51 protein-coding genes, 1 tRNA gene, 1 other RNA gene and 3 pseudogenes (1 of these 56 running past the window's edge) are annotated in these 57,671 nt (G+C 35.5%); 33 read left to right on the top strand and 23 right to left on the bottom strand.

What is annotated here, in order from left to right; all coding sequences use genetic code 11:
- The 7 genes and pseudogenes from LS65_RS08005 to LS65_RS07980 form a co-directional block, all read left to right on the top strand.
- Nucleotides 1-86 carry the end of a hypothetical protein gene (locus LS65_RS08005; protein ID WP_138129835.1) on the top strand. Its footprint begins 157 nt before the window's first position, so only the last 86 of its 243 coding nucleotides appear in the window; its start codon lies off the left edge, out of view; its stop codon occupies nucleotides 84-86.
- A gap of 137 nt (nucleotides 87-223) precedes the next feature.
- Nucleotides 224-1,810 carry a DNA methyltransferase gene (locus LS65_RS08000; protein WP_084707960.1) on the top strand — a complete coding sequence of 529 codons (1,587 nt, stop codon included), beginning with the start codon at nucleotides 224-226 and terminating at the stop codon, nucleotides 1,808-1,810.
- A complete protein-coding gene (locus LS65_RS07995; RefSeq protein ID WP_034363131.1) occupies nucleotides 1,791-3,578 on the top strand; it encodes an AIPR family protein in 1,788 nt (595 codons plus the stop codon). The genes LS65_RS08000 and LS65_RS07995 overlap by 20 nt, the downstream gene beginning before the upstream one ends.
- Nucleotides 3,565-4,335, top strand: a complete 771-nt coding sequence (locus tag LS65_RS07990) for a TdeIII family type II restriction endonuclease (protein ID WP_034363134.1) — start codon at nucleotides 3,565-3,567, stop codon at nucleotides 4,333-4,335. The genes LS65_RS07995 and LS65_RS07990 overlap by 14 nt, the downstream gene beginning before the upstream one ends.
- 148 nt (nucleotides 4,336-4,483) lie before the next feature.
- Nucleotides 4,484-4,828, top strand: coding sequence for an ArsR/SmtB family transcription factor (locus LS65_RS07985; protein WP_336524485.1), 345 nt, complete (start codon nucleotides 4,484-4,486; stop codon nucleotides 4,826-4,828).
- Between the two features lie 162 nt (nucleotides 4,829-4,990).
- A pseudogene (locus tag LS65_RS10255) lies at nucleotides 4,991-5,077 on the top strand (twin-arginine translocation signal domain-containing protein); the annotation flags it as partial.
- Nucleotides 5,078-5,101: 24 nt separating this feature from the next.
- The gene (locus LS65_RS07980) at nucleotides 5,102-5,542 is read left to right on the top strand and encodes a cupin domain-containing protein (protein WP_034363503.1); all 441 of its coding nucleotides are present in this window, start codon (nucleotides 5,102-5,104) and stop codon (nucleotides 5,540-5,542) included.
- Nucleotides 5,543-5,615: 73 nt separating this feature from the next.
- On the opposite strand, the gene carB is transcribed toward LS65_RS07980, so the two are convergent.
- From carB to LS65_RS07950, 6 genes are all read right to left on the bottom strand, one after another.
- On the bottom strand, nucleotides 5,616-8,936 hold the full coding sequence (gene carB, locus LS65_RS07975) for a carbamoyl-phosphate synthase large subunit (protein ID WP_034363136.1): 3,321 nt from the start codon (nucleotides 8,934-8,936) through the stop codon (nucleotides 5,616-5,618).
- A gap of 89 nt (nucleotides 8,937-9,025) precedes the next feature.
- Nucleotides 9,026-9,337, bottom strand: coding sequence for a hypothetical protein (locus LS65_RS07970; RefSeq protein WP_034363138.1), 312 nt, complete (start codon nucleotides 9,335-9,337; stop codon nucleotides 9,026-9,028).
- Complete coding sequence (locus LS65_RS07965) at nucleotides 9,337-9,552, bottom strand: hypothetical protein (RefSeq protein ID WP_034363140.1); 216 nt, start codon at nucleotides 9,550-9,552, stop codon at nucleotides 9,337-9,339. Before LS65_RS07965 ends, LS65_RS07970 begins: the two co-directional genes overlap by 1 nt.
- 8 nt (nucleotides 9,553-9,560) lie before the next feature.
- Nucleotides 9,561-10,415: a formyltetrahydrofolate deformylase gene (gene purU / locus LS65_RS07960; protein ID WP_034363142.1), complete on the bottom strand. Its 855-nt coding sequence runs from the start codon at nucleotides 10,413-10,415 to the stop codon at nucleotides 9,561-9,563.
- On the bottom strand, nucleotides 10,412-11,296 hold the full coding sequence (gene sppA / locus LS65_RS07955) for a signal peptide peptidase SppA (protein WP_034363144.1): 885 nt from the start codon (nucleotides 11,294-11,296) through the stop codon (nucleotides 10,412-10,414). The genes purU and sppA overlap by 4 nt, the downstream gene beginning before the upstream one ends.
- 15 nt (nucleotides 11,297-11,311) lie before the next feature.
- Nucleotides 11,312-11,692: a RidA family protein gene (locus LS65_RS07950; RefSeq protein WP_034363147.1), complete on the bottom strand. Its 381-nt coding sequence runs from the start codon at nucleotides 11,690-11,692 to the stop codon at nucleotides 11,312-11,314.
- Between the two features lie 71 nt (nucleotides 11,693-11,763).
- Between LS65_RS07950 and LS65_RS07945 the strand changes: the two genes are divergently transcribed.
- From LS65_RS07945 to dapF, 7 genes are all read left to right on the top strand, one after another.
- Nucleotides 11,764-12,231: a hypothetical protein gene (locus tag LS65_RS07945; RefSeq protein ID WP_034363149.1), complete on the top strand. Its 468-nt coding sequence runs from the start codon at nucleotides 11,764-11,766 to the stop codon at nucleotides 12,229-12,231.
- A 156-nt stretch (nucleotides 12,232-12,387) separates the two neighbouring features.
- Nucleotides 12,388-14,949, top strand: coding sequence for a flagellar hook-associated protein FlgL (gene flgL / locus LS65_RS07940; protein WP_034363152.1), 2,562 nt, complete (start codon nucleotides 12,388-12,390; stop codon nucleotides 14,947-14,949).
- Nucleotides 14,946-15,704, top strand: coding sequence for a polysaccharide deacetylase family protein (locus LS65_RS07935; protein ID WP_034363155.1), 759 nt, complete (start codon nucleotides 14,946-14,948; stop codon nucleotides 15,702-15,704). Before flgL ends, LS65_RS07935 begins: the two co-directional genes overlap by 4 nt.
- Before the next feature lie 45 nt (nucleotides 15,705-15,749).
- Nucleotides 15,750-16,430, top strand: coding sequence for a homeostatic response regulator transcription factor HsrA (hsrA, locus tag LS65_RS07930; RefSeq protein ID WP_034363158.1), 681 nt, complete (start codon nucleotides 15,750-15,752; stop codon nucleotides 16,428-16,430).
- Nucleotides 16,431-16,482: 52 nt separating this feature from the next.
- Nucleotides 16,483-16,580: signal recognition particle sRNA small type (gene ffs / locus LS65_RS10485), an RNA gene on the top strand.
- Between the two features lie 60 nt (nucleotides 16,581-16,640).
- A complete protein-coding gene (locus LS65_RS07925; RefSeq protein WP_138129834.1) occupies nucleotides 16,641-17,429 on the top strand; it encodes a spermidine synthase in 789 nt (262 codons plus the stop codon).
- Between the two features lie 9 nt (nucleotides 17,430-17,438).
- Nucleotides 17,439-18,851: a diaminopimelate epimerase gene (dapF, locus tag LS65_RS10250; protein ID WP_236096682.1), complete on the top strand. Its 1,413-nt coding sequence runs from the start codon at nucleotides 17,439-17,441 to the stop codon at nucleotides 18,849-18,851.
- A 510-nt stretch (nucleotides 18,852-19,361) separates the two neighbouring features.
- Here dapF and LS65_RS07910 read toward each other — a convergent pair.
- The 8 genes and pseudogenes from LS65_RS07910 to acnB all read right to left on the bottom strand — a co-directional run bounded on the left by LS65_RS07910 (nucleotide 19,362) and on the right by acnB (nucleotide 30,005).
- Nucleotides 19,362-20,531 carry a hypothetical protein gene (locus tag LS65_RS07910; protein ID WP_034363160.1) on the bottom strand — a complete coding sequence of 390 codons (1,170 nt, stop codon included), beginning with the start codon at nucleotides 20,529-20,531 and terminating at the stop codon, nucleotides 19,362-19,364.
- A 91-nt stretch (nucleotides 20,532-20,622) separates the two neighbouring features.
- The gene (folE, locus tag LS65_RS07905) at nucleotides 20,623-21,222 is read right to left on the bottom strand and encodes a GTP cyclohydrolase I FolE (protein WP_034363164.1); all 600 of its coding nucleotides are present in this window, start codon (nucleotides 21,220-21,222) and stop codon (nucleotides 20,623-20,625) included.
- Nucleotides 21,223-21,230: 8 nt separating this feature from the next.
- Nucleotides 21,231-22,160: a zinc metalloprotease HtpX gene (htpX, locus tag LS65_RS07900; RefSeq protein WP_034363168.1), complete on the bottom strand. Its 930-nt coding sequence runs from the start codon at nucleotides 22,158-22,160 to the stop codon at nucleotides 21,231-21,233.
- Nucleotides 22,161-22,343: 183 nt separating this feature from the next.
- Nucleotides 22,344-24,500, bottom strand: a complete 2,157-nt coding sequence (gene flgE / locus LS65_RS07895) for a flagellar hook protein FlgE (RefSeq protein WP_034363172.1) — start codon at nucleotides 24,498-24,500, stop codon at nucleotides 22,344-22,346.
- 143 nt (nucleotides 24,501-24,643) lie between these two features.
- The gene (locus LS65_RS07890; protein ID WP_034363174.1) at nucleotides 24,644-25,336 is read right to left on the bottom strand and encodes a hypothetical protein; all 693 of its coding nucleotides are present in this window, start codon (nucleotides 25,334-25,336) and stop codon (nucleotides 24,644-24,646) included.
- A gap of 161 nt (nucleotides 25,337-25,497) precedes the next feature.
- Nucleotides 25,498-26,481: pseudogene (selD, locus tag LS65_RS07885) on the bottom strand (selenide, water dikinase SelD); the annotation flags it as partial.
- Nucleotides 26,482-26,549: 68 nt separating this feature from the next.
- Nucleotides 26,550-27,167: a sulfurtransferase-like selenium metabolism protein YedF gene (yedF, locus tag LS65_RS07880; RefSeq protein ID WP_034363177.1), complete on the bottom strand. Its 618-nt coding sequence runs from the start codon at nucleotides 27,165-27,167 to the stop codon at nucleotides 26,550-26,552.
- Nucleotides 27,168-27,425: 258 nt separating this feature from the next.
- The gene (acnB, locus tag LS65_RS07875) at nucleotides 27,426-30,005 is read right to left on the bottom strand and encodes a bifunctional aconitate hydratase 2/2-methylisocitrate dehydratase (RefSeq protein ID WP_138129833.1); all 2,580 of its coding nucleotides are present in this window, start codon (nucleotides 30,003-30,005) and stop codon (nucleotides 27,426-27,428) included.
- A 265-nt stretch (nucleotides 30,006-30,270) separates the two neighbouring features.
- Between acnB and LS65_RS07870 the strand changes: the two genes are divergently transcribed.
- The 4 genes from LS65_RS07870 (at nucleotide 30,271) to LS65_RS07855 (ending at nucleotide 36,799) form a co-directional block, all read left to right on the top strand.
- Nucleotides 30,271-31,800: an aminotransferase class V-fold PLP-dependent enzyme gene (locus LS65_RS07870; protein ID WP_034360514.1), complete on the top strand. Its 1,530-nt coding sequence runs from the start codon at nucleotides 30,271-30,273 to the stop codon at nucleotides 31,798-31,800.
- 119 nt (nucleotides 31,801-31,919) lie between these two features.
- Nucleotides 31,920-33,722, top strand: a complete 1,803-nt coding sequence (typA, locus tag LS65_RS07865) for a translational GTPase TypA (protein ID WP_034360511.1) — start codon at nucleotides 31,920-31,922, stop codon at nucleotides 33,720-33,722.
- Between the two features lie 62 nt (nucleotides 33,723-33,784).
- Nucleotides 33,785-34,408, top strand: coding sequence for an NAD(P)H-dependent oxidoreductase (locus LS65_RS07860; protein WP_034360508.1), 624 nt, complete (start codon nucleotides 33,785-33,787; stop codon nucleotides 34,406-34,408).
- 9 nt (nucleotides 34,409-34,417) lie between these two features.
- Entirely contained in the window at nucleotides 34,418-36,799 is a 2,382-nt protein-coding gene (locus LS65_RS07855) for a ribonucleoside-diphosphate reductase subunit alpha (protein ID WP_034360504.1), read from the top strand.
- Here the strand turns inward: LS65_RS07855 and LS65_RS07850 are convergent, their stop codons facing one another.
- The 3 genes from LS65_RS07850 to rpsT are packed head-to-tail and all read right to left on the bottom strand — an operon-like array spanning nucleotide 36,800 to nucleotide 39,191.
- Nucleotides 36,800-37,819 carry a glycosyltransferase family 10 domain-containing protein gene (locus tag LS65_RS07850; protein WP_138129832.1) on the bottom strand — a complete coding sequence of 340 codons (1,020 nt, stop codon included), beginning with the start codon at nucleotides 37,817-37,819 and terminating at the stop codon, nucleotides 36,800-36,802. It lies immediately after the preceding gene.
- Nucleotides 37,816-38,880 carry a peptide chain release factor 1 gene (gene prfA, locus LS65_RS07845; RefSeq protein WP_034363123.1) on the bottom strand — a complete coding sequence of 355 codons (1,065 nt, stop codon included), beginning with the start codon at nucleotides 38,878-38,880 and terminating at the stop codon, nucleotides 37,816-37,818. Before prfA ends, LS65_RS07850 begins: the two co-directional genes overlap by 4 nt.
- A gap of 38 nt (nucleotides 38,881-38,918) precedes the next feature.
- On the bottom strand, nucleotides 38,919-39,191 hold the full coding sequence (gene rpsT / locus LS65_RS07840; RefSeq protein ID WP_034363120.1) for a 30S ribosomal protein S20: 273 nt from the start codon (nucleotides 39,189-39,191) through the stop codon (nucleotides 38,919-38,921).
- 86 nt (nucleotides 39,192-39,277) lie between these two features.
- Between rpsT and glmM the strand changes: the two genes are divergently transcribed.
- Nucleotides 39,278-40,636, top strand: coding sequence for a phosphoglucosamine mutase (gene glmM, locus LS65_RS07835; RefSeq protein ID WP_138129831.1), 1,359 nt, complete (start codon nucleotides 39,278-39,280; stop codon nucleotides 40,634-40,636).
- 24 nt (nucleotides 40,637-40,660) lie between these two features.
- The gene (gene lspA, locus LS65_RS07830) at nucleotides 40,661-41,146 is read left to right on the top strand and encodes a signal peptidase II (protein ID WP_201274345.1); all 486 of its coding nucleotides are present in this window, start codon (nucleotides 40,661-40,663) and stop codon (nucleotides 41,144-41,146) included.
- A 120-nt stretch (nucleotides 41,147-41,266) separates the two neighbouring features.
- Here lspA and LS65_RS07825 read toward each other — a convergent pair.
- The 3 genes from LS65_RS07825 to LS65_RS09820 all read right to left on the bottom strand — a co-directional run bounded on the left by LS65_RS07825 (nucleotide 41,267) and on the right by LS65_RS09820 (nucleotide 42,870).
- A tRNA-Val gene (locus tag LS65_RS07825) sits at nucleotides 41,267-41,342 on the bottom strand.
- 132 nt (nucleotides 41,343-41,474) lie between these two features.
- The gene (locus LS65_RS07820; protein WP_034362859.1) at nucleotides 41,475-42,623 is read right to left on the bottom strand and encodes a hypothetical protein; all 1,149 of its coding nucleotides are present in this window, start codon (nucleotides 42,621-42,623) and stop codon (nucleotides 41,475-41,477) included.
- A gap of 103 nt (nucleotides 42,624-42,726) precedes the next feature.
- Complete coding sequence (locus LS65_RS09820; protein WP_161976264.1) at nucleotides 42,727-42,870, bottom strand: hypothetical protein; 144 nt, start codon at nucleotides 42,868-42,870, stop codon at nucleotides 42,727-42,729.
- Nucleotides 42,871-43,070: 200 nt separating this feature from the next.
- Between LS65_RS09820 and LS65_RS07815 the strand changes: the two genes are divergently transcribed.
- The gene (locus tag LS65_RS07815; protein WP_034360292.1) at nucleotides 43,071-43,922 is read left to right on the top strand and encodes a class I SAM-dependent methyltransferase; all 852 of its coding nucleotides are present in this window, start codon (nucleotides 43,071-43,073) and stop codon (nucleotides 43,920-43,922) included.
- A 67-nt stretch (nucleotides 43,923-43,989) separates the two neighbouring features.
- On the opposite strand, the gene LS65_RS07810 is transcribed toward LS65_RS07815, so the two are convergent.
- The gene (locus tag LS65_RS07810) at nucleotides 43,990-44,502 is read right to left on the bottom strand and encodes a DUF4149 domain-containing protein (RefSeq protein WP_034360290.1); all 513 of its coding nucleotides are present in this window, start codon (nucleotides 44,500-44,502) and stop codon (nucleotides 43,990-43,992) included.
- 218 nt (nucleotides 44,503-44,720) lie between these two features.
- On the opposite strand from LS65_RS07810, the gene LS65_RS07805 reads away from it, so the two are divergent.
- From LS65_RS07805 to hemC, 12 genes are all read left to right on the top strand, one after another.
- Complete coding sequence (locus LS65_RS07805) at nucleotides 44,721-45,890, top strand: FtsW/RodA/SpoVE family cell cycle protein (RefSeq protein WP_034360286.1); 1,170 nt, start codon at nucleotides 44,721-44,723, stop codon at nucleotides 45,888-45,890.
- Nucleotides 45,891-45,892: 2 nt separating this feature from the next.
- Nucleotides 45,893-46,408 (top strand): DUF308 domain-containing protein, encoded by a 516-nt coding sequence (locus LS65_RS07800; protein ID WP_034360283.1) that lies wholly within the window; start codon nucleotides 45,893-45,895, stop codon nucleotides 46,406-46,408.
- Entirely contained in the window at nucleotides 46,409-47,083 is a 675-nt protein-coding gene (locus LS65_RS07795) for a uroporphyrinogen-III synthase (RefSeq protein ID WP_034360280.1), read from the top strand.
- Nucleotides 47,084-47,220: 137 nt separating this feature from the next.
- The gene (locus LS65_RS07790) at nucleotides 47,221-48,057 is read left to right on the top strand and encodes a peptidylprolyl isomerase (RefSeq protein ID WP_034360277.1); all 837 of its coding nucleotides are present in this window, start codon (nucleotides 47,221-47,223) and stop codon (nucleotides 48,055-48,057) included.
- 25 nt (nucleotides 48,058-48,082) lie between these two features.
- Complete coding sequence (locus LS65_RS07785; protein ID WP_034360273.1) at nucleotides 48,083-49,006, top strand: class II fructose-bisphosphate aldolase; 924 nt, start codon at nucleotides 48,083-48,085, stop codon at nucleotides 49,004-49,006.
- 117 nt (nucleotides 49,007-49,123) lie between these two features.
- On the top strand, nucleotides 49,124-50,434 hold the full coding sequence (gene hisD / locus LS65_RS07780) for a histidinol dehydrogenase (protein WP_034360269.1): 1,311 nt from the start codon (nucleotides 49,124-49,126) through the stop codon (nucleotides 50,432-50,434).
- Between the two features lie 2 nt (nucleotides 50,435-50,436).
- Entirely contained in the window at nucleotides 50,437-50,700 is a 264-nt protein-coding gene (locus LS65_RS07775; RefSeq protein WP_034360266.1) for a DUF2018 family protein, read from the top strand.
- Entirely contained in the window at nucleotides 50,693-51,196 is a 504-nt protein-coding gene (locus LS65_RS07770; RefSeq protein ID WP_034360263.1) for a hypothetical protein, read from the top strand. Before LS65_RS07775 ends, LS65_RS07770 begins: the two co-directional genes overlap by 8 nt.
- The gene (locus tag LS65_RS07765) at nucleotides 51,196-52,107 is read left to right on the top strand and encodes a polyprenyl synthetase family protein (protein WP_084707867.1); all 912 of its coding nucleotides are present in this window, start codon (nucleotides 51,196-51,198) and stop codon (nucleotides 52,105-52,107) included. The genes LS65_RS07770 and LS65_RS07765 overlap by 1 nt, the downstream gene beginning before the upstream one ends.
- A 12-nt stretch (nucleotides 52,108-52,119) precedes the next feature.
- Nucleotides 52,120-53,445, top strand: a complete 1,326-nt coding sequence (hemA, locus tag LS65_RS07760; protein WP_138129830.1) for a glutamyl-tRNA reductase — start codon at nucleotides 52,120-52,122, stop codon at nucleotides 53,443-53,445.
- A gap of 9 nt (nucleotides 53,446-53,454) precedes the next feature.
- Complete coding sequence (locus LS65_RS07755) at nucleotides 53,455-55,221, top strand: proline--tRNA ligase (RefSeq protein ID WP_034360257.1); 1,767 nt, start codon at nucleotides 53,455-53,457, stop codon at nucleotides 55,219-55,221.
- 8 nt (nucleotides 55,222-55,229) lie between these two features.
- Nucleotides 55,230-56,186, top strand: a complete 957-nt coding sequence (gene hemC / locus LS65_RS07750; protein WP_034360254.1) for a hydroxymethylbilane synthase — start codon at nucleotides 55,230-55,232, stop codon at nucleotides 56,184-56,186.
- Nucleotides 56,187-56,305: 119 nt separating this feature from the next.
- Here hemC and LS65_RS07745 read toward each other — a convergent pair whose 3' ends face one another.
- The gene (locus tag LS65_RS07745; RefSeq protein ID WP_138129829.1) at nucleotides 56,306-57,421 is read right to left on the bottom strand and encodes a hypothetical protein; all 1,116 of its coding nucleotides are present in this window, start codon (nucleotides 57,419-57,421) and stop codon (nucleotides 56,306-56,308) included.
- Between the two features lie 10 nt (nucleotides 57,422-57,431).
- A pseudogene (locus LS65_RS07740) lies at nucleotides 57,432-57,671 on the bottom strand (MBOAT family O-acyltransferase); the annotation flags it as partial.

Raw genomic sequence — 57,671 nt, 5'->3', positions numbered from 1 at the left:
AGATGAGATTGCTTTATATCTTTGTGGCAATGGTGTTAGCAATCTCCATAGGCTTTGGATTCTTGGTTGTATTGCTTGGTTTGTGAGGATAAAAGATGAATATTTTAGATAAATGATTTATTGGGTGGGAGTTTGTTATAATTGCGATGTTTAAGCTTAATGTCTGATATAAGGATTGGATAATGGCAAACAATGAGGGGACACGATTAAAGTGGGAGCAGCAATGACACAAATCTTAAATGATACTTTACTTACACCCAAACAAGCGAGTATCTGGGCGAGTGAATATTTAGGGAAAAAGGTAACAAGCAATAATATTATCTATCTCTTAAATTATGGAAAAATTGCTAATCACAGCACAGATTTAAAAGAAAATTTGATTGATAAAAATGAGCTTAAAAGATATTATGATAACACGATTAAATCACAAAAGCATTTAGAGTCCACCCTCTCTTTTGCACAATACAAAGAAGCAGAGACAACGAAGCATATCCATAGAATCCACCCCTATAAGGGCAAGTTTATCCCTCAACTTGTAGAATATTTTTTAGATTCGCACACAGATTCTATCAAACAAGAAACTTATTTTCAACCCAATGATATTGTGCTAGACATTTTTGCAGGGAGTGGCACGACTTTGTGTGTGGCAAATGAGTTAGGAATGAATGCGGTTGGGATTGATATTTCAATTTTTAACACAATGTTAAGTAATGCTAAAATTGCCAAATATGATTTAAAATTGCTTGAAAAAGAACTTCAAAGATTGACAAAGCCTTTAGAAAATCACAGCCAAAACTCACAAATAAATTCCTTTGAAATTACACTGAATGCTAAGCTTAGCGATTTTAATCAAATACATTTTCCCAATAAAACCTTTAAGCGTCAAGTTGCCCTAAAACAAATTGATGAAAAGGCTTATGGAGAGGCAAAAGCACAGGAGTTTTTAAAAATTTATAATGATTTAGTGAAGCTTTATCATATCAACCTTAGCACAAAGGCACGGGGGAGTTTTTTTGAAAAATGGTATATGGATTCTATAAGGGAGGAGATTATTTTGCTTAAAAATGAAATTGCAAAAGCCCCCAAAGTTTTACAAGATATTTTACGCATTATCTTAAGTCGCACAGCAAGAAGCACTCGCGCCACGACACATTCGGATTTAGCTACACTTTTAGAACCTATCACAGCGACTTATTATTGCAAAAAACACGGCAGAATCTGCAAACCACTTTTTAGTATTAGCAAATGGTGGAAAGCTTATGCTAAAGACACTTTGAAGCGATTGAAAGAATTTGAATCTCTACGAAGTGAAACGAAGCAACTTTGCTTGAATGCAGATTCTACAAATGTAGATATTATTGCTGCAGTGCAACAACAAGATAAGGCTTTTGCGCAACTTATCAAATCTCAAAAAATTGCTGGAATCTTTAGCTCCCCGCCTTATGTGGGCTTAATTGATTATCACGAGCAACACGCTTATGCTTATGATATTTTTGATTTGCCTCGTAAAGATAGTTTAGAGATTGGCAAGTTAAGTGAAGGGCAAAGTAAGAGTGCGCAAGAAAAATATATGCAAGGCATAGCACAAGCTTTGAAAAACGCTAAAAGATTTTTGAAAGAGGATTATAATATTTTTTTGGTTGCTAATGATAAATTTAATCTTTACCCAAAAATTGCAGAATTAGCGGGAATGCAAATTGTAAAAACCTACAATCGCCCCGTGCTTAATCGCAGTGAAAAAGATAAAAATAAGTATAATGAGAGTATATTTCATTTGAGGGAGCGTGAAAATGGAATCAAGAATCGTTAAACAGGCTAGAGAATTTTGCTCTAGCTTATTTTCAGAAATGGAATTGTCCGAGTCTCAAGAGTTTGAAATTTTTTCTACAGCAATGCTTGCAACAACACTAGCCAATAAAGTAGATAATGAAATATTAAAAGATACTTGGCTTAATGATAATATATCTGGAATTGATGGTTTTTTTATTATTATTGATAATGCTCTATATTCAATTAATAACTATAGCACTATTTTAGAAAATAATGAAGACTTCAAGGAAGTTAAATTTTGTTTTATTGAAGCAAAGAATTCAAGCCATGTAGATTACAAATCTATTCTAAGTTTTTATAATACTTTAGAAAAAATTTTTAAGTCTCAATGTGAAGAAGAATTATTGACAACAATTATGCAATGCATTAATGACCTTTATGAAAAATCTAAAAAACAGAAAAATATTCCTTGTCTTAAAATAAATTTTTATTTTTGCACACAGAAAACAGAAACTAAAATTAGTGATTTGAGAGAAAGTTGGGAAAAAGAAATTAAAAAAAGCGAAGAAGATATTAAAGAGTTTATGGAGATTGAGACAAATCTTATAGGTAGTGAATTTTTAAGAAAAATTTATGAAGTCAACAAAACAGAACAAACCAGCATATCAATTCCAAAAAATAATTTAACTTGTATATCTGACAAATGCTTTATTGGATATGTAAATGCATTATCAATACTTAAAGCTATTTCTATAGAGCATGACAATATTAAAGTATTAAACAATAATGTTTTTGAAGATAATATCAGATTGTTTTTGGGAGATACCAGTATCAATAAAAACATTCAAGAAACCGTGCAACATAGAAGTGAAAATTTTCATCTCTACAACAATGGGCTTACTTTAATAAACGCCAAATCTGAAAATGGTATGAAAGACTATATTTTTCATTCCATTAGAATTATTAATGGTTGCCAAACGATTAATTCTCTATTTGAGGTATATAAAAATAGTAAAAGTAATGAAACATTAGAAAATATAATTTTACCAATAAAAATAATTGAGGCTATTGATGAAGATGAAATAGAATTTATCGCAACAAGCGCAAATAGACAAAATCAAATTGACACTTACCAACTTTTATCTAATAGAGAATTTTTTAAAGAGCTTGAAAAATATTTTTGCAAAAATACCATTAATAATAAAACTATTTTTTATAAAAGAAGAATGGGGCAAGAAAGTAAACAAGATTGCATCAATGTAGATTTGCTTATAATTATGAGATCTTTAATGTCTACAGTCTTTCAAATTCCACATCGTGCTTCTGGTTATTTTGATAGCACAATGAATAAATATTTACAAAGTTTTGAAAATCTTAATAAAGAATCCTATTGTAAATTAATTTATATTGTTACATATTTATTTATTTTTGTTGAAGATTATTTAAATAATATGACAAAAAAAGATAAAACACACCTCCTTAAACATCACATTACCTTTATAGTTTTTAAAATAGCAAATATTAATGTGAATATAAAAAAACCTAAAAAGCAAGGTGAAATTCCCGAATGGGATAATGAAACAATAAATGACACATATAATGAAATATATGCATTGCTTTCTGATATTTCCATATTTAAAAAATTAATGTCATATATTCTTGAAAAAATTAATAACACAGACCTTAAATCCTCGAAAATAGCACAAACAAAGCAGAAAATCCTCTATTCGCCCATCAACAAAGCAATTCCAGATTTTGATACATTTTGTTCACAATTACAGGAAGGAATAATTAATGCAAAATCTTAAAAGTAATATCAAAAATCGCCTATTTCAAGCATTACGCAATAAGTTTGAAAACTATAAGCCCGAAACTTCTTCTATGCCTTTTCACACAAGATTATTAGGCAAAGATAGAATGGCACTTTATAGCTTTATCCAAAGCCTTAATACCAACTTTGGCACAAGTATTTTTGAACCTGTGGCTGAAGAATTAGGCTTAAAGCATTTTGATACTATCAAGCGTCAAATGGCAGTTGCAAATACAATTACCAAAGAAGCACAAAGAGTGATACAAGATATTATGGATTCTTTAGAAAGCGGCAATTCTAAGCCCAACAAAAACGAGGAAATCGCTAGAATCTTGGCGGTTTCACAAAGTGGAGAAACAAGCATTATCAAGCCTACAAAGGTGGATTTGTTTTTGCAAAAAGGCAATAATGTGTATTTAATTGATATTAAAACCGCTAAACCAAACAAGGGTGGATTTAAAGAATTTAAACGCACACTTTTAACTTGGGTAGCGTGTTTTGCGTATAATAATCCACATTGCAATATCCAATCACTTATAGCGATTCCTTACAATCCTTACGCGCCAAAACCTTATGAACGATGGACTATGGCAGGAATGCTAGATTTAGATTCTGAAATTAAAGTAGCAGAGGAATTTTGGGATTTTTTGGGTGGAGCAGGAAGTTATGAGCTGATTTTATCAGCTTTTGAGGAAGTGGGATGCGAAATGAGAGAGGAAATTGATGCGTATTTTAAGAAATTTAATCAGCATTGAATCTGTGAATAATAGAAATCAAGCCATTTTCACACCTAATCCCTATAATCTTTCTTGTATTAAGCGCAGTGCAGTTTGTTATCGGTATAGAGAGATGATAATTTTGGGTTCTTGGTTACTCTAGGGACAAAATTTAAAAAGGTAGAATATGCAAAACATAGAAGATTTTTTGAAAATCACAGGGGCAATCAATGATGAAAGCCGCATTAGGATTCTCGCATTTTTAGCACAACATTGCCAAAAGCAAGGAATGCTGTGCGTATGTGATTTACAAGCCTCTTTGGATATGGTGCAATCTCGCCTTTCACGACATCTCAAAATCCTTAAAGACGCAGGATTTTTGGAGCTACAAAGGCAAGGCGTATGGGCGTATTATGGAATCAAAAAAGATTTAAATGGCTTTTGCAAAGACGCTTTAAAGCATATTGAGCTTTTAAATCTCCCCTTGCCCGAGCTTAAACGCATTTCTTTAGAGAATAAATGCACTAAATAATTGCTGCTGCTCTCTGCGCCACTCCCATTTGCGTTGCTTTGCCTATCTTTTCTCTAAGGGATTCCACTTAATATTCTCTGCATTTTTTCTCCATATCCCCTTGACAAACACTAGGTATCAGGTTTTATAATTACAGAACCTATTTTAGATTAAAGGATAAAAATGCAAAAAGATAAAGGGCATTCAAGACGCAAGTTTTTAAAGACAAGTGCAACACTTGCTGCAATGGGATTTTTAGGCACACAAACTTTCGTAAATGCAAAGGATGCAAAAATGCAAAAAACACAAGAGGTAGTAAAGGCGGGAAGTCTTGGAGGATTCAAAGGAGATTCTAAAATCTTTAGTGGTGAAGTGAATGTAAAAATGCTTTTTAAAAGTGGAGATTATCGTAATTTTAGTGGCGCAGAAGTTACTTTTAGCCCAAAGGCTAGGACAGCTTGGCATACGCACCCTGCAGGGCAAACGCTGATTGTTACACAAGGCACGATTTATACAGGCACAAAGCAGGGAATCACACAAATTGCAAAGGTTGGTGATGTGGTGCTTTGCCCCTCTGATGTAGAGCATTGGCACGGAGCAGGTTTGAAAGAAAAGGGTGTGCATATCGCCCTTACACACGAGAAAGACGGCAAGAATGTTACTTGGCTAGAGCTTTTAAGCGATACAGAATATGAGGGCTATATCAAGGAAGCAAAGAATAAGGCGAAGAAATAGATAAGACTTTAGCTTTATAAGAATTCTGCATTAAGAGGTGGATTAAAGATACTAAAATAAAACTCAAGGTGCTTTAGCTTTGCAGATATTCCTGCAGAGCATAGGCTTCATTCATATTGCTATTTTGTATTTCTTTAATTGCTTCAATCGCCACGCGTGCGGCAGAGAGTGTTGTAAAATATGGAATTGAGTTTTTAATAATCTGTGTGCGGATAAGATGTGTATCACCTTTATTTGAGCGATGATCACTTGTATTGATAGCAAGGGCAATTTGATTGTTTGTCATTTTATCAATGATATTTGGGCGTCCCTCACTTACTTTTAGAATCTGTGAGGATTCTATATTATTTTCACAAAGTGCTCGATAAGTCCCTTCTGTGGCACAAATAGTAAATCCAAGTTCAACAAATTTACGAGCAAGAGCCACACCTTCTTTTTTGTCATCATTTGTAAGTGAAAGAAAAATTTCACCTTGAGTAGGCAAAGCATTTTTGCACGCTAATTGACTTTTTGCAAAGCTTAGTCCAAAACTTTTGCCAATACCCATCACTTCGCCTGTGCTTTTCATCTCTGGTCCAAGTGAGAGTTCTGCGCCTACAAGTTTATTGAATGGAAAAACGGATTCCTTAAGGCAAACATAATTGAGCATTTTTGGTTTTAGAATAGATTCGTTAAAATCAATTCTATTGTGTTTGTCATAAAAGCGTAATGCTTCATAAAGTATGCCTTGTGATAAGTTTTGTTGTGTATCATTTTGGGATAAATGATGATTCCACATTACGCGTGTAGCGACCTTTGCTAAAGGAATACCCGTAGCCTTGCTGACAAAAGGCATAGTGCGAGATGCTCTAGGATTCACTTCTATAAGGTAAAGTTCATTATTATAAATAGCATATTGCACATTCATAAGCCCTATAACACCAAGCTTTAAAGCAATTTTGGCTGTTGTTTTTTCAATTTCATCAAGCATTGTTTTGGCAATGTTTATCGTAGGTAGTGAGCTTGCGCTATCGCCACTATGGATACCTGCTTCCTCTATGTGCTCCATAATTCCACCGATATATACATTTTGTCCATCGCTAATGCAATCCACATCAAGCTCAATGGCATATTCTAGGAATCTGTCAATCAGCACTGGTGAGTTATCGCTTACTGCAATGACTTCGTCCATATAGTTTTTAAGCTCTTCATCATTAAAGACAATTCGCATTGCACGCCCACCAAGCACATAGCTAGGGCGCACAAGCACAGGAAAACCAATTTTATTGGCGACCAAGTGTGCTTGTTCTTTTTCAAAGGCTATACCATTTTGCGGTTGTTTTAGTCCTAGCTCATTGACAAATTGTGCAAATTTTTCTCTATCTTCTGCTATATCAATGACTTTTGCACTCGTGCCAATGATTTTGGCATTAATTTTGGTAAGTGAATGTGCAAGTTTAAGTGGTGTTTGTCCTCCAAAATGCACAATAATGCCATCTGGCTTTTCACGCTCAATAACGCTTCGCACATTCTCAAAAGTGATAGGTTCAAAATAAAGCACATCACTTGTATCATAATCTGTGCTCACCGTCTCTGGATTGCAATTATACATAATGCTTTGCACATTTAGGTCTGCAAGGGCAAAGCTTGAATGCACACAACAATAATCAAATTCAATGCCTTGTCCAATGCGATTTGGTCCCCCACCAATAATCATTACTTTTTTGCGAGGATTGCTTTGATGAAAACTTAATGAAGTGTTGAAGCTATTTATGTATTCAAAATTACCTATACTTGAATAAAGATAAGGTGTAAGACTAGGAAACTCTGCTGCACAGGTATCTACTTCATTATACAGAGGCATAATATCTAGCTTTTCCCTTGCTTGATAGATTTCAGATTCACTAATATCTAAGTTATCATTTTCTTTGAGTAGAAAAGCAATCATTTTATCGCTAAATCCATAACTTTTAATGCGTCTCATTAGTGTGCTATTGTTTAGAATCTCTGCGGTAATGTCTTTTTCGGATTCTACAATTTCATAGATTTGGTTTAAAAACCACTTATCAATTTTGCAAAGTTCATACATTTCATTAATATCTATGCTTTTTCTAAAACCTTCTGCAATATAAAGTATGCGATTTGCATTTGGGCGGCGGATTTCTTTTTTAATAAATTCTATATCATTACAAATTTTATTTAACCCATAAGTGCCTGTTTCAAGGCTACATAAGGCTTTTTGTAAAGATTCTTTAAAAGTGCCACCTATTGCCATAACTTCACCAATAGATTTCATACTTGTAGTAAGTGTGGAATCTGCTTTTGGGAATTTTTCAAAAGTAAAGCGAGGAATTTTAGTAACGATATAATCAATACTTGGCTCAAAGCTTGCTGGTGTGCCTGTAATGTCATTTTTGATTTCATCTAAGGAAAATCCAACTGCAAGCATTGTTGCAACTTTTGCAATAGGATAGCCTGTGGCTTTACTTGCAAGAGCAGAGGAACGAGATACACGTGGATTCATTTCTATCACGGTCATTCTGCCATTTTGTGGATTAATAGCAAATTGCACATTGCTCCCGCCGGTATCTACGCCAATTTCTCGCAAAATTTTAAAACTTGCATCACGCATTCGTTGGTATTCTTTATCTGTGAGCGTGAGAGCTGGAGCAATTGTAATAGAATCTCCTGTATGAACGCCCATAGGGTCAAGATTCTCAATGCTACACACAATAATGCAGTTATCATTTTTATCGCGTATAACTTCCATTTCATATTCTTTCCAACCAAGAAGCGATTCTTCAATGAGAATCTCATTAATAGGACTTGTTTCTAAGCCATTTTTTGCCACTGCTTTAAACTCATCAATATTGTATGCCACGCCACTGCCACCACCTGCAAGAGTAAAGCTTGCTCTGATAATGAGTGGAAAACCAATCTCTTTTGCCGCTTCTATGGCTTCTTCTTCAGTATAGGCATAACGCGATTTAGGCAAATCCATACCAATTTTAAGCATTGCTTCTTTAAAAGCTTGTCTATCTTCACCTTTTTTAATTGCTTGGGGATTTGCTCCTAAAAATTTTATATCTTTTAACATACCTTTTTCAAACATACTCATTGCGACATTAAGTGCAGTTTGCCCTCCCATTGTAGGTAATATTGCATCAACTTTTTCTTTGGTAATTATATTTGCAATGATTTCTTCTGTGATAGGTTCTATGTAGGTGCGGTCTGCAAAATCTGGGTCAGTCATAATAGTAGCAGGATTAGAATTAATAAGCACTACGCGATAGCCAAGACTTTTAAGTGTTTTTACGGCTTGAGTGCCAGAATAGTCAAACTCACACGCTTGACCGATGATGATAGGACCTGAACCAATGAGTAAAATAGTATGAATATCGGTGCGTTTTGGCATAATAATCCTTTATAAAAATCTTTTAGGCATAAAAATTGTGTGATTGTATCTAAAAAGTGCTGAATCTATATCGTATGCACAAGACGAGTTTAGAAAAATTTATTAAGAATTTCTAGCCATTTTTGTGGAATTTTGTCCATAAGTATAAATCCAAACTCTCTATAAAGCAAAAGGCAGAGCCAATACCATAAAAGTAAAGAGAGCAACCACGATATGCTCCATGAGATAAAGGTAACAAATGTGAGAGTGGCATTATAGAATGTATCAATAATGCGTGTGAATCTTGATGGCTTAAGTTTTTTTTTCTGGGTTTTTTTGAAAAGTGCTTTTTTACGTTCCGCAAACAATTCTTTTATTGATTTAGGTGTTTTAGGATTGTGTGAGTGTTGAGAAATAGGCATTAGAGAAGTGCTTGAATGATTTTATAAAGTGCAAATAATGCTAAAAGACGCAAGGGTAGTGCGAGTCGCAGAGTATAAAAATGTTTTTTTAATGTAGGATTAGTATGTGCTGGAGGTGTTAAACCGAAAAAGAGATAAGTAATCCATTGTAGTGCATAGAAAATCCCGAGAAGCACATCAACCAATACAGAGAAAGTTTCAGGTTGTATCAACATTGTATTCCTTAAAATATGATAGTTTTGTTGCCATAGACAAAGATTCTATCCTCTAGGGCGAGATTGAGTGCGCGGGAGAGGACGACTTTTTCAATATCACGTCCTGCCTTTTGCATATCCTGCCACGAATAGCTATGATTGATATGGATAATATCTTGTGTAATGATAGGTCCCTCATCAAGATTCTCATTGACAAAATGTGCTGTTGCACCAATGAGTTTCACACCGCGTTGATAGGCTTGTTTGTAGGGATTTGCACCAATAAATGCAGGGAGGAAGCTATGGTGGATATTGATAATCTTGTTTTCAAAATGGCTGACAAAATCACTTGTGAGAATCCGCATATATTTTGCAAGAATGATATATGAGGGATTAAATTGCGTTATAACTTCTAAAAGTTTTTTCTCGTGTGTGTTACGTTCGATATTTTCAGCTGGGATATAAAAAAATGGGATATTAAATTTTTGTGCGAGCGATTCTAAGATATTGTGATTGCTTACAATGGCTTGTATATGCGCATTTAGTTCTCCACTATCGTGTCGCAAAAGTAAATCACCTATACAATGATTTTCTTTTGTGCAGAATATAATGATATTTTTTTTCGCCACAGGTTGGATTTTAAGAGTGCTATGTGGAGGGAGTATCTTTTTAATTTTATCTCGTAAAATATACTCATCACTCTCGCCACTCACTTGTGTGCGCATAAAAAAGAATTCATTTTCTTTATCCACATATTCGTCATTGCGCTCAATATTGAGCCCTAACTCATAAAGCACAGATGAAATATGATAGACTAATCCCTTTTTATCTGGTGTGCTAATAAGGATAATGCTTTGTGGAATCTGTTTTGAGTTATCGCTCATAGCTCCGCCTTAAGCTTAGGAGCAATAAATGATAGAATCTTTGTGCTTGTAGATTCTAAAACTTTATCCATATAGGCTTCAAATTTATCTTTTTTAAGCCATATTGCTTCATCAACTCCTGCAGATTGTTTGAGTGCTTCAATAGCTTCTTGCATTGAGCCGACTTTATCAATAAGTCCAAGTTGGGCTGCTTTATGCGCTGAAAATACCTTACCTTCTGCAAATTCCCTATAATCTACCACCTTAAGCTTTGAGCCACGAGCCTCAATCACATCTTTTCTAAAAAGCTCATATTGCTCTTGAATGAGATTCTCTATAAATTGTCTCTCTTCTTCACTCCATTGTCGCATTGAGGTGCCTACTTCTTTATAAGCTCCTGCCTTGATACCTTGCTCTTGAATCCCTATTTTATCAAGCATTTCTTTAATATTTAAGCCATTAAAAATCACACCAATAGAGCCAATGAGTGCGCCACGATTAGCATAAATTGTATTTGCATACATACCTGCATAATAACTACCGCTTGCCATTGAACCTTGTGTGTATGCAATTACAGGCATTTGTTGAGCAAGTGATTTTATCATATCAGCAATTTCAATGCTTGCACCTACTGCACCACCGGGTGAGTCAATGATAAGGAGCACGCCTTTAATGCTTTTATTTTTTTTAATTTTTTCAATTTGTGCGGCAAAACTTTCACTCTCATAAATTGGCGTAGTGAGATAAAGTTTAGCGAGATTTGGAGAAGCAGAATCGCTTTCACTAACGCTAGGCGTGATAATAAGAAATACAATAAATAAAAATACTATTACTTTAAAATATTTATTAATAAAATCAAGCGGAGCGGTAAAAATTCGTGCGAGTTTTTGTAAATCTTCCATAAGTAATCCTTAAATTTAGAGTATCGCGATACATTCAATTTCTACAAGAGCATTTTTTGGAAGACTTTTAACGGCAATTGTGCTTCTGGCTGGTTTATGTGAGCCAAAATATCGTGCATAAACTTCATTGAGAGCGTTAAAATGTTCCATATCGCTTAAGAAAACACTTGTTTTTATGACTTTTTGCAAACTGCTTCCTACAGATTCTAGAATGGCTTTGAGATTTTCAAGCACCTGTGTGCTTTGAGCGACAATATCACCATTTATAAAATCACCCTCTGGTGTAAGTGCAATTTGTCCTGAAGTATAGATAAGTCCATTATGAATGTGTGCTTGAGAGTATGGACCAATAGCTTGAGGTGCATTTGGTGTGCTAATAGGTGTGCTTGTTTGCATAAAAATCCTTTAAAGAATGAAAAAATTAAGCTATAATTCTAACATTAAAGTATAAATCATAGGGGGTGAAAATGCGTATAAAGAGTGTTTTAGTGAGTATGATTGCAAGTATGGCAATAATGTGGGCAGATAATATGATACTTGATTTTGAAACAATCGCACAAATAGAATTGAATCTTAAGCCTAACCAAACACTTATGATTGATCATAAACGAGGAGTGTTACTAGGTATTATGGAAGTTAGCCCAAATGGTGCGATTAAGCGACTTCCAATACCAAAAGAACTGCTTGGGAAAAGTGAAGCTGATGTAATGGGTGGTGTAAGAGGGGATTATAATAGGGAAACAAGTAATTTTGGTGGTTCATCAACAACTATTTATTATAAAGATATTAAAGGCAAAGCAAAAATACCAAGTGGTAAAGAAAAAAGTGTAGAGAATCCAAAAGAAACCCTCAAAAAAAGGGAAGGGGATAGAGAATGGAATAAAAGCAAGATTATCTATGAGCAGCAAGAAGAAACACTTGATATTGCGCGTTAGATTCTAAAAGAAGTCTTGAGGAAGCAGTTATGAAGCAAAATATTAAGATAAGTATGTATTAAAGGTGCTAAAAATGGATTTAGGGTATTCTTTTTGCTTTAAAAACCGATATAGAGTTAGCATTTATGCAATAAATCAAAAGCAAGGACGATAACAATGCGTGTTACATTTGGCACAAAATACAACCAAATGAATTATTATCAAGGCACAATGCAAAGTAAGCTTATGGATATGAATACTAAAATTGCTTCAGGCTTGAAGATTCAATATGGATATCAAGATAGCAGTGTGTTTAATCAGAATCTCAAGCTTGAGTATGAGAAAATCAACCTCGACCAAGGGATTGATGTGAGCAATGATGCTTACACTGCCACACTCAATACCGATAAAGCCCTTTCAGAACTCTCTCAAACTGCAGAGCAGTTTAATACTAAGCTTATTCAAGCGGCAAATGATATTCACTCACCAACTTCGCGTGAAGCGATTGCTCGAGATTTAGAAAAACTTAAAGAGCATATGATTAATATTGCAAATACAGCAATCGGTGGTGAATTTTTGTTTGCTGGAAGTAATGTCAAAATTCGTCCTTTTGAGCCAGATGGGACATATAAAGGCAATAACGAAAGACTTGAGGCATTGGTGAGTAATAATAACTTCATACCCTATAATATTACAGGTGAAGAACTATTTTTTGGGCGGGATTCTGATTATCATAAGAGTATTACAACGAATATACGCAAATTCAATCAAACAAAACTTAATAACAATATAATGGATAGAATTAAACGAGGCGATATACCTGAAGAAGTGTATATCAAGGCGACTGACACCCTGCGCGACTTGATAGGAGACAATGATAGTGATACAAGCAATAATGGCAAAGAATATTTTTATCTTCGTGGTATTCGACCCGATGGCACGAGTTTTAAAAGTAAGTTTGAATTTGATGTGGGTTATAAAAATGCTACAAATGCAACTAAAGTGCAAGATTTACTCGATAGGATAGGAAAAGAATACGGCAATACAAGCAAGAATAAAGTTGTTGATGTGGGCTTAAACTTTTGGGGAGAAATTGAAATTAAAAATCTTAAACCAGGTAGTGCAAACTTAGACTTTCATCTTATTTCAAGTGATACTGATGTTGAGAATCTTGATGATTTACCTGCACTTGGCGCACGCGTTACAAGTTTCCAAAAAAGCAATTTTATGGGGCAATTTTCACAAAGCCATATCAAAGCAATTAAAGATAACTATGATCATCGTGATGTGAAATTTCCAACGACATTGCTTACAAAAGATAATTCTCCTGCTGTTCTCCAGACGAAGCTTAAAGATGTATTGTCTAGTGATGTTAAAACACTTGTTATTGAAGGCACGCGTCCAAATAATGATGATGGCACAATCAATGAAGAACCTATTGAGGCTTTAAGTATTCATATTGATGATGATATAGAAGTCCAAGATTTACTTGCAATGGTAAAACAGCATTTTGGTGGTAATCTAGAGGGTGAGATTATACGCGGAGAGATTGTATTTCGTGATTTGAATGTAACGCACAAAGAAAGAGATATGATGGAACGCCCATTTAATGGACCTAGTGGATTTTCTCTCTCTCTTACTACACTTAATGATTTGGGAATGGAAACTCAAGGTATGAGACGCGATTATCGCACAGAATATGACCAAGTAAGCTTTGATAATCAAGGTTCAAAGCTTACCTCTAATGTTTCACAGATTCTCGCTAGTGGTATGGGCTATGCAAATGAAGAGACGAAGCTTTCAGAGGTTGCAGGTGGAAGTCTTAATGGACAAACATATCATCTTGTGTTGGAAGATCATAATGGAATCCCAGTAAATGCGCGTATTGAGTTTAGTGATAAAGGTTCACATTTAGTGCTACCTAATGCAGATTTTGATATGAACGACCCAAAGTCTCAAGCTGAATTTTCTATTCCATTTTATAATCCTCACGATGAGCCACCAGCAGTAACTATAAGCAAAGCTGATGACATTACTTATCGCCAATTACTTGATATGATAGGGATTGCATTAAATTATAGCAATCAACCAATGAGTGTATATCAAAATATCCAAGATAGCACACTCACCCAATCAGGAAAGAATGCTTATGAAACTCTTATTAAAGAGACAAATGGACGTGTGAATACATATCTTAGTAAAGATGGACGCATTGAAATTCAAGATGATATGCGTTCTGTATCGCGTATGAAATTTATGATATATGATAATGCAAGCAATGATTTTAGTGAGCAAGGTATCCGCAATTATCGCTCATCACTTACTTTTAATGCGAGTAATGCTCTTATTATCGACCAGCCCGATGTAGATTTTTTTCATTCTGTTGATGATATTATTCAAGCAGTGCGTTCAGGTGTCTATCGCCCAGATGCTTATGGTGAGGAATATACAGACCAAATGCGTAATAAAGGGATTCAAAATGGTATAGAGATGTTTGGGCATTTAAGCGACCATATTGAAAAAATGATAGCACTTAATGGTGCTCATAGTCGAAGTTTTGAAAATGTAATTAGACGAAATGAGGTGTTACGCGTGCAAATAGAATCTGTAAAAAGTGATGTCATCGGCACTGATATTGCCGATACTTATAATCGTTTTTCAAATCTCACAACAAATTACAATGCAGTGCTTGCTTCTACAAGTCGCATTAATCAAATGTCATTGGTAAATTATCTATGAAATGTATTCCTATACTTCAATATAATCACATTCGTGATATGCAAGATTCTCATAGTGTCTATTTGGAAATTTTTGAACAACAGATTCAATATATGCAAAAAAAGTCTTTTACCTTTTTAAGCCTTGAAGACTTGATTACACTGAAGCAAGAAAATGCCTCTATTCCAGAACGTTGCGTATTATTAAGTTTTGATGGGGCGTGGCGTGATATTTATATGAATGCGTATCCTATTTTAAAAAAATATAATGCGAAAGCAGGATTATTTGTTGTAACAGAGTGGGTTGATGAAGCTTCAAAACTTAATGGGGATTATGTCCAAATGCCTCACAATGAATGCAAAAACGCACTTTTAGAGAATCCAAGAAGTATTGTGTGTAATTGGGAAGAAGTCCGCATAATGCAAGATGTATTTAGCATAGGCTCAATGACACATACTTATCAATTTTCAAATATTATTTCACTTTCGTGGCACGAAGATTTTGAGCTATCAAAACGTCTTATTAAGGAGAATCTTAATATCGAGACAAAACATCTTGCGTGGCCTGATGGAATCTATAATCTAGGTTTGCTCCGCACAGCAAAAAGTATAGGCTATGAGGCGTTTTATACAATGGAGCAGGGTATTAATCCTATCACAGGAAATAATGATGCCCTCAAACGTTATGAAGCTAAAAATAGTCTATTTTGGCTTAAAAAGTATTTATTTATTTCTTCAAGTTTAAGAAATTTTAGAATTGGTAAAATATTTTTATAAATATGCTATAATCCAAGCTAAATTTAAGTGTTGAGAGGAAAAGAAATGAGAATCTTAGTGATAGAAGATGATCCCACTTTATGTAAAAAAATCGCAGAAGTGCTTAATGAACGCAGTTATCAAACTGATGTGGCAGAAAATTTAAAAGATGGGGAATATTTCATTAGTATTCGGAATTATGATTTAGTATTGGTAGATTGGGATTTGCCTGATGGCTGCGGGCTTGACATTGTTTCACAAGTCAAGGAAAAATCCCCACGCACCCCGGTAATCGTAACATCTAGCAAAGCCACTGCTGAAAATGAGATTCAAGTCTTTAAGGAAGGTGCAGATGATTTTGTTTCTAAACCTTTCAGTTTTGAAGTGCTTTTGATTAGAATCCAAGCACGTTTAAGATTTTGGGGTTCAAGCGTGATTGAAATTGAAGATTTAGTGATTAACCCTGATGAAGAAAAAATTACCTATAAAGGACAAGAAATTGAAGTGAAAGGTAAGCCATTTGAAGTGCTTACACATCTTGCTCGTCATCGCGACCAAATTGTTTCAAAAGAACAGCTTCTTGATGCGATTTGGGAAGAGCCAGAGCTTGTAACGCCAAATGTCATTGAAGTGGCAATTAACCAAATTCGCCAAAAAATGGACAAACCTCTTAACATTGATACAATAGAAACTGTGCGCCGCAGAGGCTATCGCTTTTGCTATCCTAAAAAATCAGGTGAGAATTAATTTCTCACTTCAATCACTTTTAAGCTCTCACACGATACAATCTCCCCGCTTCCTTACAGACTTATGCAATAGATATATAAGACAACGCTTCAGGGTGGGAACACAGCAGAGCACCTTATATGTTTATGTGCCATAAGCACCTGTAGGGGAGTTTAATTTACTCATTATTTTAAATATTTTAGCTAGTTTTGAAGATAAAAAGGCTTTTTTATGTGGATTACTCGACAGCTCACCCCAAATTTTCGCCAAGAATATACGATTGATACTAAAATTCTAGATTCGCGCAGTAAGCATATCATAGAGATTTTTAAAAGTCTTGACTTTGATGAGGTAGCTATGATAGACCAAACACACCTCCTCCTTAAAAAATATCTTTTTATAGAATCTGAGCTTCTCGCGCATCTTCCGCTTTGTGTGCTTCCTAATGCAGAACATATTTTGCTTTTTGATAGTTTTAATCTTGAAATTGCCTACGAATGTCTTAAGCATAATGTGAGCGTGGATTGTGTGCAAGGAGATAGAAAGAGTCTCGATTCATTGATGAGCTTTTTGCCTCATTATCATCAAGTCATCAATAATTCCCATTTTGCACTTTTTGAGCAAATAATGGATTTAGATATTAAAAAGTATGACTTAATTATCGCAGATTCCTTACTTTCTAAGCATCAAATTGATGGTTTATCTCGTATGCTAACACCGCAGGGGATTCTTATTATCCGCAATCACCACCCAATCCTTATGGGAGAATCTTTTGTAGAAAAGATAAGTGATTGTGCAGATTTTTTTAGTATCGTTATGCCTTTTTCACCACATTTAAGCATTTTGAGTGATAAGAGTTATATTTTTGCGTCTAAGGCATTTCACCCATTAGCTGATATGCTCCTTCAAAAGATAGACCTTCTTCCACAGCTACAATATTATAACGCTCATATACACGAGAATGCTTTTACTCTTCCTAACTTTTTATTTGAAAAAATTCAACATATTGCTAAATTTTAGGCTGAATGTATGACACTAAAACACGCGATTGCCCTCACAGGCTCAATAGGAAGTGGTAAAAGCACATTAGTGAATTTTCTTGCACTTTATGGATATAAGAGTATTTGTGCTGATAAAATTTCTCATCAAATGCTTGAAAAGCATAGTGCGGAAGTTATAGAGGCTTTTGGAGAGGGGATTACTAATAAAAATGGCGTCATTGAGCGTAAAAAGCTCGGGGCAATTATTTTTGCTTCTCCCAAAGAGCGCGAAAAATTAGAATCTATTTTGCACCCATATATCCGACAAGAGATACTCACCCAAGCAAAAGAGCTTGAAAAAAAGGGAGTGTGGTATTTTTTAGATATTCCTTTATTTTTTGAAGTAGGGGGGAAAGATACTTTTCCTGTGGCACGCTCACTTGTAGTTTATACTCCAGCAAAAAAGGCGATTGAACGCGTTATGCAACGCGATAATCTTACTTTTGAAGAAGCAAAAATGCGACTAGGGGCGCAAATGTCTATTGATGAGAAATGTCGTTTAGCTGATGATGTTATCGGTAATGATGGGACTCTAGCGATTTTGCAACAAAGGATAGAATCTTATCTTGCCTCACTGAATGCACTAGATTCTAAAAAACACTCATCAAAACAAGATTGCATATATTTTTTAAAATATAGTAGCAATGGCAATGATTTTCTTATTTTTACCACACATACAAGTGATGATAGCTCTCGCTCTACTCTTGCGCAGAGAGTTTGTGAGCGTCATAATGGTATTGGTGCTGATGGTATGGTGGCGGTGATTCCTACTCCAAATGAAAAATACACATATAAATGGGAATTTTATAATGCTGATGGCTCAAGAGCTAAAATGTGTGGAAATGCAAGTAGAAGTGTAGGGCATTATGCGTATATAGAAGGTATCGCTCCTAAACAACATTATTTTTTGAGTGAAGTGGGGATTATTGGCATTGAAATAGATAAAAATAATCCTTTGTTAGTGCAAAGTGATTTAGGCGCATATACATTATTACAAGAGCATATTATAGAATCTAATCCTTATGGTGTAGATATGTGGTATTTACTTGATACTGGTGTGCCTCATTTGGTAGGTCTTGTGAGAGATAATTTGCCCACAAAGAAAGATAAACTTTTAAAGCAGTTGCGTGTAAAGTATAATGCAAATGTTACACTTGCGCGTATTGGAGAGAAGCACATAGATTATATGACTTATGAACGCGGTGTAGAGGATATTACTCAAGCGTGTGGGACAGGTGCAGCAGCAGCTTTTGCTCTAGCGTTTAAAAATAAACTATGTGCTAAGGAAGCAATCCTTATCCCACCAAGCAAAGAAACTTTGTGGCTATCACAGGGAGAAGATTCTCATATTCTTTTTAAAGGTGAAGTCAAGCGCATTGCGCGTTGTGAATGGCTTTTGTAAGCTTGGGCTAGTAAGAGGTTAGAGTAAGACGCCTCTACCCCCTAGCAAAAGAGTAGAGGCTAACTCTCTTAGCTACACTTGACTATTATGATACATAATAGTATAATAATGGCTAAGATTTTTCGGGTCTTACTCATAAGTAACCTCCTTTTTTGAAGTAGGTTACACTTTAAGAGGCTACCACCTCTTAAGGCAACCTCAAATATATCTTATCTACAAATCTCTTACAAAATCTTAAATATTTTTGAGTTTAGAAAATCTTTCTTAAATATCATATGGGGCAGTGTAAATTATAGAAATAAAAGCGTTATAAAATAAAGCATAATAAGTGAGAATATAAAGAGAATAATAAACGAACATAAAATAAATATAAAAAAAGATTTGATAAAAGCCTAAGCTCCCCTTAGTGAGAGAGCTTAGAAAAGGAGTGTTTTGAAACTTACAATCCCTTATGGCTTAAGCAAAAGGGATTATTTCTTAGTTTATGCTTAGAGTTTAGAATCTCTAGGATTAGAAGCTCCACATAACGCGACCAGCAGCAACAACACTTGTTACTTTTGTTACTTTATTCTCGACAGTATCTGTTATTGTAGCTCCATTTACACCTGATGTTTGGAACCAGCCAACTACTGGAGTAAGAGTGAAGTTTGCATTTACTTTGTAAGGCACTTGAGCAAAGACACCAACAGATTTGTATTTACTACCTTGAATTTCACCAAATGTTTCTTGATACCCAGCTCCGATTGTGAATGTCGCATCTTTAGAGAGACCTATGCCAAGTTCAGCTTTCCCACCTGCACGTTTAATATTTCTTCCTGTGCCTGTTGTTGTTAGACCATCAATGCCTTTGCTGTGACCCCAAGTTCCATTATTATAGAATGTGCCTGTTTCACCATAGACATCTTGGTTTTTGCCATAGAATCCAAAGAGAGACACAAAGTTATTACCAAATGTAGGCTTTGTCCCTACCGAAATATGCCACGCATCTATTGGATTACTAGCTTGACTAGTAGCAATAGTAGGATTACCTTCAGATTCTCTTGTAAAACGTTTATAAGTTCCTGCGATTTGGAAAAGTGGATTTGAGCCATTATAGATAGTATAGCTTAATGCAATACGAGGCATCGTAGAACTACTATTTGCATTTGGTTGCGAAGATGTAGAAGCAAGCTCTGCAATGTAGTCAGAGATAAGGGCTAGGCTCAAACCAGCAACATTATATTGCACTTGAAGTCTTCTTGTAGCTGTGGATAGACCACCAAAGCCATTGAGTGCTGTGTCGTTATTAATCACACCAGTTGAGAAAATATCAGTCGTAGGAGTATTTGCTTTACCTACAAGGATAGTTCCTAAACCTGTATCATAAGAACCCCAAAGGTAGCGGAGCGGAGCTACTGCACCATTTGCAGTTCCAAATGGATCATTTTCTATTGCACCAAACTCAACTTTTGCTTTAAATTTATCAGCTACTACATCAAAGCCAATGTTTGAGTTGTTTTGCACACCAAAGAGGAAGCCAGCAGGACCCATTCCTACTCGAGCATTTTCACCCATACCTACATAACCTTTGATAGCACCATACACGCTAAGTGTAGCATTATCTCCACTATACACTTCAAGTGCTGCCGCTGGTAACACAAGAAGAGCTGAAAGCGCGCTGCTTACAAAAACTTTTTTCATTGAAAACCTCCAAAAAATAATATGCCTTAAGTTTCAAGGCTTGGGGCTTAGTTTAACTTAAAAAATTTTTTTTGTCAATATTTTATATTGCTTAGTCTTTGATAAGCTGCATAAATTCAGCTCTTGTTCTTGAATCTTTCTTAAAGAGTCCGCGCAATGCAGAAGTGATAATAGGTGATTGTGGCTGTTGCCCGCGCATTTCTAGGCAAAGATGTCGTGCCTCGCAGACTATCATTGTGCCTTTGGGGTGGAGATGAGATTCTATAGCATTAGCAATTTGTGCAGTGAGATTTTCTTGAATCTGTAGTCTATGCGTGAAAACTTCCACAAGCCGAGCCAAACCGCTAATGCCTACAAATTTTTTGTCAGGAATATATCCAATAGAGATATACCCGAAAAATGGTAACAAATGATGTTCGCACATTGAGTAGAAATGTAACTTTTTTAGCACAATCATTTCATCATAGGTGCTTTCTTCAAAAATACTCCCGAGTGCTTCTTTAGGGCTTTGAACATAGCCATTCAGCATAGTAGAGAGACTTTGGGCTATGCGCTCGGGAGTGCGGAGTAACCCCTCTCGGTTAGAATTTTCCCCAACATTTTGGCAGAGTGTTTCAAAAAAAAGCTGTGTATTTTGCTCTAAAAGAGAAGATTGTAAAGGTGTGGATTGGTCTTTTGTGTGCTTTGTCATAATGTATCCTAGAAATGTTGTCCAAGTAATGCTTTTATGCGATTTTGCACACTTGGGTGTGTGCTTAGAATCTCGCCTATGCCAAAAAGATAAGCATTTGCTCGTGTAGGATTTGGCTCTTGGTATTGATTTTGTGAGTAGTCTTGAGAAATTTTTTGTAATGCCCGAACCATTGGCTCACTTTCTTTCATCAAATACGCAGCTCCAGAATCTGCCATATATTCGCGGTTACGACTGATAAAAAGACTAAGCACAAGTGTGAAGAGTGGAAGAATAAATTGTAAGATAAGCAGAATAGTTCGCGCACTCTTTGCCCCTTGAGATTGGGAGGAGCTAAAGTAAAAGGCAAAAATATTTACACCCAAAAGCATAATATTGCTTAGAATCCCTACACACATTGTAAGTCGCACATCGCCGTGTCTAATGTGGCTTAACTCGTGGGCGACTACGGCTTTTAATTCGTCTTCATTAAGGTGTTCAAGGAGTGCAGAAGTAACTGCTATCATAGAATTTTTTTCATTCCAGCCACTTGCAAAGGCATTCATATAGGGAGCTTCCATAATATAGAGTGCAGGTTCAAAAGGACAATTCGCACTTTTAAGCAAATCTTGCAAGATTCCATAAAGAGAAGATTCTTTGCGTGAGAGGACATTATTAGGATTAATGCGTTTATATTCATTACCACTTAGCATAATGCGTGAAAATTGCCTTATGCTAAAGAGAATGATACACAGGGCTACAAGTGCCATACCAAAAGTGATAAGAGGAAATTCATATAGACTAAGGAGCATAGCAAATCCCTCTTGAAGACTTGGAGCGTCAATGCGGATAATATCTGCCAAAAGCCCGATAAAAATAAAAATAGCAATATATACGCATAAAACCGCATAGGTTTTGTATCGATTATAGGCAATAATGCGCTCAAAATGAGAAGTCATAATGCGCTCCTTTAGGATTATTTAGCGTATTATGACAAATTTTTGCTAACTCTCTTGCTTATATTTCAAATGTTTAAAGTTCTTTAAGATTCTATACAATATAGAGCAGGTATGGTTTGTAAGATTTGCGATTACAAAGGAGTGAGTAAGCTTAAGGAAGTAAGCCCACTCGAAAGAAATTCATTATTGTTTAAGATTGAGGAGAGTGTTAAGAATCTGGTCTGAAGTTGTTACGGCTTTAGAGTTGGCTTGAAAGCCTCTTTGCACAACAATAAGCTGCGTTAAGCTACGACTTAAATCTACATTACTCATTTCTAGCTTGCTGCCTGATACTCCGCCTCTTCGCCCTGTATTTGCTGCACCAATCATTGGCTCACCGGAGTTACCTGTTTGAGAATAGACATTTCCACCCTCGGCTTGCAAGCCCGTATTGTTTGCAAAGTTTGCAAGTGCGACTTGAGCTAATGCAATAGAGCGTCCATTACTGAATGCCCCAAGCAAAGAACCATTGGAGTCAAAGCGAATATCCATTAGGTCTCCTGCTTGGTAGCCATTTTGGTTGATTGAATAAGTTTCTGAAATTTTATCCACACTTGTTAATCCACCAAAGGTTTCATTTGCACCAAACTTTAATTCTAATCGTTGTGGTCCGTTTGAGCCATTTTTAGGGTCAAACTGCAATACAGGTGGATTCATACCCGAGAGCGAGCCATCACTATTAAAGGTCGCTCTTCCACCTTCAAAGACATTAGGCTTAGATGCAGATCCACCTACAAATCGTGCTGGTTCTGGCACTACTGCTCTAAAACTCCATACTGCATCACCTGTTTTCCAAAACTCGAATCGGATATTATGCTTACTTCCCAAGCTATCCACAATATCTACGCTTGTGGCGTGAGTAGCTTTATTGATTTTACCTGTGGTAACACCTGAACCACCTTCAATAAGTGAGGCAGTATTTAAAGCTTTCATTGTTTCTTTGAAAAGCACATTATTTGTTACGCTATCACTAAAGTGGCTTGTAACAAAAAGGCTAAGATTGCGTTGTTCATCGTCTGCATCATCGTGATTGACAATTTCAAACATACCCCAACGATTAAGCGTTACACCCACTGAAGCAGTGCTTTCATAATAAGTTTTTTCAGGATTTTTAATCATATTTGCATCATATTGCATAAGTGCGCGTAAGTCTTCTGTGGTTCTAAATTGTCCAGTAGTAGAATCTGCATCTTCGGATTTTGTATAGCGGTATCTAAAGGCTGTGATGTCTTCCTCACCTTTTACGAAGTTTTGAAATACACCAGTTCCATCAGCAGTAATACGGATATTTTTAACTTTCTCACTTCCGTCTTTTTGATTGCGATTTTCAATCCTTAGTTGTCCTGCATCGACATAGGCACTCACACCGGTTTTATCATATAAAGAGTTGATTGCATTTTGTGCTGCGACAATAGAGCTTACTCCTGTAATTGCAGAATTGTTTGTAAAGCTTACATTCTCACCATTAATACCAATAGAGCTTACTTCATCAGTTGCTACGGTTTCGTGTCGGATAGAGGCTGTTTTGTAGCTCATCCAAATACCTTGATTTTCATTTAAAGCAAAGGCATCGCCATCATCATTAAATAATACGCCTAAATCCTCACCCACTTGTGTGAGCACTCCACGAGAATCATAGATTGGAGAAACACCATCAGATGCGGTGCGTGCGGTAGAATCAAGTGCTGCAACATCTTGCATTTGATCAACATGACGCCCTGCATTGAGGTTAGCACGTAGAGTGATTGTTTTTGTTGCGCGAGCAGGCATAACCATACCAGGGTCAATTTGAATATTACGCACTGGTCCAGTGTTATCTACTCTAAAGAAGTCAAAATCACTCATTGAGCCAGATTCTGCTGCTTCTAATGGTGGGCGCACCCAGCCTTGCACGACATAACCGCCTGTTGTTACAAGATTTCCATTTGCGTCAAAGAGAAACTCACCATTACGCGTGTAGTTGTGCGTAGTGCCCCTATCGGGAGAGATAATAAAGAAACCATCGCCTTCAATGGCAATATCTGTTTTTACATCGGTATTTTGCGTATTACCTTGTGAAAACACTTTTGTAGTTGCATCAATCCCAACACCCAAACCAATTGAGAAGTCATTTTGCCCTCCTAGTCCATTTTTGTATGGAGAAGTCGCAATGAGTTTGATTTGCGAAAGCATATCCACAAAAGAAGCTCTTGAGTATTTAAAACCAACGGTATTAACATTGGCAATATTATTACTTTCCACATCAAGCGCAATTTGATGCGCCTGCATACCACTAACACCTGACCACAAAGATCTTAACATACTACATCCTTTCCTGTAAAATCTATGATTTATTACAAAAGGACAAGCAATATATATTCCAAAAATGTTGAGATTTTATAAAAAATGAAAAATATTCGAATATATGGCAATGTGTGGTAGATTCACACATTATTTATAGAATCTTATCTTACTGCTCCTACTGATGTAACACGTGTTTTTGTCCTAAAGGCAGGGATTGCATTCCAAATAGACACGAGCAAGTGAGTTTGAGCATCTTCAGGTCTCATAAATTTATGCTTTACAAGCATCTTACAAGTGAGAAACTCATAATATAATTTTCCTATACCATTATCGTCAAGATAGGCTTTTTCAAAATCTCCTCCAAAATATCGTGCAAGGTTACTCATATTGATTTCTTTAGTGGCGAGTGTTTTGGTATAGTCATCAGGTGATGTATTAGCAGGGATTTTACTCACACGTGTGTCTAAAAAGGTGAGTATTTTTTCTTCTAGGTTTTTTGTGATGTCTAAAAGTTGCACACTACCTTTATCTATCTCTTTTCTTACACGAATAGCTTTTTCGAGCGTTTCTGCTTTTGAGCCTTTAAGTAGGGTAGTGGCAATTTGTGTTATTTTTGGTTCGGAGAGAATATCAATGACATATTGTTTATTTTTTGCTCCGCTGGTGTATGAGCGTTTAATGTTATCAATTGCTTTCTCAATATCATCAGTGTCAAACATTGACTTAAAAATAGCAAATTCTTCTTTTGACAAAGTGTTTTGTAATTCTTCTACATAATTTTGATTCATCACAAAACCTTCTTCTTTTAGCACATAGAATCTTCGCACCAAGGTGTTTATCATATTGAACTGCATACAGCACTCCTTATAAGAAAAATATTAATAGGCAGATTCTAAATCGATAAAGTTTGCAAAAAAATAAAGTTATGTATGTAAATTATTTTAAGAATATGAAGTTTGCAAAAAAGTAGCAAATAAATGTTTAGCATACGTATTTTAATTTAATAAGTGTCTTATTACCCTAAGATAATAGTAGATTCTTGTTTTGGTGTAATTTCTCCTACAATACTTGCGTGCTCTATGTTATTTGTGCGAAGTTCATCTACAAATTTTTGTGCTTGATTATGGGGGAGGGCAAAGAGTAAGCCACCTGAAGTTTGCGCATCATAATAAAAAATATCATCTTCTAGCTCACATTGTATTGTTACTTTGCCTTGCAAGGCATTTTTATTTTCATACGAACCACCAGGCACAATGCCAATTTGTGCGAGAGACTTGATACCTTCAAATAATGGAATCTGCTGTGTATAGAAAAGCACACTTTTTTCATTATTTATCTTACCACACATTTCAATCCCGTGTCCTATAAGTCCAAAGCCTGTAATATCAGTGCAAGCGTGAATCTCGTAGTTTTGTGCTATCTTTGCTGCATAGAGATTAAGCATCGACATAGTGCGAATGACTTCTGTCTTGTCCTCAAGCATACGTGCTTTAATAGCAGTTGTAAGAATCCCGCTTCCAATAGGTTTTGTCAGCACAAGTAAATCACCGATATATCCCGTATTATTACGCCAAATTTTATTTTTATGCACTTTACCATTAACTGATAGACCATATTTTTGTTCTTTATCTTTAATCGTATGTCCGCCAAGGAGCAATGCTCCAGATTCTGTAATTTTATCTAATCCGCCTCTAAGAATGGCATTTGCCACTGCGCTATCAAAATGTGTGCTATCCCACATAAGTAAATTAAGTGCGCTTAATGCTCTACCACCCATAGCAAAAATATCACTTAATGCGTTTGCAGCGGCAATTTGACCATAGATATAGGGATCATCAACCACAGGGGTGATAAAATCCACACTTGAAAGAATAGCATACTCACTTTCTGTGGAAAGAAGCATTGCCCCACAATCTTCATTGTCTTCAAATCCCGTAAGCAAAAGGGGATTTGGCTTTTGGCTAAGCTCACTAGAAATTTGTGATAAGTCTTCCAGACCTACTTTAGCTGCTCAACCTGCGCATTGAATATATTGTGTAAGTTCATAATCTGCCATTTTAGAAAATCCTAAAGAGAAATGAGACTATCACTTAAGAGCATATTCTGAATGCTTTCTAGTGCATTGCCTATCATACCAACTTTAAGCCGTTCTGTTAGGGCAAAATAGCTTAAACAAGAGCCACAAGAGTATATTTCAACTCCTTGTTTTTCAAGCTCTTTAAGCACTTCTACAATTTCAGTATTATCGACTTCTTTATTATCTGTTGTGAGAAGCACGCCACGATTAATGAAGAGAATCTTTTGTGGCAAAACATCACAATGAAGCAGTGATTTCAAAAAGCCATTGATAAGCATACCGCCTAGCTCACCTTCGCCTACCCTATCACTTTTAAAAAGCATCATTTTAGGGACAATTTTATCTTTGCCTTGCTTATGTTTTTTGCTTATTATACCTTTAAGAACAATCATAAATTGCCCATCTCGTCCGAATCCTGTTTCAAATTCAAAACCTTCAGATGTAAGAAAACGCGCAAGATTCTCTTTAGAAGAGGGTGTATTACCAATAATCTCATATGTATTAAGGCTTAAAGAATGCTCATTGACACCCACAAGTGCTTGTTTAACTTTGACAACTGGTTCAGGGCAGGGGAGATTGCGCACATCAATTTGTATAGTATTGTCCATTGTATATTCCTTAGGAAAAAGAACATTTTTTAGAAATTGTATTCTAAAGTGAGGGGATTTTACAAATCCTTGCAAACAAGTCATAATGATATACTTTTGTGAATTAAAATTCCTTTAAAATAAGCGTTAATAAAGTATTTATAAAGCTAAGAAAAGTAGAGAATCTATAAGTTGTAGGTTTGATAGAGGAGACAATTAGAATCTATGGCAAGACTTCAGCCAAGCCATAGATAAGATTCAATTTAGGTTACACTTTGATTAGAGTGTAAATTCTGGCATAAGATTGAAATTAAGATAAGTATAAATACTTTCTTTTTTGGCTTCAATCTTTTTAGGAGCGATTTCAAGGTATTCTTGTGCTGTTGGGAGTCGTCCAAGCATTGCACATACGCCACCAAGTTCAGCACTTCCTAGATATACTTGTGCGCCCTTACCCATACGATTATCAAAGTTACGTGTTGAAGTAGAGAAGACTACTGCATTATCACGCACACGCGCTTGATTTCCCATACATAAACTGCAACCTGGTGCTTCTAGTCTTGCACCTGCTGCACCAAAGAGTGAAAAATATCCCTCTTTTGTAAGTTCTTTTTCGTCCATTTTGGTAGGAGGAGCTATCCAAATTTGTGTTTTACTTTGTCCCTCATTTTTGACAATTTCACCAAATGCTCTAAAATGCCCAATATTTGTCATACAGCTACCAATAAATACTTCATCAATATTTTTTGGACGTTTAGCATTAGCGTGAATCTCACTAAGTGTTGCTACATCATCAGGATCATTTGGACAAGCTAAAATTGGCTCTTTAATGTCAGCAAGGTCAATTTCAATGATTGCAGCATACTCTGCATCACTATCTGGCTCTAAAAGCACAGGGTTAGCAATCCATTCTTTCATTTTATCTGCTCTTCTTTGCAATGTTTTTGCATCTTGATAACCTTGAGCAATCATAGATTCTATAAGTTTGATATTTGAGCTTAGGTATTCAATGATTGGTTCTTTATTTAAGCGCACACTACAAGCTGCTGCACTTCTTTCTGCACTTGCATCACTTAATTCAAAGGCTTGTTCAACTTTCAAATCTCCTAAACCTTCAATTTCAAGAATCCGCCCACTAAAGATATTCTTTTTACCTTTTTTTTCAACCGTTAAAAGACCTTGTTTGATTGCATAGTAAGGGATTGCATTGACTAAGTCGCGTAATGTAATACCCGGATTAAGTTTGCCTTTAAATCTTACAAGCACAGATTCTGGCATATCAAGAGGCATAGAACCCGTAACGGCTGCAAAAGCAATTAAGCCACTCCCTGCGGGAAAACTAATACCAATAGGGAATCTTGTATGTGAATCTCCACCTGTGCCAACTGTGTCAGGCAAACACATACGATTAAGCCAAGAGTGAATAACACCATCTTTAGGGCGCAATGCTACACCACCGCGTTCAGCTATGAAGTTTGGTAAAGTCGCGTGTAAGCTTACATCGGCAGGTTTAGGGTAAGCTGCCGTATGACAGAAACTTTGCAATACAAAATCTGCACCAAAACTAAGTGCTGCAAGCTCTTTAATCTCATCTCTTGTCATTGCACCCGTAGTATCTTGACTACCAACTGTTGTAGTTTTTGGCTCACAATAGCTTCCTGGACGCACACCTTCTACGCCACAAGCCTTCCCTACCATTTTTTGTGCTAAAGTATAGCCTTTTGTGCTAGGAGCAGGTTGCTTAGCTTCTTTAAACACATCACCTTTGCCAAGTTTAAGATATTCTCGTGCTTTTGCAGTAAGTCCTCTCCCAATGATAAGTGGGATTCTTCCACCTGCACGAATTTCATCGGTTATCGTAACAGGATTAAGAGTGAAAGTAGCAACGACTTTGCCATTTTTACTAATTTCGCCCTTATTTGTGTTAATTTCAATAATATCACCATCTTTTAATTCACTTACATCAGCGACAATAGGAAGCGCACCGCTATCTTCACAAGTATTAAAGAAAATAGGTGCAATTACACTTCCTATCACAATTCCACCACTTTTTTTGTTGGGAATAAATGGAATCTCTTTTCCAAAATGCCACATAATAGAGTTGCACGCAGATTTACGGCTACTTCCTGTTCCGACAACATCTCCTACATACGCTACAACAGCATTATTTTCTGCAGCTTTTTTCTTAGCAGATTCAATGCGGGATTCAAAATTTTCAATTCTGCTTTTAAGCATAGCTTTAGCGTGAAGAGGAATATCACTTCGTGTAAAAGCATCACCTGCTGGACTTAAGTCATCTGTATTTGTTTCGCCATCAATTTTGAAAACGCATACCTTGATTGTTTCGCTTAAGCCCTCTCTGCTTTTGAACCATTCTGCATTTGCCCAAGATTCTATAATTTCTTTTGAAAGCGGCGTATTGAGTGCAGCTATTTTTTCAAAATTATCATAAATTAAAAGTGTATGTTTGAGAGCGTCTGCACACGCTTGTGCAAGTGAGTTATCTGCAAGAGAAAGCCCTTGAATAAGTGGTGCTACATTGTAGCCTCCAAGCATTGTGCCTAGATAAGTTACTGCTTCTTTTGGGCTAAATCCCCAATCTTGTTTGTTATTTAAGAGAATCTCTCCTAAAAACGCTGCCTTAAGTTGGGCTGATGCATCAACACCGGGATTTACTCTATGTATAAGCAATTCTTTGGCAAATGTCTTTTGCTCTGTGCTTAGTCCTGAATCTTTACACATATCAATTACACATTGTGTTTGTGCGACATTGAGTGCTAAAGGTGGAATACCTTGTGCAGCTCGTTCGCTTTTGTGTGATTCGTATTCTCTAATGAACTCTTCATAATTCTTACTCATTGTTCTCTCCTTGTGATTTGTTGTTGTCCTAGAAACAAAAACCCTATATAATTGGTTTGCTTTAAATTGTATAATAAAAATCCTAAATAAGAAGGAAAGTAAAGTGAAAGTTATCTAAAATATTATGTCAAAATTTCTCATTTGTGTATTTTTTGCCTTTCATCTTTATTTATTTTGTTGTAAAAAGTGGCGTAGGAAAGTATTTATTGTGTTTTATGAAAGCGATACATAAAGTAACAACAATTTTTTATCTAAGGAGAAAACAATGTCTTCTGTATCAAAAAAGAATAAAAAAATCATTTCTCATTTTTTTGCACCATTATTAAAAAATGATAGTGATTTACTCTCTACCTTGCGTGCAAATACCATTCTCGCCCCAAAACAGCATTATTTTGATTTTACGGCTTCAGGGCTTTCGTATAAGGCAATCAATAAGCGCATAGAATCTATTTTGCCCTATTATGCAAATACACATTCGCATATTTCTTCCCACGCAGCTTTAATGAGTGCGCTATATGAAAAAGCAAAGGAGCATATTATTGGCGCACTTGGCTTAAATGATGATTTTGTGCTGATTGCTGGAGGAAGTGGGGCAAGTTTTGGTATTAAGAAATTTCAAGAGATTATGGGTATTTATATACCGCCGCAAACACTTCTGCATTTGCAATATTTATTTGAGCATTTAGAATCTAAAGATACTACACTTTTAAGTAAGAATAAAATATCAAAAAATAGAGTAGATTCTAAAATTACCTTAGATTCTATGGCATATCAATATAGTCGCGCACAATCTCATCAAGCACAAGAATCTTTCTCTTCCACCCTACCTTTACTCAATGAACTTAAGATATATGATTTACGCACAAATGCTCTCAAACTCCCACATATTATTCTTAGTGGATTTGAGCATCATTCTAATGAGATTAGCTACAAGGAAGGATGTTGCCATATTCATAAAATCGCATTTAACAATCAAGGTTTGCCTGATATAAATGATTTAGAATATATTTTACAGAATCTTAAAGGCAAAAATATTATTGCAAGTTTGAGTGCAGCTTCTAATGTTACAGGGATTCTTGCTCCAATAGAATCTTGTGCTCATCTTTTGAGGGCATATGGAGCGACTATTGCGCTTGATATGGCGAGTGCATCACCCTATATGAATATGCCTTGCACATATTTTGATGCTACATTTCTTGCGCCTCACAAGCTTTTAGGAGGAGTAGGTGCTTGCGGGATTTTAGCTATACGCAAATCGTTGCTTCATAATGATTTGCCACCAAGCTTTAGTGGTGGAGGCGTGATAGAGTATGCTAATGATAAGATTCATTCTTTTATCGATGATGTAGCAATGCGTGAAGAAGCAGGGACACCGCATATATTAGGTTTGCTTTATGCAGCATTGGCTTATCAACTCCGCAATGAAGTTGGTTTAGATTTTATCAAAAAGCGAGAAAAGATTCTTACTGAAGTGTTCTTACACGAACTTTCAAAAATACCTGCTGTAAGTATATATGGTGATTTATCACTTGAACGATTGGGAATTGTGAGTTTCAATATTGGTTCAATTTCTCCGCTTGATTTATGTGCGCTTTTAAGTCGTAAATATGGTATTCATACACGTGCAGGGTGTAGTTGCGCTGGTCCTTATGGACATTATCTTATGCAAGATTGCACTTCGAGCAAAAAACCTATGTGGTTACGAGTAAGTATTCATTATACTCACAGTGTTTCGGACATAGAATATCTTATTTCATCAATTAAGGATTGCGTGAAAACCCTACGCAATGGGTAAATAAAAGCTTTATTTTTTCTTTATATGGTTTCAGTTTTTTTAAATTTAGAAAAGATTTAGAAAGAATTATATATGATTTGCGTTTTTAATTTTAGCCTTTGAAGAAAGAAGAGAAGTTTATGCAAAATATACGAAATATTGCTGTGATAGCCCACGTAGATCACGGAAAAACTACCCTTGTTGATGGACTTTTAACGCAATCTGGCACATTTGGTGAGAGAGAGCAAATTGATGAGCGCGTTATGGATTCTAATGATTTAGAAAGAGAACGGGGCATTACGATACTTTCCAAAAATACTGCTATCACATACAAGGATACAAAAATTAATATTATTGATACACCCGGACACGCAGATTTTGGTGGTGAAGTAGAGCGAGTATTAAAAATGGTCGATGGTGTATTACTTCTTGTAGATGCACAAGAGGGTGTTATGCCACAAACAAAATTTGTCGTGAAAAAGGCATTAAGTTTTGGAATCCGCCCTATTGTTGTTGTCAATAAGATAGATAAACCTGCTGCCGAGCCTGATAGAGTAGTTGATGAAGTCTTTGATTTGTTTGTTGCAATGGAGGCAAGTGATTTTCAGCTTGATTTTCCTGTAATTTATGCTGCTGCACGTGATGGTTACGCAATTAAAGAGCTTAGTGATGAGAAGAAGAATCTCGAACCGCTTTTTGAGGCTATTTTGGAATATGTCCCTGCTCCTAGCGGTAATGCTGAAAATCCATTACAAATGCAGATTTTCACGCTTGATTATGATAACTATGTGGGTAAAATCGGTATCGCACGAGTATTTAATGGTGTGATAAAAAAAGGTGCTAATGTAATGCTTGCTAAAAGTGATGGCGAAAAGGAAATTGGGCGCATTAGCAAACTCATAGGCTTTTTGGGTCTAGCACGCACAGAGATAGAGAGCGCACAAGCCGGAGATATTGTTGCCATAGCTGGATTTAGCGCAATTGATGTGGGAGATTCTGTTGTTGATCCAAATAACCCTATGCCACTTGACCCTATGCACCTTGAAGAGCCAACAATGAGTGTGTATTTTGCGGTAAATGATAGTCCTTTAGCAGGCTTGGAGGGCAAACATGTAACTGCAAATAAAATTAAAGACAGGTTGCTTAAAGAAATGCAAACAAACATTGCTATGCGATGTGAGGAAATGGGTGAAGGTAAATTTAAAGTAAGCGGGAGAGGAGAGTTGCAGATTACAATTTTAGCAGAAAATCTCCGCCGTGAAGGTTTTGAGTTTAGTATTTCGCGTCCTGAAGTAATTATTAAAGAAGAAAATGGCGTTAAATGTGAGCCTTTTGAACATTTGGTGATTGATACACCTCAAGATTGTAGTGGAAGCATTATTGAGAAGCTTGGACGTAGGAAAGCTGAAATGAAAGCTATGAATCCTATGAGTGATGGTTATACAAGATTAGAATTTGAGATTCCAGCGCGTGGGCTTATTGGTTATCGTAGTGAGTTTTTGACAGATACAAAGGGCGAGGGAATTATGAATCATAGCTTTTTAGAGTTTCGTCCTTTTAGTGGCAGTGTTGAATCTCGTAAAAATGGTGCGCTTGTAAGTATGGAGAGTGGTGAAGCGACAGGTTTTTCACTTTTCAATATTCAAGAGAGAGGTATTCTTTTTATCACTCCACAAACAAAAGTATATGTGGGAATGGTGATTGGAGAGCATAGTAGAGATAACGATTTAGATGTAAATCCTATTAAGGCAAAACATCTTACAAATATGCGTAGCAGTGGAGCTGATGAGGCGATAAAGCTTGTGCCACCAAGGGATTTGACGTTAGAGAGGGCGTTAGAATGGATAGAAGATGATGAGATTCTAGAAGTAACGCCGCAGAATGTAAGGATTCGTAAAAAAATTTTAGAGCCAAATATGCGCAAAAGAGCAAAGGTAAAATAAGCATAAAAGAATTTACAGAGATTAGAAGAGGAGTTCCAATCTTTAAAACAAAGGAGTGTAAAATGAATAAATTTTTAGAATCAGTAAATTTTCGTCACGCTTGTAAATTATTTGATGAGAATAAAAAAATACCTCAAGAGAGTTTTGAGGAAATTTTAGAAGTAGGGCGACTTGCTCCTAGTTCATTTGGTATGGAACCTACGAGGCTTTTAGTCGTGCGAAGTGATGAGGCAAAAAAAGCATTGCGTCCATTGTGTTGGGACCAGCCACAAATTACAACTGCGAGTGAAGTAGTGGTATTTAAAAGTTTGCAGAGTGATTTAGTGCCACCAAGTGAGTATGCTAAAAATAATACCTTGAGACGAAAAATGGATTTAAGTAGCTATAAGGCTTTTTGTGAGCGTCTTGGTAGTTATCTTAAAGGACGTGGATTCACCGATGGGAATATTGCTCATTGGAGTGCCTTACAGGCTTATATTATGGCAACTTATATGGTAAGCTATGCAAGTTATCTTAAGATTGATACTTGCTATATTGAGGGTTTTGATAAAGATTTGGTAGAGAAACTTTATGGATTAGATTCATTCAAAGAGCAGGTAAGCTTGATTGTATGTTTTGGATATCGAGCAAAAGCACAGCAGCCACGTTATAGAATCTCGCTTGATGAGTTAGTAGAATATAAATAAAGGATATAAATGTTAGGAACAACTACAGTTACAAAACGAAATGGACGTATTGAACCACTTGATATTACAAAGATTCAGAAACATACTTTTGCAGCAGTAGAGGGGCTAGAGGGTGTAAGCCAAAGTGAATTAGAGCTTGATGCAAAGATTCATTTTAAGGATAAAATTACAACTGAAGAGATACAGCAAACGCTTATTAAAACTGCAATGAATAAAATTGATGTAGATACGCCAAATTGGACTTTTGTAGCTGCGCGATTATTCTTATATGATTTGTATCATAAGGTTACAGGTTGGATAGGATATAAGAAGCTTGAAGAGTATTTTGCACAAGGTGAAAAAGAAGGCAAACTTGTGCGTGGGCTCAAAGAAAAATATGATTTAGGTTTTTTAGATTCTCATATTAGACCAGAGCGCGATTTACAATTTAACTATTTAGGAATTAAAACGCTCTATGATAGGTATTTACTTAAAGATGTGGATAATCGTCCTATTGAACTACCTCAACATATGTTTATGGCGATTGCTATGTTTTTAGCTCAAAATGAAAAAGATTGCAATGCTTGGGCGGTAAAGTTTTATGATTTAATTTCTTCTTTTGAAGTTATTTGTGCAACACCTACACTTGCAAATGCTCGCACCCCGAGGCATCAACTAAGCTCGTGTTTTGTGGGAAGCACACCGGATAATATTGAGGGTATTTTTGATGCATATAAAGAAATGGCACTTCTAAGTAAATATGGAGGTGGTATAGGTTGGGATTTTAGTAGTGTGCGAGGACTTGGAAGTTTTATTGATGGACACAAAAATGCAGCAGGTGGTGTTGTGCCATTTTTGAAAATTGCCAATGATGTAGCAATTGCTGTTGATCAGCTTGGCACAAGAAAAGGCGCGATAGCAACCTATTTAGAGATTTGGCATAATGATATACACGATTTTATTGATTTACGTAAAAATAGTGGAGAGGAACGCAGACGCGCACACGATTTATTTCCTGCATTATGGATTTGTGATTTATTTATGAAACGTGTAGAGGCAAATGAATATTGGACACTTTTTGACCCTTACCAATGTCCTGAACTTACAGAGCTTTATGGTGATGCGTTTGAGGCAAAATATATCGAATATGAGCAATCTAGTAAAGTGCTTAAATCTCGTATATTGGCTAAAGAATTATGGAAAAAAATTCTTACAAATTATTTTGAAACTGGATTACCTTTTTTATGCTTTAAAGATAATGCCAATCGTGCAAATCCTAATTCCCACGCAGGTATTATTAGAAGCTCTAATCTTTGCACAGAGATTTTTCAAAATACTAACCCTAATCATTATGTGGTAGAAGTAGAGTTTGAAGATGGTTCAAAGACAACATATCAAGAAAAAGAAGAAGTGAGAATTGATAGTGGTGTATGCAAGAGGGCAAATAAAATTACGAGTATAGATTTTATTAATGGTAAAAAAGTTTTTATGTCTTCGCGTGTAGCACAATATGGAGATACAGCGGTATGTAATCTTGCAAGTGTGAATCTAAGCAAAATAAATACTAAGGAAGACATTGAACGCGTATTGCCTATTGCTATAAGAATGCTTGATAATGTGATTGACCTTAATTTTTATCCTAATCGTAAAGTAAAAGTTACAAATTTGCGTAATCGTGCTATCGGGCTTGGTGTAATGGGTGAAGCAGAGATGTTAGCTCGTGCGAGTATTGAATGGGGGAGTGAAGAACATTTAGCAAAAATTGATGAAGTTATGGAATTGATTAGTTTTTATGCAATTCACTCAAGTGCAGATATTGCTCAAGAAAAAGGCAAATATCCTCAATTTGATGGAAGTAATTGGAGCAAAGGTATATTTCCTATTGATGTGGCAAACAAAGAAGCTTTAAAGCTTGTGAATAGGCAGAATCTCTTTAGTGATTCATCGCAATGTGATTGGGAATCTCTAAGAGCAAAGGTAAAAACACAAGGTATGCGTAATGGCTATCTTATGGCGATTGCTCCTACAAGCTCGATTAGTATTTTGGTGGGCACGACTCAAACGATTGAGCCTGTATATAGAAAAAAATGGTATGAAGAAAATTTAAGCGGAATGATACCTACGATTGTGCCTCATTTGAATCTTGATACTTGGAACTATTATGTTTCAGCCTATGATATTGACCAAACACTCCTCATTAAGGCTGCAGCAATAAGGCAAAAATGGATAGACCAGGGACAAAGCACAAATATTTTTGTGCGGCTTGATAAAGCAAGTGGTAAAATGCTTAATGATATTTATATGCTTGCTTGGAAATTGGGCTTAAAAAGCACCTATTATTTGCGTTCTCAAAGTCCAGAAGCAGAAGAACAGGTAATGGATAGAAGTGTAGAGTGTGTAAATTGTCAATAATTATGATTTAAAATTGTAGGCAGATAAGATATATTTTTTAAGAGTGCGAATAGGTTTTTGAATGATATTTGCTATATTATTGCCTATTTGGCGCGCTTTTTGAGCTTTTTTATATCGTTTTTCAATATTGCAACGCCATTGTCCAAATCCTCTGCGATAAGCTTTTTCTAATGGTTGGTCAAAAATATGAAGCAAAAAATTTTCAAGCCTTTTATCAAACAAATCTTTGTGATTTACATCTAAAAATACAGGCTCACTGAGCATTTGTAGGTAAGCTTCATCGTGAGTGTTAAGATAAATGATAGATTCTAAAACTTCTTCAAAAGTTTTATATTGATGAATATTGATGAAAGACTTTGCATTTACCCCCCCCCCATTTACATTTAAAGGCATACTTATACGTTCATCACCCCAATAAATAGGTATTGTGTGAGAAGCAAAAGCTTGAAAAAGTTTTTCAGTGGTATAGCCATTCGTGCTTGAGTTTTCAAAAGCGATATTGAATTTGCCCTCTTTTAAAAACGCATATTTATCTGCAACAGGTTTTCCAATATTATTTTTGTATCGACCACCGCTATCTACACGATTATATTGATTAAGAAAGTCAAAAAATTGTGTGCGTTTTTCATCTGCTTTGCCATTACTTACAACAAAAGTGCAAAAACGTGTTTTATCTTGAAGTATCTTTGGTGTGATATGTAAGTGTTTCTCTGTAACTTTTTGCATATCGGATTCGCAGTGGAGATAGAGCGGATAGCGCAAGTATCTATCTTCAAAACTTATATAATCAAATCCAATAGCATAATCGCAAAAATTAAAATCTGCTCGGACATTTTCACCTGTGCTAAAGATTCTTATTCCATTGTAATCAAGATGTTCAAATCCCATACAAGAATAAAAAATATAATTTGGGTCTTTATCGGTAACTATCACTTCATAATGTTGCTGAAGTATGCTACTAATCTTTCCATTTACCGCACCATCACAAAAATATACTTTTTTAATGGGCTTTTGGCTCATTCTATGCCACCCATAGCTTGACTTTGGGCGTGAGCAATAAGAGGGTTAATAAATTCATCAAGTAAGCCACCAAGCATAATTTCTTCAAGGCTATAAAGGGTTAAGCCGATTCTATGGTCTGTAAGGCGATTTTGTGGATAATTATAAGTGCGGATTCTCTCACTTCTATCGCCACTTCCCACTTGAAGTTTGCGTGTTTCTTTGTTTTGAGCATTTTGTGCTTCAAGCTCTGCTTCATAAAGTCTAGCTTTAAGAATCTTCAATGCTTTCTCTTTGTTTTTGTGTTGAGATTTTTCATCTTGCATAGATACGCTGATACCTGTGGGAATATGGGTAATCCTCACCGCCGAATCTGTAGTATTCACACTTTGCCCCCCGTGCCCACCACTGCGGAATACATCTATTTTTAAATCATTAGGATTAATATTGATTTCAACATCATCAACTTCGGGCATAATCGCAACTGTTATGGCTGAAGTGTGAATTCGCCCTTGAGATTCTGTCTCTGGAACTCTTTGCACTCTATGAGTGCCTCCTTCAAACTTGAGCTTAGAATATGCACCATTACCTTTGACAAGCGCAATAACCTCCTTATACCCACCTACATTATTTTCACTTGAGCTTATGATTTCAACTTTCCATTTTTGTAAATCTGCATAACGACAATATGCCTTAAACAAGTCTCCTACAAAAATTCCAGCTTCATCACCACCTGTGCCTGCACGAATTTCAAGATAGATGTTTTTGCTGTCATTCGGGTCTTTAGGAATGAGTAGGAATTTTATTTCTTCTTCTAGGATAGCTTTAGCAGATTCTAAATTTTTAAGTTCTTCTTTAGCGAGTTCGCCAAGCTCTTTATCCTCAAGCAATATTTTATTTTCTGTGATATTTTCAAGCACATCAAAATATGTTTTTGCCTTTTGTGCAATGGATTCTATATCACTTTGTTCTTTACTAAGTTCGGTAAGTTGTTTAACATTTGATAGGACAGATTCTAAAGTAAGGAGTTCTGAAATCTCATCATAACGCGCCACGATAGGCTTAAGCTTATCTACAAGCATACAAGCTACTTTTAGAATCTATACGAAGAATATGCTATTTAAGCAGATTGAACAATTTTTTTCACACTTGCATTAAGTCGTGATACCTTGCGTGCAGCAGTATTTTTTTTCAAAATTCCTTTGCTTACATATTTGTGAAGTTCTTTATTGGCTATTTTAAGTGCTTCTTGTGCCTTTGCTACATCTTTGCTTGAAACAGCTTCGCGTAAGTCTCGAACAATATTCTTAATGCGTGTTTTGTAATATCTATTGCGTTCGGTTCTTGTTTTGGTTTGTCGAATGCGTTTTTGTGCAGATTTATGATTTGCCATCTTTATTAGTCCTTTTTTAAAAAAATTAAGGCAAAATTCTGCCAAAAGTTTGATTAAATGCAGTTTAAAAGCTACAAGGGGTAGTGATGAAAACAAAAGATACACAAAAAATATTTGGCACTGATGGTGTGCGAGGGCGTGCAGGAGAAGTAATTACTCCTTCAAGTGTAATAGCATTGGGGACAAGTGCCGGAATACATTTTCGTCAGCATTCTCTAACAAATAAGATTCTTGTCGGTAAAGATACGCGCCGCAGTGGCTATATGATAGAAAATGCGCTTGTTTCTGCTCTCACTTCTGTAGGTTATGATGTGATACAAATTGGTCCTATGCCCACTCCTGCAGTTGCTTTTTTGACAGAAGATATGCGTTGTGATGCGGGAATTATGATAAGTGCAAGTCATAATCCCTATGATGATAATGGCATAAAGTTTTTTAATCATTATGGTTATAAACTTGCTCAAGAAGAAGAAGAGAGTATAGAATCTTATTATCATAGCCCTACATTGCTTCAAGGTGCGCTTAAAAGCGGACAAGAAATTGGCAGTTCAAAGCGCATTGATGATGTCGTAGGACGCTATATCGTGCATATTAAAAATTCTTTTCCTAAAAATCTCACCTTACGAGGATTGCGTATAGTGTGTGATTGTGCTAATGGTGCAGCATATCGTGTTGCCCCTATTGTATTGCGAGAGTTAGGGGCTGATGTGATAGCTATTAATGATGAACCTAATGGGTTTAACATCAATAAACAATGTGGAGCTATGCACCCTGAAGGTTTGGCTCAAGAAGTGATGACATATCGTGCTGATGTGGGTTTTGCGCTTGATGGTGATGCGGATAGATTGGTGGTGGTTGATAATAAAGGGAATATTGTCAATGGTGATAAGCTCATCGGCGCACTTGCACTTTATCAAAAACAAATTGATACATTAGAAAATAATGCTATTGTAGCGACTCTAATGAGTAATCTTGCTTTGGAGGAATTTCTCAAATCTCATCACATAGGGCTTTATCGTTGTAATGTTGGTGATAAATATGTATGGGATAAAATGCAAGAGCATAAGTTGAATTTTGGAGGAGAAAGTAGCGGACATATTATCTTTAGTGATTATGCAAAAACTGGCGATGGCTTAGTAAGTGCCTTGCAAGTTTTGGCTCTTTTAATTCAAAGCGGAAAAAGCTCTCAAAATGCGCTCAACCCTTTTGAACTTTATCCAAGTGAGCTCATAAACCTTAAAGTTGCTCATAAAAAGCCACTTGAAAAAATTAATGGTCTGCAAGAAAAGCTAGATTCTATAACCGCATCAGGGAATCGCCATTTGGTGCGCTACTCTGGCACAGAAAATAAGCTTAGAATCTTAGTAGAGGGTAGGGATTGTAAGGTTGTGAATGAGCAAGTGAAAATGCTCGTTGATTTATGCCAAAAACAACTCAATGCTTAGAATTTAAAATAAAATTGGTTAAAGATGATTTTCTCATTCGCACATATAAAACAAATCACAAAAAAGCAACTTAGCATTTTTATTGCACTTTTTATCCTAAGTATAGTTCTTGACCAATGGGTAAAATTTATTATGCTTGAAGGCTTTGTTTGGGAGAGTGAGGCACTTACTATTGGTGGAAATGCCCTTGTATATAACAAAGGTGTAGCTTTTTCAATGTTTAGTTTTTTAGACGAGTATTTGAAATACATTCAGATTCTCTTTTTGCTTGCTTTGTTGCTTGGCGCATTATGGAGTGATTTTTTTATCAAACATTATGCAGCACTTGGAATCTTAATGGGAGCTGGATTATCAAATGTTATTGATAGATTTATATATAGTGGAGTAGTTGATTATGTGTATTGGCATTATTGGTTTGATTTTGCAATTTTTAATCTTGCCGATGTGCTTATAGATATAAGCGTAGTGATAATGATTTTTCAAATGATAAGGGAAAAAAAGGAATCTTAGTTTTTCTAAGCATTACAAGCTACTTTATTTTCCATTTCAGCAGCTTTACTGAAAAATTTTTGCTTTTGTAGAATCTTGCTTTACACCTTTGTTTGATTAAAATATCTAGAGTATGGATTATGGTGATCACGACTGGACTTGAACCAGCGACCACTACCATGTCAAGGTAGTGCTCTACCAACTGAGCTACGCGATCATTTTCAAGTAAGCAAGGCGCAAGTGATACGATAAAATTGTCACACCAATTGGAATCTTGTAGGAACACGGATTCTATCTTAAAATTTATTTAAAAAATCTTAAAGTCTTTTGCAGGTTTTTAGCCTAAACGCTATTTTTCTTTAATCACCACAACTGCACCATTAAAAGATATGAGTTTGTAGTCTTTGATATTGTGTTGCTCTAAGGCAATACGAGTATCCGCAAAATTTGTATCTTCTCTATCTGCGGTAAGATATATGAGGTCGCATTCCTTTTGCACGAGTGGTTTTTCTATTGCCTCAAATTGTGGAAGATAACGCCTGTAAGCTATCCAGCGCACAGGTAGGAGGCATTGTGCAGAATCAAAATGTTTAGCTATATATTCACTTGCTGTGCGTAAATCTTCTTTGTGATAGGTTGCGCTAATAAAAAAACTATGCGCTGTGAGCGTCAATGCAATGGCTAAAACAATAGGTTTTAAATAACGTAAAAATGCTTGTGAATAAAGTAAAACATTTGCAATAAACAAATAAATAAGAATGTGAATCTCTATAAAAAATCGTCCAGTCATTGTTTGTGAGAGATTGAGAAATATAAGGCTTACAATTATGAACTCTAAACCTACAATATATAAAAATGGTGCATATTGTCTATAAGGAGTAAAACCACTATATCTAAAAGCAAAAAGTAGGCTACAAGCAATGAGAATCCAAGCAAATTTTCCAAAGCAAGATAAAATAATGCTAAAAAGTAGCCACCACAGGCTATATTCAAATACCCAAGCCGTATCCATACGATCCAAAAAACCACCATAAAAATGATGAATGCTTATCCATATGATTCCAGCAAGTCCCATTAGTCCAAAGCATATAAAAAGAGGTATAAAAAATTTTCGTGTAAGAATGCTCTGCAAAAGAAAAACTACGCCCACGCAAAATACAAAAACATAGGCATAATAATGTGTAAGAACCAATGCTGTTCCACAGAGCAAGATACCCAAGAAATACCAAAATTGATGTGTGAGTTTCAATCTATCGTGCATTGATTCAAGGACGAGATATAATAAAGTGCAAAAAATACTTGTAAGGCAGAGTAGCATAGCATAGTTGCGACATTCTTGTGCGTAATATATAGTCTGCGGAGCAAGGAGAAAAAAGATGATATAAAGAAGAGCAAGAGATTTGTAATGATGTTTGTAGAGAATTATATAGCTTGTGATTGCACCAAAAAGTATCCAAATTGCACTAAAAAAACGCAAGACAAAATCAGAAGTGCCCAAAAGATGTGCGTAGATTTTTAGACAGAGATTGTAAAGGAATGGGTGATTGTCATTTAAAATAATATGCCAGAAAGATTGAAAATCCCAATTTTGCAGGGGAATATTATTTAATTGCCCCCCCCCCTATAGAATACACGCTAAATGCTTCATCTCCCCAAAAAGACTCACGATTAATATTCCATAATACAATAAATAAAAAAATACCAATCACACCACACAATAGGGAATGATAAGATTTATTACTCATACTCTCTCCTTTAAGTATTGATGTGTCTCATTCTTATAATTTTATAGCTAGAGCAAAAATAACAAGATTCAAAAAAGCGGATAGTATAACCAAAAATTACTAAAGACAATTTAAACGCATTATAAATTCGTGTATAATTCTACACTTTAATTCATAAAATTAAGGAGTAAAAATGCAAATTAAACCTTCATATACCCAAGATGGTATTGTATATTTCACCCCCCCCCCCGCATAATATCTCTTCTTCAGAATCTACTCATTTAGATTTTGCTCCCTCACATCATTTTCCAACGCAAGGTATGGATATGCTATATTTGGCTGAAAATAAGCATTTTTGGCATATTGCAAGACGGGAATTTATTTTTCAAAGTTTAAGCTCCACCTTAGATTCTCTATATCCAAATGGTAATGGCAAACACGTAAAGATTCTAGATGTGGGTGCAGGGACAGGGAGTGTTACAAGGCATTTTCTCTCTCAAGGATTTCATAATATTGCTTTGGGGGAGATTCACCCACAAGGCTTAGAATATGCCAAAACTTATGGTATAAATAATTTATATTGTATGGATTTGCTTGATGCGCCTTTTAAAGATGAGTTTGATTGTATTTTTGCTTTTGATGTCTTAGAGCATATTGATGATGATAAAAATGCACTTTTAAATATGAAAAATATGTTGAAAAATAATGAAAAAAGCCTACTTGCCTTAAGTGTGCCAGCACACCAATGGTTATGGAATGCTCACGATTGCTTGGTGCATCATAAACGCCGCTATAATAAAATTCAATTAACAAATCTTGTGCGTGAATGTGGATTAAGCATAGAATCTGCGCAATATTTTTTTATTGCACTTACCCCACTTTTATTAGCTCGTGCTGTTTTAAACCCAGCTTCAAAAACAAAAAGTAAAGTTTCTAAAGAATTACGCGATGTGCCACCGCCTAAGATTCTAAATAGTGCATTACTTAGTATATGTCGCCTAGAAAATAAACTTATACCATATTTACCAAATTGTTTTGGTGGCTCATTACTTGTGATTGCAAGAAATAAGTAGCAATATTATGCTTTTAGCATTGCAGATTCTTAAACTTTAAGAATCTTTGCTTAATGTAATTCTAATATCAAGGCTGTGCATTTGTGTATCGTGGGTGAGTGCCGATGATGCCTCTCCACAACGCAGAAATACTAAGTGTAATAAGGAGAATCTTAAACACAAGCTCACTTTGCTTATGCATAGAATCAAATGCTTCAGTATCAATAGTATTTAAGGCTTGAGCTTCCATAATATAAGGTGTATAGTAAAGTGTAAAAAGAAAAATCATAATGACATTAATACCTCCAAGAAGCAATAAAAACTGCCTTTGTTTTGTATGGGTAAAGTGTCTTGCGTAGAGGGAACTTAGAATTTCATAGATAATAATCACTACCGCAAGAAAATTGAATAGATCATTACATTTGATAAAAATTAGCCCCATAATCAAGCCACTATCACTCATAGTAAAATCTGGCACAAAATTAGCGGCTTGAAAGATGGTAGCAGCGGAAAATCCAGCACAGATAATGCACCCAACACCTATACTCAGTAAAAAGATATAGATTACATCAAGTGTTTGAAAAACTTTATAGATTTTCATAGTAAATCCTTTGTTTTGATTTTTATTATTATATTTAAGAATTATAAACTTTTACTTAAGATTCCCCTAACAAAGCCTCTTATTTTCTTGTAAGTATTTTTAGAAAAAATAGATTTTTTACTCTTATGTTCAAAAAGCTAATTTACATTTTCTTAATGTTTTGGTAATATCGTGCTTTTAAACTTTATCAATATTTTCATTAATTTAAAGTGGGTTTTATGGTAGATTCTAGGCTTTTTTATGCGGTTACATTGCTTATTAGTATTGGTATAGTAATGTCTTATTCTCTTGCAGCCTATATTACAAGCCTTTATGCTTATTCTTCATTTCATTTTTTCACACGTCAGCTCATAGCCGCTTGTATTGGGATTATTCTTATGTGGCTTCTCTCTCGTGTTGATGTAGATGTATATTTTAAACGTATTGGTTTGGCGATTTTTATCATTTCTATCATTCTTATGGTGGGTATGCATTTTCTTCCACAAAGCTTTATAAGCTCTGCTGGTGGAGCAAAACGTTGGATTAGACTTTCTTTTATTTCGCTTGCTCCTTCTGAGCTTTTTAAGATTGGGTTCATATATTTTCTGGCGTGGAGCTTTTCGCGTAAATTTGTAAGCAATGTAAATCTTTCAATAAAAGATGAGATTAGAATCTTTATTCCTTATCTTGTGCTTTTTATCGTGGCAGTAGTGCTTATTGCAGTGCTACAAAATGATTTAGGGCAAGTCGTGCTTTTGGCATTAACACTCGGAGTAATGCTTCTTTTTGCTGGGGGTAGCTTGCGCTTGCTTGGAGTGATTTTTTTAGGCACATTAAGCACAGCATTGATTGCTATTATTACAAGTCCGCATAGAATCTTACGTATTAAATCGTGGTGGGCAAGTGCGCAAGATTCTGTATTGGCTCTTATGCCACAAGAGTTGGCAGAAAGTCTCCGTATAAGTGGTTTGCCTGAACCTTATCAGCTTTATCACGCTACAAATGCAATATCAAGTGGTGGATTCTTTGGTTCTGGGCTTGGAGAAGGTTTTATTAAGCTTGGATTTTTAAGTGATGTGCATACAGATATTATTCTTGCTGGAATTACAGAAGAGCTAGGATTTGTTGGGCTTTTTGCCATTGTATTGCTTTTTGGTTATGTGCTTTTGCGACTCTTTCGTATCGCTAATCGTGTGCCTTCTAAAATGCACTATTTATTTTGCGTGGGTGTCGCCCTTTTGCTTGGTTTTTCACTTATTATTAATGCTTTTGGGATTTCGGGTATCACACCTGTAAAGGGCATTGCAGTGCCATTTTTGAGCTATGGAGGAAGTTCTCTTATTGCAAATTGCATAGCCATTGGTTTGGTTTTGGCAATTTCAAAAAATATTCAAGAAGAAAAGGAGTAAAGATGCGTTTTGGTCGTATGTTATGGTTGGTTTTGAGTATTTCTCTTATCGTGCTTGGGGTGGTGTGTATCGCAAATCCTCTTGATACAATGGAGTTTCTCGCCTTTCTTGTAGGTTTTATTATGATTTTTAGTGGTATTGGTGAAATTGTTTATTTTGTGCAAATGCGCTATGTGATGATTTTACTTGATGGGTTAATTTCGTGTGTATTTGGTTTGGTGCTTCTTCTTGGTGGAGATGAAATCTCTCAAAATTTCATTCCACTTTTCATTGCTTTATGGCTTATTCTTAAGGGAATCTTGTGGTTTATTCATTCTTATAGGCTTACTCCATTTGTTACAGCAAACCTTCGGGTAAGTATAATGACAATGGGTGGGGTGTATATTCTACTCGGTATTTTATTTGTGATTTTTCCTGAGATACTTGCGATGTTGATTAGCCTTGCGCTCGGCATTGTTTTGATTTTAAGCGGTATAGTGGGATTATATTTTTGGTATATTTTGCTAAAGAGTGAATAAATGCCAAATGCCTATGAGGTGGTGTTTGTTGGCACACGTAAAATAGAGAATGTCAAATCTCTTATCACAAACAAAATTGTATTTGTGCCAATTATTCACACATTGGAGAAAGTCAATGCACTTGTCTTTACTTCCGCATATGCAATACGCTCACTTATAGAATCTGCATCACACAATCCCTGCCTTTTGCATTGGAAAAATATACCAAGTTTTGTTATAAGCCCTGCAAGTGCACAGATTCTCTATGATGAGGGTGCGGTTGTTGAATTTGTAGGTAAAAAAGCACACGGAGAAGCTTTTGCGCGTGAGATTTGTCCTTTATTACAAGAGCGTAAGGTGCTTTATTTACGCGCAAAAGAGATTGTGTCTGGATTAGATGCTATTTTGAAAGATAATCATATTGATTTTGATGAAGTGATTGCATATGAAAATATCCCTCAAAGTCTTCCACTTAAGCTTAAGCCTAAGCCAAAAAGTGTAATTATTTTTAGCGCACCAAGTGCTTATCACAGCTTTGTAAAAAATTTTGGTTGGGAATCTCAATATGTTGCCGTAGCGATAGGGCAAAGCACCCTTTCACATTTTGACAAGCATATGAGAGCTTATGTTAGTCCAAGTCCAAATTTTACTACCTGCATAGAATTTGCTCAAAATCTTGCGCTTAACTTACAATAAAATACTCTGTTTTGTCCAAAACTAGATAAAGACAAAAACATAAAAGGTTTAAATTGGGAAAAGTATATGCTTACATTTTATTTAGCTTTAAGTGTTAGAATTGTGTTCATTTATATCATTTGATAATGGAGTAAGAAATGAAAATACAACCCAATAAACGGCTATGCGCAGTGCTTTTATGTGTGTGTGCTTCTTTAGCATATGCAAAAACTTATGCGATTGTTGATGGTAAGCCAATTACTGATAAGGATATGGAGATTCTTAAACAAAGTATTCCTAATTTTAACTATTCTAAATTGAGCGACCAAGAAAAAGAAGCAGTGATTAATGAGCTTGTCAATCGACAGCTTATCCTTAAGGCTGCAAAAACTGCAAAGCTTGACACTTCCAAGGAATATACAGATATTATTAATAATATTAAAGACAATCTTTTAATTGATTTATGGACAAAAAAACAAGCCGATAGCATTCAAGTAGCAAGTGTAAATGATGCACAAATTCGCAAAATTTACCAAGAAAATGAGGGACTTTTTATCAATCAAGAGGGTAAAGCGCGCCATATTCTCGTTAAAACAGAATCTGAAGCAAAAGGGATTATTAAAGAGCTTGATAAAGCAGGAAAGAGAGCAAAAGAGCGATTTATTGAGCTTGCAAACGAAAAATCTATCGATCCTGCTTCTAAACAACAGAAAAATGGTGGAGATTTGGGTGTATTTCAACGTTCTATGATGCACCCTGATTTTTCACGAGCTGCTTTTGATTTAAAACCCGGAAATTATAGTAAAGAGCCTGTTGCTACGCCTTTTGGTTATCATATCATTTTTCTTGAACATAAAAGTGAGCCCAAAATTATTCCTTATAATGAGGCAAAAAAGACAATTGAAAATGAGTTAAAAATGCAAAGTATTCAAGGTGGTATGATGCAAAAGATTCAAGAATTGCGCAAAAAGGCAAAAATTGAAATCACAAAATAACTCTATTTTACTTTAAGGAGGGAATATGCTTGTAACAGGAAGCGAAATATTGCTTAAAGCACATAAAGAAGGTTATGGGGTAGGGGCGTTTAATTTTGTTAATTTTGAAATGCTCAATGCTATTTTTGTAGCAGCAGTAGAAGCTAAATCACCAATTATTGTCCAAGCAAGTGAAGGAGCAATCAAATATATGGGGATTGATATGGCTGTGGGAATGGTCAAGATTCTCTCTAATCGTTATCCGCATATTCCTGTGGCACTCCATCTTGACCACGGCACAAGTTTTGAATCTTGTAAAAAAGCTGTTGATGAAGGATTTACCTCTGTAATGATTGATGCTTCTCATCACCCATTTGATGAAAATCTCGCAATGACAAAGCAAGTTGTAGAATACGCACATTCCAAGGGTGTGAGCGTAGAAGCAGAACTAGGGAGACTTATGGGGATTGAGGATAATATTTCTGTGAGTGAAAAGGACGCGGTATTGATTAATCCCGATGAGGCTGAAGAGTTTGTGAAGATTACAAAGGTAGATTATCTTGCGCCTGCTATTGGCACAAGTCACGGTGCATTTAAATTTAAAGGTGAGCCAAAGCTTGATTTTAAGCGATTAGAAGAGGTAAAAAGACGCACAAATATTCCTCTTGTACTTCACGGCGCAAGTGCTATACCTGATTATGTGCGTGAGGCATTTTTATCCACAGGTGGTGATTTAAAAGGAAGTAAAGGTGTGCCTTTTGACTTTCTTAAAGAAGCAATTAGGGGCGGTATTAATAAGATTAATATTGATACAGATTTGCGTATAGCCTTTATCGCTGAAGTGCGAAAAGTCGCAAATACTGATAATACGCAGTTTGATTTGCGTAAATTCTTTGCTCCTGCTATGGAATCTATCACAAAAGTAATGGTAGAAAGAATGGGTATATTAGGAAGTGCAGGGAAAATTTAAATCTATTTCTTGTGTAATGTGATAAACTGAATATTATATCAATTTTTATATTAGAGATTCTTGGTTTAGAGTAGGGGTATATAATTTTTATTTACTTTAATGATTGTAGGGGAGATGATGAAAGTCCTTGATGTGCGCTCGAATACATTTGAATCAGATTTTGAAGTGCTTTTAATGCGCGGAAAAATGGATATGAAAGAAGTATCCTTTATTGTGCAGGGTTTGCTTGATGAGATAATTCAAAATGGTTTAGAAGCGATTAAATCTCATATTGCACGTTTTGATTCGTGGGAAGCGCGCCATTTTCAGGATATTTGCATCACTCCACAAGAATGCCTTAAAGCATATAATGATTTATCCCCACAGCTTAAATCAGCTCTCCACCTTGCTTATGATAGAATCTATGCCTTTCACCAAAAGCAAAAAGTAAAAAGCTGGATAGATTGCGAGGAAAATGGAAATATTCTTGGTTCAAAAGCAATACCAATGGAACGCGCTGGTTTATATATTCCCGGTGGTAAAGCGGCTTATCCAAGTTCGCTTTTAATGAATGCCATTCCTGCAATTGTAGCAGGTGTAAAGGAAATTGTTGTATGTTCCCCAACACCACATAATGAACCTAATCCACTCTTGCTTGCAGCTTTGCATTTGTGTCAAATTACTGAAGTCTATAAAGTTGGTGGTGCAAGTGCCATAGGGCTTATGGCGTATGGTTGCAAGGAGGTAAAAAAGACTGATGTTATTACCGGTCCGGGTAATATTTTTGTAGCCTGTGCAAAAAAACTTGTTTTTGGTGATGTTAATATTGATATGGTAGCAGGTCCAAGTGAAATAGCCATTATTGCAGATTCCCAAGCAAATCCACTTTATATTGCTTATGATTTACTCTCTCAAGCAGAACACGATGAAATGGCAAGTTCTATCCTCATAAGCGATAATGCTAAACTTATAGAATCTGTAAAAAAACATATTGCAGAGATTCTACCTACAATGCCACGTGCAAAAATTGCTCAAGCAAGTATAGAAAATCGTGCTGTAATGATACATACACGCAATATAAAAGAAAGTATAGAAATAACTAACACTATTGCTCCAGAGCATTTAGAGATTCTCACAAAGTCGCCGTTTGATGTATTGCCATATATTAAACACGCAGGGGCAATTTTCTTGGGTGAGTATTCAAGTGAGCCTATTGGTGACTATCTTGCAGGTCCTAATCATACCCTTCCTACAGGCGGAAGCGCACGATTTTTTTCACCACTAGGAGTAGAGCATTTTATAAAAAGAAGCTCAATCATTTCTTTTTCATCAAATGCGCTAGCAGAGGTAGGGGAGGCGTGTGCGCTTTTGGCGCAATGTGAATCTTTATCTGCTCACGCTCAAGCTGTTTTAACAAGATTAGAAAATGTGAAAAATAAAAAGGGGTAAAAATGGACGCATTTTTTGATGGCACACCAGTAGAAAAATGGAAAGAGGTTGTTTTGAATGCTTCACCTACTTTAGTAGGCTTAGAGCTTGAATCTTTGCTTGAACGCATAGCTGTATATGAAGCACTTTTAGAGGCACAAGGCATAGATATAGAATCTACTTTTATGCAATATCGTTTTGACGAGAACAATAGAGATTCTTTGCGTGCGATAAAAGATAATCTTGCTATAGATTCTATGGCAAAGATTTTGAGCAATCATGAATAGAGTTTTTCAAGTATATCGTTATCGTTTGTGGCACTTTATTGCTTTTATTTCTTTTTTATCGATAAATACTTCATATGCTGCATCTCCACTTTGGAGTTGGGAAAAAGAGTTAAGTTTAGAAAAAGAGCAAACTTACCAAGCACTTATTCAAGTAGGTGATGTGCAAAAAGAATTAATTTTTCGATGGACACTTTATAAAAATTATGGACTTGTGATTCATCTGCGTTATGATAAATTTAATCATCAATTTGTGCTTTATGCAGATTATCAGCGGAATGCTTATAAAATATCATTAGGCAAAGATACACAAGCTCATAAAGAAAACCCACATTTGCTAATATATTTTAAAGATTTTGTTATTAAAGATGAGAAGGCATATTTTAAGCTCTATATTGAGGGGCAAGGTGCAAGTGTAGTGAATGAGAGTATATCACCAAGCAAAAAGAAGTCAAAAGATGAAGATTCTGTTACAGATTCAAATGAAGGGGGTTCATAGTGAATACACAAATTGCTTTTGAGCGCATCAAGGGGTATATTCACGGCTATATTCAAGAATGCAAAAATGATGAAGTCATTACGCTCTATAGCCATTTGAGTTACGGCAAAATGCTTCGTAGTAAGCTTTTGCTTGCTATTAGCGATATAAGTGATGATGCGTTGAGGGTGTGTGCGCTTATTGAAATGATACAGAGTGCTTCACTTTTGCACGATGATGTAATTGATGATGCCACAATAAGGCGAGGCACTCCTTCAATTAACGCAACTTTTGGCAATAAAAATGCTATTATGTTAGGTGATGTGCTATATTCTAAAGCATTCTATGAATTGAGTGTGCTTGATGTGGAACTTGCCAAGAGTGTTTCATCTGCGGTTGTGCGCTTATCTGTGGGAGAAATCGAAGATGTATCTCTCTCAAAGCAGTTCCATACGAATAGGGAAGCGTATGTGCGTATGTGTGCAGATAAGACTGCTGCGCTTATTGTTGCTGCAGCAGAGTGTGGAGCGATTCTCAAAGGATTGAATAAGCATATTTATCGAATCTATGGAGAAAATCTTGGTATTGCTTTTCAAATTATCGATGATATACTTGATATTACACAAGATGCCTTGACACTTGGCAAGCCCTCTATGAGTGATTTTAAAGAAGGTAAAACAACTTTGCCTTATATGGATTTGTATGAATGCCTTGATGATGAGCAAAAGGAGATTTTAGCTTCATATTGCGGGAAAAAAATAAGCAGTGAGCAAGAAATATGGATAAAAACACAAATGCAGGAACATAATATCATTCATAAAAGTGTAGCTTGTGCGCATTTATACGCTAACAGGGCACTTGAAGCAATCGCTTTTGAAAACAATGATAAGCTAAGTGATATTATCACGCAAATGCTCAATCGAAGTTTCTAGGAGTAGTGTTTTATGTATGAAAAAATCCAAACACAATATATGGTCGTAAGTTTTTCACATAAGAAAATAGATATTACAATGCGTGAAAAATTAAATATTAAAGAAGAAGATATTGTGCCATTTTTAAAAAAGATTAATGCGTGCGAATCTATTAAAGAGAGTGTTTTGCTCTGCACTTGCAATCGTGTGGAGATTTATGTTAGTATATATGAAAAAAAGGCTGCTTGTGAGCATATTTATCAGTGTTTTGCTCAAAAAAGTGGTGTATCACTAGAATATATTAGAGAGAATGCGCTTTTGCGTTTAAATGAATATGCTATTTATCATATTTTTGGTGTAGCTTCAAGCCTTGATAGCCTTGTCATTGGTGAGACACAAATCACAGGGCAACTCAAAAGTGCTTATAAACTCGCATTTGATAATGGCTTATGCGCTAAGGATATGACACGCTTAATGCATTTTGCTTTTAAATGTGCTGCAAATGTGCGCCAACAGACAGATATTTCGGCTCATAGTGTTTCTATTGCTTCTACAGCAGTTTTTATGGCGGCTCAAAAACTCGCTCAAAACAACCAGAATTTAGAAACTTTGCCTGTTTTAGTTATTGGCAGTGGAGAAATGGGACGCTTAGTTTGTAAGCATTTGCTTAATATGAAAGCACATATTACACTAATCTCACGCACACAAAAAAATGCACAATCTTTAAGTGCGGAGCTCAATACATCTCAAATTTGTGTAGAATCTTATGAGAAATTACCCCAACTTTTAGGACAATTTTCCTTAATTTTTAGTGCGACAAGCGCACAAGGATATGTCATTACAAAAGATATGATAACTCCTAGTCAAAATATGCAGTGGTTTTTTGATATAGCTTTGCCACGTGATATAGAATCTATATCTTATGAAAATGTGCATATTTTTTGTGTTGATGATTTACAAGAGGTAGTGCAAGAGCATAGAGAAGCGCGAGAAGAGAGTGCAAAAAATGCACATAAAATCGTAGAGGAATTTACTTCTCATTTTTTTACTTGGCTGCAAACATTAAGTGTAGAACCTGTTATTAAGCATATACGTTATCTTGCTAAAGAATCTTCCATAAAAGAACTTGATAGGGCAGTTAAAAAAGGATTTTTACCTGTAGAATATCGCGACAATGTAGAAAAGATTTTACACGGAGCATTTAATAACTTTCTTCATCAGCCTACAATGCGCTTACGACAAGCAAGTGAAACTCATCACGGCGACCCAATTATTGAGGCAATGAAAAGTATGTTTGATATTAGTGATGAGATTGTTATGCTTAATGGCTATAAATGTGAGAAAGACACTACTTTTTAAAGGAATATTATGCTGTTTTCACAACTTTTTGTAAATACTCTGAAAGAAGCCCCAAAAGATGCTGTGCTAAAAAGTCATCAATATCTTGTGCGAGGTGGTTTTGTGCAACAGATTGGGAGCGGGATTTATAATTTTCTCCCTCTTGGAAAAAAACTTCTTGACAAAGTGCGTTTTATTGTGAAGGAGGAAATGGATAAAAGTGGCGCACAAGAGATTCTAATGGGTTTTGTTACTCCTGCGGAGTTGTGGAAAGAATCTGGACGTTATGAGCAGTATGGGCGAGAGCTTTTACGTTTTGTAGATAGAAAAGATAATGAGTTTGTGCTTGGACCTACACACGAGGAAGTCATTACACATATTGCTAAAAATAGCATTAAAAGCTACAAACAGCTCCCTGTGCATCTCTATCAGATTCATACAAAGTTTCGTGATGAGTTGCGCCCAAGATTTGGACTTATGCGTGGGCGGGAATTTATTATGAAAGATGGTTATAGTTTCCATAGTAGCTATGAGGATTTGGATAGAGAGTTTGATACAATGGAGATGACGTATAAAAGAATCTTGCAAAGAATGGGTGTAGATTTTAAGATTGTTGAGGCAGATTCTGGTGCAATTGGTGGTAGTGGAAGCAAGGAATTTATGGTATTAGCTCCTTGCGGTGAGGATACGATAGTTGTATGCAAAAATTGTGATTATGGTGCAAATATCGAAGCAAGCAAAAGGGCAATGCGCACACAACCACGTGCTTTTGAGGTAAAATATGATAGTAATCCACCTCAAGCGGCTTTTGCACGTTTTACTACACCTGATATAAAAACAATAGAAGATTTAAGTGCATTTTTTAAAGTTGATAAATTTTATATAATGAAAGCTATTGTAAAAAAAGCCATTAAAGTTGATAATAGCACAGAACTAGTATTTTTCTTTGTGCGTGGTGATGATGAGGCACAAGAAGTAAAAATGCTTAATGCTATCAATAAACAAACAAATACCTATGTAACCCTTGAAGATGCAAGTATAGAAGAGATTGAAAAAGCTGGGCTTGTGGCTGGATTTATTGGAGCATATGGTTTGCGCCATATTACACAAGCACAACATATTTATTTTGATGAAAGTTTAAGGGACGCTAGTAATCTTATCTGTGGAGCAAATGAAAAAGATTATCATTTTGTAGGCGTAGATTTGAGCACTTTTGAAGGCTTAGACTATGCTGATTTAGCTCAAAGCAAAGAGGGAGATTTTTGTCCTAAATGTAGCGGTGAGTTATATTATACTAAGGGCATAGAGGTAGGACATATTTTTAAGCTTGGTGAGAAATACTCTCGTGCAATGAATGCACATTTCTTAGATGAAAATGGTAAAACACAATATTTTATTATGGGGTGCTATGGCTTTGGAATCTCACGTATTTTACCAGCAATCTTGGAACAAAAAAGTGATGAGTATGGTTGTGTGTGGAGCAAAGAAGTTGGTATTTTTGATATAGTGATTATTATCTCAAATGTAAAAGATAGCACACAGAGCGAATATGCACACTCTATTTATGAAAAACTTAAGGCAAAAGGTATCGATGTTTTGCTTGATGAACGTGATGAACGTTTTGGTGTGAAAATGAAAGATTTTGAATTATTGGGTTTCAATCACGCTTTAATCATTGGCAAAGGTTTAAATGAAGGTAAAGTAGAACTTATTAAGCGCGAATCTTTAATAAAACAAGAATTTTCGAGTGTGGATAAAGATATACTACTTGAAGAGATTTTAAAAGTTTTGGTATAAGGGAAAATATGATAGAGCAGACAAGAGAGTTGGTAATTGGGTCGCGTGGAAGTGTGCTTGCATTATGGCAAGCAGAACATATTAAATCTCGCCTAAAAGCTGAATGTGCTTTAGAATCTTGCATACAGATTGTTAAAACGCGTGGGGATAAAATCCTTGATGTGCCACTTGCAAAGATTGGTGGGAAGGGGCTTTTTACTAAAGAATTAGAGGAAATGCTTTTGAGTGGGGATATTGATATTGCTGTGCATAGTCTTAAAGATGTGCCTGTCGAGTTTCTTCCAAAGCTTAGTCTTGCTGCTATTACAGAGCGTGAAAATCCAAGTGATTGTTTTTTAAGCGTAAAATATCCCACACTTTCTGCTTTACCACAAGGAGCTAAAGTGGGGACAACTTCTTTACGCCGCTCTATGCAAATAAAAAAAATGCGTCCTGATTTAGATACATTGAGTTTGCGAGGTAATGTGCAGACACGATTAGAAAAGCTCAAAAGCGGTATATTTGATGCAATTATTCTTGCTCAAGCAGGTATTAATCGTCTGCAAATTAATACAAAAAATGTGCCTTATATTGTGCCTTTAGAATTTATGATTCCAGCTATGGGGCAGGGTGCGTTAGGGATAGAGATGTGTAAAGATTCTCCATATTTTTCCCATATTGCCAAACTCTCTCATATTGAAACTGCTTTGTGTGTAAGTGCTGAAAGAGCATTTGTGCGCACACTTAATGGCGGATGTCAAGTGCCAATCGGCGTATATGCCCAATATATTGATAATACCTTATGTATTCAAGCGATTGTTGGATTGCCTGATGGAAGTGAAGTGATTGAGGAGAATTTGCAGGATTCACTTAACGAATTTGATATTACTATGAGTGAAAAATTAGGAATAAAACTTGCTCAAAGCTTTATAGATAAAGGCGCAAGAGAACTTTTAGCTAGAGCTGAAAAAATGGCATTTATGTAATAGTTATTTAGTGCATAAATTGTTTTTATGAGTGTCTAAAATGCACGAAATAGCGATATAGGGCTATGAATAATTTAAGATGTAAAGTTAAATGTTTAGTTGAATCTTAATTAAAAATTTTATTTCTCATTATTCATAATCTCTATAATCTCACTCATATCATAGTTTTTAAGCTGTATTTCTAGCTTCGCAAAGTAGTTTTCAACATTTTTAGAATCTAGGTAGATGCCAAAGTCCTTAATGGGTGTATATTCTTTATTTGTCAGTCTTTGAGTGATTAATGTCCCTATATAAGGATAAAAATGGTCATCATCAGGATAATTTTGCACATTTTGTGTGATTTCATTAAATCCTTCAAATTGATAGACACCACCAAAAATTTCAATATACAATTTTATATATTTCTTATATTCCTCCCATCTTTTAGCAAAATTGATTTGAGATACAAAAAGTGCTGTAGTTACAGGTGAAGTGTAAATGACAAAGTGAGAATGCGGATTTTCGTTTTTAATTTCTGTTAAAGTATTTCTTAAAAGATTTTCATCAAAGCAGAAGGCATTTCCAATAAATTCTAATGTATGTCCTTTTAACCCACTACGAAATCTTTTTTGTCTATCTTTTTCTTCTAATTTTTTAGCATATTTAATATTATCTCTTGAATAATATACATCTGCTTTTATTCCCTCAATATTTTCTAATATAATCTCTGTTAAATCGTTGCTCATAGCAAGTAATTTTGAGATTCTATTCAATGGATCATTTAATGGCTTAAATGTCTTTTCATATCTCTTTTTGGCTTCTTCTTTGTAGTTGGTATTAGCTCCAAAAAAATCTATTTGCAAATATATCGTATCTAAAACATATCCTTTTTGTTTCATCAGGTCTAAATAGTTTTTATACTCAAAGGGAATCATAGAGGCAGCAGCAAAGTTGAAAAGCTTTTGTTCTTGAAAATCATATTGATTAACAAAAGTTGCTCTAGAGCTACCAAGTAAGATAGAATCATAAGATTCTTTTTTGCCATAATAAATTCTATTTGCCTTTTCTACCCTTTCATCAATGTATTTATAAAACTGATTATATCTATGAGAGGGTGTTCCATACAAAAAATAAGGGTCGATAAATATATTTAAAAAGCTGACTATACTCAAAAAGGACATTACACATAAAAATACACCTACAATCCATCTTTTCTCATTTATAGATTTATTAACTAAAATTTTGAATTTTTGCATTTTTGTGCCTTTAAAAATTATAGTAAATAAATTTGGTGTAGGGATTACTTCCCAATACAAATAACGAGCAGCATAAAAATGTGATTGTAAGAGTTGCATTATAGAAATTTGGCGCAAAATCCTTCAATCTCTCCCCACTACCCCTTAAATACAAACACACCACAAACCCTAAGATAATATAAATAATCGTATCATTTCTTCCACCTATATGTTCTAAGAGTGCAGGCATACGATGAACCTTTAAGGGTAA

Origin of the sequence: Helicobacter japonicus (genome assembly GCF_000762845.2) — a bacterium.
In the GTDB taxonomy this organism is placed as follows: domain Bacteria; phylum Campylobacterota; class Campylobacteria; order Campylobacterales; family Helicobacteraceae; genus Helicobacter_C; species Helicobacter_C japonicus.
The sequence above is the reverse complement of the archived record's forward strand: the minus strand, read 5'-3'. Positions and strand labels throughout refer to the sequence as shown.

What these genes read in the sequence shown, in the direction of transcription:
- typA (WP_034360511.1), top strand. Translation starts at nt 31,920, where the DNA reads ATGCAAAATATACGAAATATTGCTGTGATAGCCCACGTAGATCACGGA.
- LS65_RS07995 (WP_034363131.1), top strand. Translation starts at nt 1,791, where the DNA reads ATGGAATCAAGAATCGTTAAACAGGCTAGAGAATTTTGCTCTAGCTTA.
- LS65_RS07790 (WP_034360277.1), top strand. Translation starts at nt 47,221, where the DNA reads ATGAAAATACAACCCAATAAACGGCTATGCGCAGTGCTTTTATGTGTG.
- LS65_RS07990 (WP_034363134.1), top strand. Translation starts at nt 3,565, where the DNA reads ATGCAAAATCTTAAAAGTAATATCAAAAATCGCCTATTTCAAGCATTA.
- LS65_RS07775 (WP_034360266.1), top strand. Translation starts at nt 50,437, where the DNA reads ATGGACGCATTTTTTGATGGCACACCAGTAGAAAAATGGAAAGAGGTT.
- LS65_RS07910 (WP_034363160.1), bottom strand. Translation starts at nt 20,531, where the DNA reads ATGAAAAAAGTTTTTGTAAGCAGCGCGCTTTCAGCTCTTCTTGTGTTA.
- LS65_RS07855 (WP_034360504.1), top strand. Translation starts at nt 34,418, where the DNA reads ATGTTAGGAACAACTACAGTTACAAAACGAAATGGACGTATTGAACCA.
- LS65_RS07985 (WP_336524485.1), top strand. Translation starts at nt 4,484, where the DNA reads ATGCAAAACATAGAAGATTTTTTGAAAATCACAGGGGCAATCAATGAT.
- LS65_RS07795 (WP_034360280.1), top strand. Translation starts at nt 46,409, where the DNA reads ATGCCAAATGCCTATGAGGTGGTGTTTGTTGGCACACGTAAAATAGAG.
- htpX (WP_034363168.1), bottom strand. Translation starts at nt 22,160, where the DNA reads ATGACTTCTCATTTTGAGCGCATTATTGCCTATAATCGATACAAAACC.
- LS65_RS07805 (WP_034360286.1), top strand. Translation starts at nt 44,721, where the DNA reads ATGGTAGATTCTAGGCTTTTTTATGCGGTTACATTGCTTATTAGTATT.
- LS65_RS07870 (WP_034360514.1), top strand. Translation starts at nt 30,271, where the DNA reads ATGTCTTCTGTATCAAAAAAGAATAAAAAAATCATTTCTCATTTTTTT.
- hemA (WP_138129830.1), top strand. Translation starts at nt 52,120, where the DNA reads ATGTATGAAAAAATCCAAACACAATATATGGTCGTAAGTTTTTCACAT.
- LS65_RS07925 (WP_138129834.1), top strand. Translation starts at nt 16,641, where the DNA reads ATGTGGATTACTCGACAGCTCACCCCAAATTTTCGCCAAGAATATACG.
- dapF (WP_236096682.1), top strand. Translation starts at nt 17,439, where the DNA reads ATGACACTAAAACACGCGATTGCCCTCACAGGCTCAATAGGAAGTGGT.
- LS65_RS07965 (WP_034363140.1), bottom strand. Translation starts at nt 9,552, where the DNA reads ATGTTGATACAACCTGAAACTTTCTCTGTATTGGTTGATGTGCTTCTC.
- LS65_RS08000 (WP_084707960.1), top strand. Translation starts at nt 224, where the DNA reads ATGACACAAATCTTAAATGATACTTTACTTACACCCAAACAAGCGAGT.
- LS65_RS07800 (WP_034360283.1), top strand. Translation starts at nt 45,893, where the DNA reads ATGCGTTTTGGTCGTATGTTATGGTTGGTTTTGAGTATTTCTCTTATC.
- flgE (WP_034363172.1), bottom strand. Translation starts at nt 24,500, where the DNA reads ATGTTAAGATCTTTGTGGTCAGGTGTTAGTGGTATGCAGGCGCATCAA.
- folE (WP_034363164.1), bottom strand. Translation starts at nt 21,222, where the DNA reads ATGACAAAGCACACAAAAGACCAATCCACACCTTTACAATCTTCTCTT.
- prfA (WP_034363123.1), bottom strand. Translation starts at nt 38,880, where the DNA reads ATGCTTGTAGATAAGCTTAAGCCTATCGTGGCGCGTTATGATGAGATT.
- yedF (WP_034363177.1), bottom strand. Translation starts at nt 27,167, where the DNA reads ATGGACAATACTATACAAATTGATGTGCGCAATCTCCCCTGCCCTGAA.
- LS65_RS07770 (WP_034360263.1), top strand. Translation starts at nt 50,693, where the DNA reads ATGAATAGAGTTTTTCAAGTATATCGTTATCGTTTGTGGCACTTTATT.
- LS65_RS07755 (WP_034360257.1), top strand. Translation starts at nt 53,455, where the DNA reads ATGCTGTTTTCACAACTTTTTGTAAATACTCTGAAAGAAGCCCCAAAA.
- carB (WP_034363136.1), bottom strand. Translation starts at nt 8,936, where the DNA reads ATGCCAAAACGCACCGATATTCATACTATTTTACTCATTGGTTCAGGT.
- LS65_RS07810 (WP_034360290.1), bottom strand. Translation starts at nt 44,502, where the DNA reads ATGAAAATCTATAAAGTTTTTCAAACACTTGATGTAATCTATATCTTT.
- LS65_RS07950 (WP_034363147.1), bottom strand. Translation starts at nt 11,692, where the DNA reads ATGCAAACAAGCACACCTATTAGCACACCAAATGCACCTCAAGCTATT.
- hisD (WP_034360269.1), top strand. Translation starts at nt 49,124, where the DNA reads ATGAAAGTCCTTGATGTGCGCTCGAATACATTTGAATCAGATTTTGAA.
- LS65_RS07970 (WP_034363138.1), bottom strand. Translation starts at nt 9,337, where the DNA reads ATGCCTATTTCTCAACACTCACACAATCCTAAAACACCTAAATCAATA.
- LS65_RS07945 (WP_034363149.1), top strand. Translation starts at nt 11,764, where the DNA reads ATGCGTATAAAGAGTGTTTTAGTGAGTATGATTGCAAGTATGGCAATA.
- hemC (WP_034360254.1), top strand. Translation starts at nt 55,230, where the DNA reads ATGATAGAGCAGACAAGAGAGTTGGTAATTGGGTCGCGTGGAAGTGTG.
- glmM (WP_138129831.1), top strand. Translation starts at nt 39,278, where the DNA reads ATGAAAACAAAAGATACACAAAAAATATTTGGCACTGATGGTGTGCGA.
- LS65_RS07815 (WP_034360292.1), top strand. Translation starts at nt 43,071, where the DNA reads ATGGTATTGTATATTTCACCCCCCCCCCCGCATAATATCTCTTCTTCA.
- LS65_RS07860 (WP_034360508.1), top strand. Translation starts at nt 33,785, where the DNA reads ATGAATAAATTTTTAGAATCAGTAAATTTTCGTCACGCTTGTAAATTA.
- sppA (WP_034363144.1), bottom strand. Translation starts at nt 11,296, where the DNA reads ATGGAAGATTTACAAAAACTCGCACGAATTTTTACCGCTCCGCTTGAT.
- acnB (WP_138129833.1), bottom strand. Translation starts at nt 30,005, where the DNA reads ATGAGTAAGAATTATGAAGAGTTCATTAGAGAATACGAATCACACAAA.
- flgL (WP_034363152.1), top strand. Translation starts at nt 12,388, where the DNA reads ATGCGTGTTACATTTGGCACAAAATACAACCAAATGAATTATTATCAA.
- LS65_RS07890 (WP_034363174.1), bottom strand. Translation starts at nt 25,336, where the DNA reads ATGCAGTTCAATATGATAAACACCTTGGTGCGAAGATTCTATGTGCTA.
- hsrA (WP_034363158.1), top strand. Translation starts at nt 15,750, where the DNA reads ATGAGAATCTTAGTGATAGAAGATGATCCCACTTTATGTAAAAAAATC.
- LS65_RS07980 (WP_034363503.1), top strand. Translation starts at nt 5,102, where the DNA reads ATGCAAAAAACACAAGAGGTAGTAAAGGCGGGAAGTCTTGGAGGATTC.
- LS65_RS07745 (WP_138129829.1), bottom strand. Translation starts at nt 57,421, where the DNA reads ATGCAAAAATTCAAAATTTTAGTTAATAAATCTATAAATGAGAAAAGA.
- purU (WP_034363142.1), bottom strand. Translation starts at nt 10,415, where the DNA reads ATGAGCGATAACTCAAAACAGATTCCACAAAGCATTATCCTTATTAGC.
- LS65_RS07850 (WP_138129832.1), bottom strand. Translation starts at nt 37,819, where the DNA reads ATGAGCCAAAAGCCCATTAAAAAAGTATATTTTTGTGATGGTGCGGTA.
- LS65_RS09820 (WP_161976264.1), bottom strand. Translation starts at nt 42,870, where the DNA reads ATGAGTAATAAATCTTATCATTCCCTATTGTGTGGTGTGATTGGTATT.
- LS65_RS07935 (WP_034363155.1), top strand. Translation starts at nt 14,946, where the DNA reads ATGAAATGTATTCCTATACTTCAATATAATCACATTCGTGATATGCAA.
- LS65_RS07785 (WP_034360273.1), top strand. Translation starts at nt 48,083, where the DNA reads ATGCTTGTAACAGGAAGCGAAATATTGCTTAAAGCACATAAAGAAGGT.
- rpsT (WP_034363120.1), bottom strand. Translation starts at nt 39,191, where the DNA reads ATGGCAAATCATAAATCTGCACAAAAACGCATTCGACAAACCAAAACA.
- lspA (WP_201274345.1), top strand. Translation starts at nt 40,661, where the DNA reads ATGATTTTCTCATTCGCACATATAAAACAAATCACAAAAAAGCAACTT.